The 57,671-nt window shown below is 71.0% G+C and carries 46 protein-coding genes, 1 pseudogene and 2 riboswitches; of the genes and pseudogenes, 26 read left to right on the forward strand and 21 right to left on the reverse strand.

Annotation, left to right across the window (positions count from 1 at the left end; all coding sequences use genetic code 11):
- Together ACZ4IF_RS24200 and ACZ4IF_RS24205 are read right to left on the reverse strand one after the other, a co-directional pair.
- Positions 1 to 1,022 (reverse strand): maltotransferase domain-containing protein (locus tag ACZ4IF_RS24200; RefSeq protein ID WP_467566058.1); only part of this gene is annotated, 1,022 nt, incomplete at its 3' end.
- A gap of 214 nt (positions 1,023 to 1,236) precedes the next feature.
- The gene (locus ACZ4IF_RS24205; protein WP_467566061.1) at positions 1,237 to 2,442 is read right to left on the reverse strand and encodes a S8 family peptidase; all 1,206 of its coding nucleotides are present in this window, start codon (positions 2,440 to 2,442) and stop codon (positions 1,237 to 1,239) included.
- Between the two features lie 370 nt (positions 2,443 to 2,812).
- On the opposite strand from ACZ4IF_RS24205, the gene ACZ4IF_RS24210 reads away from it, so the two are divergent.
- Positions 2,813 to 5,431, forward strand: a complete 2,619-nt coding sequence (locus tag ACZ4IF_RS24210) for a glycosyltransferase family 1 protein (RefSeq protein WP_467566064.1) — start codon at positions 2,813 to 2,815, stop codon at positions 5,429 to 5,431.
- A 12-nt stretch (positions 5,432 to 5,443) separates the two neighbouring features.
- Here the strand turns inward: ACZ4IF_RS24210 and ACZ4IF_RS24215 are convergent, their stop codons facing one another.
- The 8 genes from ACZ4IF_RS24215 to glgX all read right to left on the reverse strand — a co-directional run bounded on the left by ACZ4IF_RS24215 (position 5,444) and on the right by glgX (position 20,544).
- Positions 5,444 to 5,944 (reverse strand): DUF1990 family protein, encoded by a 501-nt coding sequence (locus ACZ4IF_RS24215; RefSeq protein ID WP_467566067.1) that lies wholly within the window; start codon positions 5,942 to 5,944, stop codon positions 5,444 to 5,446.
- Between the two features lie 84 nt (positions 5,945 to 6,028).
- Positions 6,029 to 7,687: a M4 family metallopeptidase gene (locus tag ACZ4IF_RS24220; protein ID WP_467566069.1), complete on the reverse strand. Its 1,659-nt coding sequence runs from the start codon at positions 7,685 to 7,687 to the stop codon at positions 6,029 to 6,031.
- A 319-nt stretch (positions 7,688 to 8,006) separates the two neighbouring features.
- Entirely contained in the window at positions 8,007 to 10,046 is a 2,040-nt protein-coding gene (locus tag ACZ4IF_RS24225) for a M4 family metallopeptidase (protein ID WP_467566072.1), read from the reverse strand.
- A gap of 239 nt (positions 10,047 to 10,285) precedes the next feature.
- Entirely contained in the window at positions 10,286 to 12,079 is a 1,794-nt protein-coding gene (locus tag ACZ4IF_RS24230) for an ABC transporter ATP-binding protein (protein ID WP_467566075.1), read from the reverse strand.
- Complete coding sequence (locus ACZ4IF_RS24235) at positions 12,076 to 13,959, reverse strand: ABC transporter transmembrane domain-containing protein (RefSeq protein WP_467566078.1); 1,884 nt, start codon at positions 13,957 to 13,959, stop codon at positions 12,076 to 12,078. Before ACZ4IF_RS24235 ends, ACZ4IF_RS24230 begins: the two co-directional genes overlap by 4 nt.
- Positions 13,960 to 14,046: 87 nt before the next feature.
- Complete coding sequence (locus ACZ4IF_RS24240; RefSeq protein WP_467566081.1) at positions 14,047 to 15,900, reverse strand: ABC transporter ATP-binding protein; 1,854 nt, start codon at positions 15,898 to 15,900, stop codon at positions 14,047 to 14,049.
- Positions 15,897 to 17,843, reverse strand: a complete 1,947-nt coding sequence (locus ACZ4IF_RS24245) for an ABC transporter ATP-binding protein (protein WP_467566084.1) — start codon at positions 17,841 to 17,843, stop codon at positions 15,897 to 15,899. Before ACZ4IF_RS24245 ends, ACZ4IF_RS24240 begins: the two co-directional genes overlap by 4 nt.
- 400 nt (positions 17,844 to 18,243) lie before the next feature.
- Positions 18,244 to 20,544, reverse strand: a complete 2,301-nt coding sequence (glgX, locus tag ACZ4IF_RS24250) for a glycogen debranching protein GlgX (RefSeq protein ID WP_467566087.1) — start codon at positions 20,542 to 20,544, stop codon at positions 18,244 to 18,246.
- A 217-nt stretch (positions 20,545 to 20,761) separates the two neighbouring features.
- Here glgX and ACZ4IF_RS24255 point away from each other — a divergent pair, with 217 nt between their 5' ends.
- From ACZ4IF_RS24255 to ACZ4IF_RS24280, 6 genes are all read left to right on the forward strand, one after another.
- The gene (locus tag ACZ4IF_RS24255) at positions 20,762 to 21,970 is read left to right on the forward strand and encodes a L,D-transpeptidase (RefSeq protein WP_467566090.1); all 1,209 of its coding nucleotides are present in this window, start codon (positions 20,762 to 20,764) and stop codon (positions 21,968 to 21,970) included.
- 179 nt (positions 21,971 to 22,149) lie between these two features.
- Positions 22,150 to 23,397 carry a L,D-transpeptidase gene (locus tag ACZ4IF_RS24260; RefSeq protein WP_467566094.1) on the forward strand — a complete coding sequence of 416 codons (1,248 nt, stop codon included), beginning with the start codon at positions 22,150 to 22,152 and terminating at the stop codon, positions 23,395 to 23,397.
- Positions 23,398 to 23,477: 80 nt separating this feature from the next.
- Positions 23,478 to 24,245, forward strand: a complete 768-nt coding sequence (locus ACZ4IF_RS24265) for an enoyl-CoA hydratase/isomerase family protein (RefSeq protein WP_467566097.1) — start codon at positions 23,478 to 23,480, stop codon at positions 24,243 to 24,245.
- 205 nt (positions 24,246 to 24,450) lie between these two features.
- Positions 24,451 to 25,059, forward strand: coding sequence for an ATP-binding protein (locus ACZ4IF_RS24270; RefSeq protein ID WP_359501622.1), 609 nt, complete (start codon positions 24,451 to 24,453; stop codon positions 25,057 to 25,059).
- A gap of 692 nt (positions 25,060 to 25,751) precedes the next feature.
- Positions 25,752 to 26,600, forward strand: a complete 849-nt coding sequence (locus ACZ4IF_RS24275; RefSeq protein WP_467566100.1) for a polysaccharide deacetylase family protein — start codon at positions 25,752 to 25,754, stop codon at positions 26,598 to 26,600.
- Between the two features lie 11 nt (positions 26,601 to 26,611).
- Positions 26,612 to 27,823, forward strand: coding sequence for a YncE family protein (locus ACZ4IF_RS24280; RefSeq protein ID WP_467566686.1), 1,212 nt, complete (start codon positions 26,612 to 26,614; stop codon positions 27,821 to 27,823).
- A gap of 118 nt (positions 27,824 to 27,941) precedes the next feature.
- Here the strand turns inward: ACZ4IF_RS24280 and ACZ4IF_RS24285 are convergent, their stop codons facing one another.
- Positions 27,942 to 28,583 (reverse strand): GNAT family N-acetyltransferase, encoded by a 642-nt coding sequence (locus ACZ4IF_RS24285; RefSeq protein ID WP_467566103.1) that lies wholly within the window; start codon positions 28,581 to 28,583, stop codon positions 27,942 to 27,944.
- Between the two features lie 47 nt (positions 28,584 to 28,630).
- Here ACZ4IF_RS24285 and ACZ4IF_RS24290 point away from each other — a divergent pair, with 47 nt between their 5' ends.
- From ACZ4IF_RS24290 to ACZ4IF_RS24305, 4 genes are all read left to right on the forward strand, one after another.
- Positions 28,631 to 29,578: a MerR family transcriptional regulator gene (locus ACZ4IF_RS24290; RefSeq protein WP_467566106.1), complete on the forward strand. Its 948-nt coding sequence runs from the start codon at positions 28,631 to 28,633 to the stop codon at positions 29,576 to 29,578.
- A 60-nt stretch (positions 29,579 to 29,638) separates the two neighbouring features.
- Positions 29,639 to 29,851 (forward strand): EF-hand domain-containing protein, encoded by a 213-nt coding sequence (locus tag ACZ4IF_RS24295; RefSeq protein ID WP_359501586.1) that lies wholly within the window; start codon positions 29,639 to 29,641, stop codon positions 29,849 to 29,851.
- Between the two features lie 514 nt (positions 29,852 to 30,365).
- Positions 30,366 to 31,091: an NADPH-dependent F420 reductase gene (locus ACZ4IF_RS24300; RefSeq protein ID WP_467566110.1), complete on the forward strand. Its 726-nt coding sequence runs from the start codon at positions 30,366 to 30,368 to the stop codon at positions 31,089 to 31,091.
- Positions 31,092 to 31,168: 77 nt separating this feature from the next.
- Positions 31,169 to 31,852, forward strand: a complete 684-nt coding sequence (locus tag ACZ4IF_RS24305) for an HAD-IA family hydrolase (RefSeq protein WP_467566113.1) — start codon at positions 31,169 to 31,171, stop codon at positions 31,850 to 31,852.
- Here the strand turns inward: ACZ4IF_RS24305 and ACZ4IF_RS24310 are convergent, their stop codons facing one another.
- From ACZ4IF_RS24310 to gcvT, 8 genes are all read right to left on the reverse strand, one after another.
- Positions 31,853 to 32,410, reverse strand: coding sequence for a glycoside hydrolase family 25 protein (locus ACZ4IF_RS24310; RefSeq protein WP_467566116.1), 558 nt, complete (start codon positions 32,408 to 32,410; stop codon positions 31,853 to 31,855).
- Positions 32,411 to 32,946: 536 nt separating this feature from the next.
- Positions 32,947 to 33,969, reverse strand: coding sequence for a methyltransferase (locus tag ACZ4IF_RS24315; protein ID WP_467566119.1), 1,023 nt, complete (start codon positions 33,967 to 33,969; stop codon positions 32,947 to 32,949).
- 275 nt (positions 33,970 to 34,244) lie between these two features.
- The gene (locus tag ACZ4IF_RS24320; RefSeq protein ID WP_467566122.1) at positions 34,245 to 35,039 is read right to left on the reverse strand and encodes an SDR family NAD(P)-dependent oxidoreductase; all 795 of its coding nucleotides are present in this window, start codon (positions 35,037 to 35,039) and stop codon (positions 34,245 to 34,247) included.
- 95 nt (positions 35,040 to 35,134) lie between these two features.
- Complete coding sequence (locus ACZ4IF_RS24325; RefSeq protein WP_467566125.1) at positions 35,135 to 35,710, reverse strand: TetR/AcrR family transcriptional regulator; 576 nt, start codon at positions 35,708 to 35,710, stop codon at positions 35,135 to 35,137.
- 331 nt (positions 35,711 to 36,041) lie between these two features.
- The gene (locus ACZ4IF_RS24330) at positions 36,042 to 37,409 is read right to left on the reverse strand and encodes an L-serine ammonia-lyase (protein ID WP_028805314.1); all 1,368 of its coding nucleotides are present in this window, start codon (positions 37,407 to 37,409) and stop codon (positions 36,042 to 36,044) included.
- Between the two features lie 172 nt (positions 37,410 to 37,581).
- Positions 37,582 to 38,844 (reverse strand): serine hydroxymethyltransferase, encoded by a 1,263-nt coding sequence (gene glyA / locus ACZ4IF_RS24335; RefSeq protein ID WP_345656993.1) that lies wholly within the window; start codon positions 38,842 to 38,844, stop codon positions 37,582 to 37,584.
- 11 nt (positions 38,845 to 38,855) lie between these two features.
- Positions 38,856 to 39,233, reverse strand: coding sequence for a glycine cleavage system protein GcvH (gene gcvH, locus ACZ4IF_RS24340; protein WP_028805312.1), 378 nt, complete (start codon positions 39,231 to 39,233; stop codon positions 38,856 to 38,858).
- Between the two features lie 208 nt (positions 39,234 to 39,441).
- Complete coding sequence (gene gcvT, locus ACZ4IF_RS24345) at positions 39,442 to 40,560, reverse strand: glycine cleavage system aminomethyltransferase GcvT (RefSeq protein ID WP_467566129.1); 1,119 nt, start codon at positions 40,558 to 40,560, stop codon at positions 39,442 to 39,444.
- 34 nt (positions 40,561 to 40,594) lie between these two features.
- Positions 40,595 to 40,707: riboswitch (glycine riboswitch) on the reverse strand.
- Positions 40,708 to 40,805: riboswitch (glycine riboswitch) on the reverse strand.
- A gap of 168 nt (positions 40,806 to 40,973) precedes the next feature.
- Between gcvT and ACZ4IF_RS24350 the strand changes: the two genes are divergently transcribed.
- The 11 genes and pseudogenes from ACZ4IF_RS24350 (at position 40,974) to ACZ4IF_RS24400 (ending at position 53,920) form a co-directional block, all read left to right on the forward strand.
- Positions 40,974 to 41,669 carry an AAA family ATPase gene (locus ACZ4IF_RS24350; RefSeq protein WP_467566689.1) on the forward strand — a complete coding sequence of 232 codons (696 nt, stop codon included), beginning with the start codon at positions 40,974 to 40,976 and terminating at the stop codon, positions 41,667 to 41,669.
- Positions 41,670 to 41,711: 42 nt separating this feature from the next.
- Positions 41,712 to 42,479: an enhanced serine sensitivity protein SseB gene (locus ACZ4IF_RS24355; RefSeq protein WP_467566131.1), complete on the forward strand. Its 768-nt coding sequence runs from the start codon at positions 41,712 to 41,714 to the stop codon at positions 42,477 to 42,479.
- 183 nt (positions 42,480 to 42,662) lie between these two features.
- The gene (locus tag ACZ4IF_RS24360) at positions 42,663 to 43,463 is read left to right on the forward strand and encodes an enhanced serine sensitivity protein SseB C-terminal domain-containing protein (RefSeq protein ID WP_467566134.1); all 801 of its coding nucleotides are present in this window, start codon (positions 42,663 to 42,665) and stop codon (positions 43,461 to 43,463) included.
- Positions 43,464 to 43,915: 452 nt separating this feature from the next.
- Positions 43,916 to 44,914, forward strand: a complete 999-nt coding sequence (locus tag ACZ4IF_RS24365) for an ABC transporter permease (RefSeq protein WP_359501572.1) — start codon at positions 43,916 to 43,918, stop codon at positions 44,912 to 44,914.
- 59 nt (positions 44,915 to 44,973) lie between these two features.
- Entirely contained in the window at positions 44,974 to 46,725 is a 1,752-nt protein-coding gene (locus tag ACZ4IF_RS24370; RefSeq protein ID WP_467566137.1) for an ABC transporter substrate-binding protein, read from the forward strand.
- Positions 46,726 to 46,794: 69 nt separating this feature from the next.
- Positions 46,795 to 47,802, forward strand: coding sequence for an ABC transporter permease (locus tag ACZ4IF_RS24375; protein ID WP_359501568.1), 1,008 nt, complete (start codon positions 46,795 to 46,797; stop codon positions 47,800 to 47,802).
- Positions 47,799 to 48,896 carry an ABC transporter ATP-binding protein gene (locus ACZ4IF_RS24380; RefSeq protein ID WP_467566140.1) on the forward strand — a complete coding sequence of 366 codons (1,098 nt, stop codon included), beginning with the start codon at positions 47,799 to 47,801 and terminating at the stop codon, positions 48,894 to 48,896. The genes ACZ4IF_RS24375 and ACZ4IF_RS24380 overlap by 4 nt, the downstream gene beginning before the upstream one ends.
- Positions 48,893 to 50,344, forward strand: a pseudogene (locus ACZ4IF_RS24385) (ABC transporter ATP-binding protein); the annotation flags it as partial. The gene ACZ4IF_RS24380 and the pseudogene ACZ4IF_RS24385, both read left to right, overlap by 4 nt.
- A gap of 486 nt (positions 50,345 to 50,830) precedes the next feature.
- Positions 50,831 to 52,222, forward strand: coding sequence for a M1 family metallopeptidase (locus ACZ4IF_RS24390; RefSeq protein WP_467566143.1), 1,392 nt, complete (start codon positions 50,831 to 50,833; stop codon positions 52,220 to 52,222).
- A 66-nt stretch (positions 52,223 to 52,288) separates the two neighbouring features.
- A complete protein-coding gene (locus ACZ4IF_RS24395; protein WP_028805301.1) occupies positions 52,289 to 52,954 on the forward strand; it encodes a trimeric intracellular cation channel family protein in 666 nt (221 codons plus the stop codon).
- A gap of 105 nt (positions 52,955 to 53,059) precedes the next feature.
- Positions 53,060 to 53,920 carry a thioesterase family protein gene (locus ACZ4IF_RS24400; RefSeq protein ID WP_095936797.1) on the forward strand — a complete coding sequence of 287 codons (861 nt, stop codon included), beginning with the start codon at positions 53,060 to 53,062 and terminating at the stop codon, positions 53,918 to 53,920.
- On the opposite strand, the gene ACZ4IF_RS24405 is transcribed toward ACZ4IF_RS24400, so the two are convergent.
- Positions 53,907 to 54,494, reverse strand: coding sequence for a TIGR03086 family metal-binding protein (locus ACZ4IF_RS24405; protein WP_467566147.1), 588 nt, complete (start codon positions 54,492 to 54,494; stop codon positions 53,907 to 53,909). The two genes, ACZ4IF_RS24400 and ACZ4IF_RS24405, sit on opposite strands and share 14 nt — an antisense overlap.
- A gap of 105 nt (positions 54,495 to 54,599) precedes the next feature.
- On the opposite strand from ACZ4IF_RS24405, the gene ACZ4IF_RS24410 reads away from it, so the two are divergent.
- The gene (locus ACZ4IF_RS24410; RefSeq protein ID WP_467566150.1) at positions 54,600 to 55,562 is read left to right on the forward strand and encodes a helix-turn-helix transcriptional regulator; all 963 of its coding nucleotides are present in this window, start codon (positions 54,600 to 54,602) and stop codon (positions 55,560 to 55,562) included.
- Positions 55,563 to 55,700: 138 nt separating this feature from the next.
- Entirely contained in the window at positions 55,701 to 56,060 is a 360-nt protein-coding gene (locus tag ACZ4IF_RS24415; RefSeq protein WP_467566153.1) for a hypothetical protein, read from the forward strand.
- A 283-nt stretch (positions 56,061 to 56,343) separates the two neighbouring features.
- On the opposite strand, the gene ACZ4IF_RS24420 is transcribed toward ACZ4IF_RS24415, so the two are convergent.
- On the reverse strand, positions 56,344 to 56,970 hold the full coding sequence (locus ACZ4IF_RS24420; protein ID WP_359501558.1) for a TetR family transcriptional regulator: 627 nt from the start codon (positions 56,968 to 56,970) through the stop codon (positions 56,344 to 56,346).
- 184 nt (positions 56,971 to 57,154) lie between these two features.
- Here ACZ4IF_RS24420 and ACZ4IF_RS24425 point away from each other — a divergent pair, with 184 nt between their 5' ends.
- Both ACZ4IF_RS24425 and ACZ4IF_RS24430 read left to right on the forward strand, forming a co-directional pair.
- Positions 57,155 to 57,322, forward strand: coding sequence for a hypothetical protein (locus ACZ4IF_RS24425; RefSeq protein ID WP_095936801.1), 168 nt, complete (start codon positions 57,155 to 57,157; stop codon positions 57,320 to 57,322).
- 80 nt (positions 57,323 to 57,402) lie between these two features.
- Entirely contained in the window at positions 57,403 to 57,669 is a 267-nt protein-coding gene (locus ACZ4IF_RS24430) for a DUF4190 domain-containing protein (protein WP_095936802.1), read from the forward strand.
- Positions 57,670 to 57,671: the final 2 nt, after the last annotated feature.

The raw sequence follows: 57,671 nt of genomic DNA on the forward strand, positions 1-57,671 counted from the left end.
TCGCCCTCGGACCGGCCGCTCTCCGACCGCGGGAAGAACTCGTACCAGGACCCGTACAGGGCGCGCTCACGCTCCACCAGCAGCGGCAACGGCTCGGACGACGAGACGAGTTCGCGCAGTGGACGGCGGGCCAGGACCGCGTCCACCTCCGGGGTGAGGGCGGCGGCGAGGCGGGCCGCGGCGGGGCGGTCCACGTCGCGCAACGCGTCGGCGGCGCGCAGCAGCGTGTCCCGGCGGCCCTTGCTCTTCGGCACCTGGGCGGCGGCCCGCTCGTACAGTCGCGCGCCCTCCTCCAGGACCAGTTCCGTGTCCATCCCGGCCGGGATCTTGATGCCCGCGTGGTGGCGCCAGGTGGTGACGGGGTCGCTCCACGCCTCGACCGTGTAGGTCCAGCGGCCCTCCTGCCCGGCGGTCACGGTGGCGCCCCAGCGGTCGGTGCCGGGGGCCAGTTCGCGCATCGGGGCCCAGGGGCCGGCGCGTCCGTCCGGATCGCGCAGGACGACGTTGGCGGCGACCGCGTCGTGGCCCTCACGGAAGACCGTGGCCGAGATCTCGAACGCCTCTCCGACGACCGCCTTCGCGGGCCGTCGTCCCTGGTGGACGAGCGGCCGGACGTCGAGGACGGGGATGCGCCCGACGGTCGGTCCGGACGCGTAGGCCGCCCTGTCGCCGGCGACGGCCGGCCCCGCCGCGAGGACGGCGCCGCGGGCGGAGGCCTTCTCCGTGGTGCGGGAAGTGCCCTCGGCGGGGGCGGAGGGTTTCTCCGTGGTGCGGGAAGTGCCCTCGGCGGGGGCGGAGGCCTTCTCCGTGGTGCGGGAAGTGCCCTCGGCGGGGGCGGAGGGTTTCTCCGTGGTGCGGGAAGTGCCCTCGGCGGGGACGGAGGGTTTCTCCGCGACGGGCGAACCGTCCTCGGCCGCGGTGGCGGGTTTCTCCGTGGTGCGGGAACCGGCGCCGGGCCTGCCTGGTCCGGATGCGCCGGGAGTGCTCGTCGGGGGTGGCGACGTCTGGTGCGTTGCGGGCATGACCGCTCCTGTCCGCGTCAACGTGGGTGGGCGGATGAGGGTGTGGGGAGGTGGGGCCTGCGGGGTGTACCGGAGGAGCCTTCCCACCCTATGCGGGTGCGCATTCCGGCACTTTGTTAACTACTCACGCGTATGTCTACGCACAAGACCGGCCTCGTCCAGTGCGGGCGAGGCCGGTCCCGTACGGCCGTGTCACCGGGGTCCTGTCATGGTCCTACCAGGCTCGATCGACGTGCAGGAGTTTGTTCGGTGAACCGAGACCGGCGCCCGAAATCCTTCCCGGAACGGCCTGTTTCACCAGTGCTTTGGTTACTTGCGCCGGAGTGGCCTTCTTGTGGCCGGCCAGGTACAGGGCCGCCGCGCCCGCGACGTGCGGGCTCGCCATGGACGTGCCGGAGAAGGTCGCCGTGCCCGTGTCGCTCGCGTACGAGGCCGAGGTGATCGCCACGCCCGGGGCGAACAGGTCCAGCGCGGAACCGGTGTTCGAGAAACCGGCCCGTGCGTCGTTGCGGTCGCTCGCGCCGACCGTGAGGGCCTGGCAGACCCGGGCAGGGGAGTACAGACCGGCCGGGAGCCCGTCGTTGCCCGCCGCGACCGCGTAGGTGACGCCGGAGGCGATGGAGTTGCGTACGGCGGTGTCCAGTTGGGCGTTCGCGTACCCGCCCAGACTGAGATTGGCGACGGCCGGTTTCTTCGCGTGCCGGGTCACCCAGTCGATGCCGGCGATCACCTGCGCGGTGGTGCCCGCCCCGGCGTTGTCGAGGACGCGGACCGCGACGACCTTCGCCTTCTTGGCGACGCCGTACTTGGTGCCCACGACGGTTCCGGCGACGTGCGTGCCGTGGCCGTTGCCGTCCTTCGCCGTGCGGTCGTTGTCCACGAAGTCCCAGCCGTAGCTCGCCCGGCCGCCGAAGTCCTTGTGCGTGATCCGGATACCCGTGTCGATGACGTACGCCGTCACGCCGGCGCCCGCCGACTCGGGCCAGGTGTAGCTCTTGTCGAGCGGCAGGTTCCGCTGGTCGATCCGGTCCAGGCCCCACGAGGGCGGGTTCTTCTGGACGTGGTCGAGCGCCACGCGGGTGTCCTGCACGACCGAGGCGACGCGGGAGTCCGCCGCGAGCCGCCGGGCCTGCTCCTCGCCCACCCGCACGGCGAAACCGTTGAGGGCCGTGCCGTAGGTGTGGCTGATTCTCGCTCCGTACTTCGCGGCGATGTCCTTTCCCGCCGACGACGGAGCCTTCGTTCCCCCCTTGAGCGTCACGATGTAGCTGCCGCTGACGGAGCCGGGTGCGCCGGCCCCGAGTATCCGGCCCTGCGGGGCGGCGTGCGCGGGTGGGGCGATGGCCGAAAGCACCGCGGCCGTCGTGACCGCGGTGAGACCCGCCGCCCAGCGCAGACGCCTCATTCTCGTCCGTGCCATGGCTTGAGTTCCCCTCCTCAACTCGGCGTACGGAGGCCGGACCGGCCGGTGTGGGCCAGGCCCGGCCGTACGCCACGTGGCGAGCCTCTCGTGCGGTGTGAAGCGCCACAAGGCCGCCCAGGCGGGCGGAATCGGCCATATCGGCCGTGAAGTGCACGTGAAGGTTGCGGCGAGTTTCCGCCTGTGTCACGCAGTACGCCCGTTCGGGGGGCGGCCGTCGAGGCGCCGTAGAGGTGGCGGCGCCGTGGCCGGTACCGTCGTGAGTGGTCTTCCGAGGGACCACTCGGCACCACCCGTAATTGAGGTACCCCGACCGCGATCGACCGGCCCGCGCCAGCGGCGCCGGTCCAGGCGCAAAGAGGTGCAGCCTGTGAAGGCGATCCGCAGATTCACCGTACGTCCCGTACTTCCCGAAGCCCTTCACCCGCTCAGTGACCTGGCGCGCAATCTCCGCTGGTCCTGGCATGCCGAGACCCGTGACCTGTTCCAGTCCGTCGACCCGGAGCGCTGGGCGGCCTCCGGCGGCGACCCCGTACGCCTGCTCGGCAGCGTGCCGCCGGCCCGGCTGGCGCAGCTCACCCAGGACGAGGGCTTCCTGAACCGGCTCGCGACGGTCGCCGACGACCTGCGCGAGTATGTGACCGGCGACCGCTGGTACCAGCAGCAGGTCTCCGAACTCCCCTCCGCCATCGCCTATTTCTCGCCCGAGTTCGGCATCACCGCCGCGCTGCCGCAGTACTCCGGCGGCCTCGGCATCCTCGCCGGCGACCATCTCAAGGCGGCCAGCGACCTGGGCGTCCCGCTGATCGGGGTGGGACTGCTCTACCGGCACGGCTACTTCCGCCAGTCCCTGTCCCGCGACGGCTGGCAGCAGGAGCACTATCCGGTCCTCGACCCGAACGAACTGCCCCTGGTGCCGCTGCGCGAACCCGACGGCACCCTCGCCCAGGTCTCCCTGGCCCTGCCCGGCGGCCGGGCGCTGCGGGCCCGTATCTGGCTGGCACAGGTGGGCCGTGTTCCCCTCCTGATGCTCGACTCCGACGTCGAGGAGAACGACTTCGGCGAGCGCGGCGTGACCGACCGGCTGTACGGCGGCGGCAGCGAACACCGTCTGCTCCAGGAGATGCTCCTCGGCATAGGGGGCGTGCGCGCGGTACGGACGTACTGCCGGCTCACCGGCCACGCCCCGCCCGAGGTGTTCCACACGAACGAGGGCCACGCGGGCTTCCTCGGCCTGGAGCGGATCGCCGAACTCGCCGACGGCGGACTCGACTTCGATGCCGCCCTCGAGGCGGTCAGGGCGGGCACCGTCTTCACCACCCACACCCCCGTCCCGGCGGGGATCGACCGCTTCGACCGCGAGCTGGTGGCCCACCACTTCGGTCCCGACGCCGAACTCCCGCGCATCGACGTCGAACGCGTCCTGGGCCTCGGCATGGAGACCTATCCGGGAGGCGAGCCGAACCTCTTCAACATGGCCGTGATGGGGCTGCGGCTCGGGCAGCGTGCGAACGGCGTCTCCCTGCTGCACGGCCAGGTCAGCCGGGAGATGTTCGCGGGCCTGTGGCCGGGCTTCGACCCCGAGGAGGTCCCGATCACCTCCGTCACCAACGGCGTGCACGCACCGACATGGGTGGCGCCCGAGGTGTTCCGGCTGGGCGCCCGTCAGATCGGCGGCAGGCGCACCGAGGACGCGCTGACCGTCGGCGGCTCGGACCGCTGGGACGCGGTGGCCGAGATCGAGGACCAGGAGATCTGGGACCTGCGGCGGGTCCTGCGGGAGCAGCTGGTCGTGGAGGTGCGCGAGCGCCTCCACGCGTCCTGGCGCCAGCGCGGCGCGGGCACGGCCGAACTCGGCTGGATCGACGGTGTACTGGACCCGGACGTCCTGACGATCGGCTTCGCGCGCCGCGTCCCGTCGTACAAGCGGCTGACCCTGATGCTGCGCGACCGCGACCGTCTCATGGACCTCCTTCTGCACCCCGAACGTCCGGTGCAGATCGTCGTCGCGGGAAAGGCCCACCCCGCGGACGACGGCGGCAAACGCCTGGTCCAGGAGCTGGTCCGGTTCGCCGACGACCCGCGGGTGCGCCACCGGATCGTCTTCCTCCCGGACTACGGCATGGCGATGGCGCAGAAGCTGTACCCCGGCTGCGACATCTGGCTGAACAACCCGCTGCGTCCCCTGGAGGCCTGCGGCACGAGCGGTATGAAGGCGGCCCTCAACGGCTGCCTCAACCTGTCCGTCCTGGACGGCTGGTGGGACGAGTGGTTCCAGCCCGACTTCGGCTGGGCGATCCCGACCGCGGACGGCACGGCGACCGACGACGACCGCCGGGACGACCTGGAGGCCGCGGCCCTCTACGACCTCCTCGAACAGCGCGTGGCACCCCGCTTCTACGAGCGCGGCCGGGACGGGCTGCCCGACCGCTGGATCGAGATGGTCCGCAGGACGCTGACCCACCTCGGGCCGAAGGTGCTCGCCGGCCGGATGGTGCGCGAGTACGTGGAGCGGCTGTACACGCCGGCGGCGCGCGCGCACCGTGCGCTCACCCCGGACACCGCCCGCGAGCTGGCGGACTGGAAGTCCCGCGTCCGGTCCGCCTGGCCGCAGGTCACCGTCGACCACGTGGAGGCCTCGGCCGCCACCACGACCGCCGAACTGGGCACCACGCTCTCGCTGCGCGTCCGCGTCGGACTCGGTGATCTCGCACCCGACGACGTCGAGGTCCAGGCCGTGGCCGGCCGCGTCGACACGGACGACCGCATCGCGGACGCGGTGTGCGTGCCGCTGAAACCCGCGGGCGGGCCGGACCTGGACGGGCGCTGGCTCTACGAGGGGCCGCTGTCCCTGGACCGCACGGGTCCCTTCGGCTATACGGTCCGCATCCTGCCCGCGCACCGGCTGCTCGCGTCCAGTGCGGAACTGGGCCTGGTGACGGTGCCCTCCGAGGAGACCGGGGAGGGAGCGGGTCTGCTCATGCGGTGAGTATCGGGGGCTTCACTCGTCCAGACCCGCGCACAGGCGGCGCAGTACCGTGCCGCACCTCTGGGCGTAGGCGTGCTGGAGCCCCCGCGTCGCCGGTCCGCCCGCGCGGGCGTACCACTTGGCCGGACGGCTGAAGGCGGTGATCGTCAGCCAGACGGTCCCGTCGCCGGTGCGGTCGACGACGAAAGCCTCCTCGCCGCACTCGGGATGGCCGGACAGCGTGCCGTAGGCCCAGGCGGTGCGCCGGTGCTCCTCGGCCGTCCAGACCACACGGCAGGGGGCCTTGATGGGGCCGAGACCGACGGTCACGTCGACGCCGGGAGCCGCCTTGTCCGCGTCGGAGGTGATGGCGACGCCGAGGGCGCGGTGCATCTCCCAGGTCATCAGGGCGTCGGAGGCGCGGCGGAAGACGGCCTCGCCCTCGCCTATCCGGGCGCGCACGTGCAGTCGGCGGAAGCCCGGCGGGCAGCGGTCCTCGCGGGTCGCGCCCACGTCCTCGTACGTGTAGGGCATGGGGGACAGAGTAAGGCGGCACCCGGAGCAGCCCTCGCTCCGGGTGCCGCCTCGTCCAGCGGGCCGCGCGGCCCGCGCCGCGGACTAGTTCACGTTGACCGCGGACCAGGCCGCGGCGACCGTCTTGTACTCCGTGCTGGTGGAGCCGTACAGGGCCGACGCCGCGGAGAGCGTGGCGGTGCGGGCACCCGAGTACTTGGTCGTCGACGTCATGTAGGTCGTCAGCGCCTTGTACCAGATCTGCAGCGCCTTGGCCCGGCCGATACCGGTGACCGTGGTGCCGTTGGACGTCGGGGAGTTGTAGCTGACCCCGTTGATCGTCTTGGCGCCGCTGCCCTCCGAGAGGAGGTAGAAGAAGTGGTTCGCGACACCCGACGAGTAGTGCACGTCGAGGTTGCCGACACCGGACGACCAGGAGTCGGCGGAGCCGCCGTCCTTGCTGGGCTTGTCCATGTAGCGCAGCGGGGTGCCGTCGCCGTTGATGTCGATCTTCTCGCCGATGAGGTAGTCGCCCACGTCGGAGGAGTTCGCCGCGTAGAACTCGACGCCGGTGCCGAAGATGTCGGAGGTCGCCTCGTTCAGGCCGCCGGACTCACCGCTGTAGTTGAGGCCCGCGGTGTTGGAGGTGACACCGTGGCTCATCTCGTGGCCGGCCACGTCCAGCGAGGTCAGCGGGTGGGTGTTCCCGGAGCCGTCGCCGTACGTCATGCAGAAGCAGCTGTCGTCCCAGAACGCGTTCACGTACGAGTTGCCGTAGTGCACGCGCGAGTACGCTCCCACGCCGTTGTTCTTGATGCCGGAGCGCCCGAAGGTGCTCTTGTAGAAGTCCCAGGTCTCCTGGGCTCCGTAGGCGGCGTCCGCGGCGGCCGTCTGGTCCGTGCTGGAGCTGGACGCGGTGCCGGTGCCCCACACGTCGTCGGCGTCCGTGAACAGCGTTCCGGTGCCCGACGTGCCGTGCTTGAGGTTGTACGTCTTGTGCCCGCCGCGCGTGCCGTCGGTCAGCTGGTACGTCGAGCCCGACTTCGTGGTGGTGAGCGTGACGGTGCCCGAGTAGAGGCTCTTGCCGGTACCGGTCTCGATGCCCTGGTACTCGTAGAGCTTCTTGCCGGTGGCGGCGTCGGTGATGACGTGCAGCTCGTTGGGGGTGCCGTCGTCCTGGAGGCCGCCGACGACGGTCTCGTAGGCGAGGACGGGCTTGCCGGTGGCGGCCCAGATCACCTTGCGGGGCGCCCGGTCGGCCGCGGTCTTCTCCGAACCCGCGGCCTCGGCGGCGGTGAGCGCCTGCTTCTCGGCCTTCGCGGTGGTGACCGCCGGCTTGAGCGAGGCGACCTTGATGGCCGCCTTGGTGGCCTTCGTCACGCCCTCGGCCTTGCCGGACTTCGACTGGTGGACGACCAGGTCGCCGCCGAGGACCGGAAGTCCGTCGTAGGTGCGCTCGTAGCGGGTGTGGACGGTGCCGTCGGCGTCCTTGACGACGTCTCTGACGACCAGCTTCTCCTTGGCGCCGAGGCCTATCTCCTGGGCCGTCTCCGCCTTGGCGGCGTCGGCCTTCTGGATCAGGGCGGTCCGCGTGGGGGCGGAGAGCTGGACGGGGGCGCCGGCGAGGGTGGTCGCGCCGGCAGGGGTCGCCGCGTTCTGGGCGGCGGCACCGGTGGTCATACCGGTGGCGAGCAGAGCTCCGGCCGCGACGGCGGTGGCGATGGCCAGAGTGGTGCGCTTGTGACGCGCGTAGAGGGGGGTCACGCAAGCTCCTTCTGTGGGGGCGCCCGGACGGCTTTGGGGTGGCCGGACGGGCGATGTGAAGTTGCGGTGCGGGTGAGCCGTGCGGTGGAAGCGTGCCATCTGGGGCGCGTACATGTCAGGAGGCCCTAAAGACCTTGGCCGAAAGTCGACCATTGGGTGAACGCTTCGGTGCTCCGGAGCGGAGTCGATCTTCTTCAAAGGGGGGTCAAACCAAACCCCCGGACGAGCAAAGAGGGCGCCGCCCCGGGGAGTTGAACCTCCGGGACGGCGCCCTGTCCTGTGCGTCACCGCGACGCGCTCCGGGGGAGCGCGGTGCGGTCTACGGGAACGTCAGCTTCCAGCTGTTGATGTAGCCGGTGTCCTGCGCCGCCTGGTCCTGGACCTTCAACTTCCAGGTACCGTTGGCGACTTCGGAGGACGCGTTGACCGTGTAGGTCGCGTTCACGTTGTCCGCCGAGTCGGACGAGCTGAAGTTCTTCAGGCGGTACGTCGACCCGTCCGGGGCCACCAGGTCGATGACGAGGTCACCGCGCCAGGTGTGCACGATGTCGACGCTCACCGCGAGGTTCGACGGCGCGTTGCCGGTACGGCCGGTGACCGTGATCGACGACGTGACCGCCGCGCCGTTGTCCGGAATCGATACGTCGGCGGTGTTCTCGAACGACGTACCGCCGCCGCCACCGCCCGGACGCGAGCCCACGTTCACGGCCGCCCAGGCGTTCTGCACGGCCGTGTACTCGGCGCTCGTCGTGCCGTACAGCTCGCCCGCCGCCGCGAGCGTGCCGGTTCGGGCCGCCGCGTAGTTGGTGGTCGAGGTGAACTTCGTGGTGAGCGCCCGGTACCAGATCTGCAGCGCCTTGTCGCGGCCGATGCCGGTGACCGGAAGACCGTCCGACGTCGGCGAGTTGTAGCTGACGCCGTTGATGACCTTGGCGCCGCTGCCCTCGCTCAGCAGGTAGAAGAAGTGGTTCGCGACACCCGACGAGTAGTGCACGTCGACGTTGCCGACGCCGGAGTACCAGGAGTCCTTGGAGGCGCCGTCCTTGCTCGGCTTGTCCATGTAGCGCAGCGGGGTGCCGTCGCCGTTGATGTCGATCTTCTCGCCGATGAGGTAGTCGCCCACGTCGGTCGAGTTGTTGGCGTAGAACTCGACGCCGGTGCCGAAGATGTCGGAGGTCGCCTCGTTCAGGCCGCCGGACTCGCCGCTGTAGTTGAGGCCCGCGGTGTTGGAGGTGACGCCGTGGCTCATCTCGTGGCCGGCCACATCCAGCGAGGTCAGCGGGTCCGCGTTGCCGGAGCCGTCGCCGTAGGTCATGCAGAAGCAGCCGTCGTCCCAGAACGCGTTGACGTACGCGTTGCCGTAGTGGACGCGCGAGTACGCTCCCACGCCGTTGTTCTTGATGCCGGAGCGCCCGAAGGTGTTCTTGTAGAAGTCCCAGGTCTCCGCGGCACCGTAGTGCGCGTCGGCGCCGGCCGTCGCGGCGTTCGACGTGGTGCCGTTGCCCCAGGTGTCGTTCGTCTGCGAGAACAGCGTGCCGGTGCCGGAGGTGCCGCGGTTCAGGTTGTACGTCTTGTGGTTGCCGCGCGCACCGTCGTTCAGCGTGTAGGTGGAACCCGACTGGGTGGTCGTCAGGGTCACCTGGCCGCTGTACTGGGTGTTGCCGATACCGTTCTTGATGCCCTGGTACTCGTAGAGCTTCTTGCCGGTGGCGGCGTCGGTGATGACGTGCAGTTCGTTGGGGGTGCCGTCGTCCTGGAGGCCGCCGACGACGGTCTCGTAGGCGAGGACGGGCTTGCCGGTGGCGGCCCAGATCACCTTGCGGGGCGCCCGGTCGGCGTCGGTCTTCTTCGACCCGGCGGCCTTGGCGGCGGACAGCGCCTGCTTTTCCGCCGCGGCCGCGGCGACGGCCGGCTCGACCGTGGCGACCTTGATGGTGGCCTTGGTCGCCTTGTAGACGTGCCCGGTCTTCCCGGACTTGGCGGTGTCGACCACCAGGTCGCCGCCGAGGACCGGAAGCCCGTCGTACGTCCGCTCGTAGCGGGTGTGGACGGTGCCGTCGTGGTCCTTGATGACGTCACGGGCGACGAGGCGCTCCTTGGCGCCGAGGCCGAGGTCCTTGGCCGTGTCCGCCTTGGCCGAGTCGGCGTCGCGTATCAGCTCGGCGCGCTGCGAGGGCGTGAGCTTCATGGCGACGGCGCCCGGGTTGACCTTGCCCGAGGGCGCCTTGGCCGGTGCGGCGCTCGCGGCGCCGGACTGGACGGCAGCGGCCAGCAGGGCGGAGACGCCCACGAGGGCGACGCCGGCGACACGGCGCTTGGTGATGTGGGAGGTGCGTCTGTGGGAGGAACTGCTACTCAACACTGACTCCTTCTGCGTGGCCGCGGGTCGCGCGGCCAGGGGAGACCGGACGATGGGTGACCCGTCCGGGCAGAACAGGGCTGTACGCGGAACCAGGTGCATGGGGTCGTGCGAGCGCTTCACGACGATGCGAGCTGTGGGGTTGCTGTGAAGCGGTCGTGGGAAGAGTGGCAGGAGATCGCACCTTCTGTCAGGAGCGCGTCAGGAACTTGGCCAGAAATGGTTCGTTGTCCGGGATGTCATGTTCGGTATACGGACTCGTCGCCGGGTGGACGCACAAGGCCGGACCGGCGCCGCTCCCCGTGCCACGAGTGCCACAGCGCCGCGTACGTCCCCTCGGCCGCCACCAGCTCGTCGTGCGTGCCGAGTTCGGTGAGCCGGCCGGCCTCCATCACCGCCACCCGGTCGGCGTCGTGCGCGGTGTGCAGCCGGTGCGCGATGGCGATGACCGTGCGCCCTTCGAGCACGGCGGCCAGCGCGCGCTCCGTGTGACGGGCGGTCGCCGGGTCCAGCAGCGCCGTGGCCTCGTCGAGGATCAGCGTGTGCGGGTCGGCCAGCACGACACGGGCCAGGGCGAGCTGCTGGGCACGAGAGCCGTCCACCCGGTGGGCCTCGGGACCCAGCTCGGTGTCCAGCCCGGCCGCCAGCTCCGCGGCCCAGTCGTCCGCGCCCACCGCGGCCAGGGCGCCCCACAACTCGGCATCCGTGGCCCCGGGTTCGGCGATCAGCAGGTTGTCGCGCACCGTGCCGAGGAACACGTGGTGCTCCTGGGTGACGAGCACGACCTGCCGGCGCAGCTGCTCGGGGTCGAGTCCCACGACCGGTACGCGCCCGACGGTCACCGTGCCGCTGCCCGGCGCGTCGACGCCCGCCAGCAGCCTGCTCAGCGTGGTCTTGCCGGCGCCCGAGGGCCCGACCACGGCCAGCCGCTCCCCGGGGCGCACGGTCAGGTCGACCCCGCGCAGCACCTCGCCCCCGCGGTCGTACGCGTAGTGCACCCCGGTGACGTCGATCCGGTCGTCCACCGGCGACGGCGATCCGGCCGGCACCGCCCGCGGGGCCGCGCCGAGCCCCTCCACCCGGGCGAACGAGGCACTGCTGGCCTGGAGTTGCTCGACCCGCATCAGGATCTGGTCGAGCGGCTCGGCGAGCTGGCGCAGATACAGCGTGGCGGCGACGACCGCGCCGAGGCTCGTCGCGCCCCGCGCGAGCAGCGCACCGCCCACCAGCAGCACCGCGACCACGGGAACGACGTACGACACCTCGACGGCGGGGAAGAACACACTGCGCAGGAACAGCGTCCGCATCCGCCTGCGGCGGGACGTCTCCAGTGCCTGCCGGCTCGCGTCGATCCGCCGCCGCTCCAGACCGAAGGCCTCCACCGTGCGGGCACCGGACGCGGTGGCCGCGAGGATCTCGGCGACCTCGGACGTGGCCGCGCCCTCGGCGAGATAGGCGCTCCGCGCCCGGCGCAGATACCAGCGCAGAGCGAACCAGATGCCGGCCAGACCGAACACCCCGCAGCCGCCGAGCAGCGGGTCGATGAAGAAGACCGCGCCGAGGATGAACGCGGCCTGTGCCGAGGAGATCAGCAGTTCGGGTCCCGCGTCGCGCAGGGTGTTGCCCACCACGGTGACGTCGGCGGTGCCGCGCGCGGTCAGGTCCCCGGCTCCCGCGCGCTCCACGACCGAGGCGGGCAGCGACAGCGCCCGCTCCACGAACTCCTCCCGCACCCTGGCCAGCGTCCGCTCCCCGAAGCGGTGCCCCACGAACCGGGCCCATCTGGCCAGCAGCAGCTGGGCCAGCGAGCACAGCAGGATGACGCACGCGAGCCGGTCCACGACTCCCACGCCGTGCCCGGCCCGCACCTCGTCGATGATCCGACCGAGCAGCCAGGGGCCGACCAGACCGGCCGCCGCCGCCAGCGCGTTGAGGCCGAGGACGGCGGCGAAGGCCCGGCCGTCCGCCCGGATCAGCCGCACCGACGCCCGGCGGACGTCGCCGGGCTCGGCGATGGGCAGCTGCGTACTCATCGCACGGCCCCCTCGGCGTCCACCACGGTCCCCCCGTCGTCCACCACGGCCCCCGTGGCCGAATCCGTACCCGTATCGCTGTTGTCCTCGCTGCCCGAGTCCCTGCCCGAGCCGGCGCCGGTGCTCATACCGGTCGTGGCACCCACGTCCGTGCCGGTACCGGTGCTCGCGCCCGGCGGTACCAGGTCCGCGTCCCGTGCCACCAGCGCCCGGTACCCCGGCTCACCGTCCATGAGGTCGCGATGGCTGCCGCTCGCCGCGACCTTCCCGTCGACCAGGTACAGCACGGTGTCCGCCTGGTCGAGCAGCAGGGGAGACGTGGAGGTGACGACGGTCGTGCGGTCGGCGCGGGCGGCGCGCAGCCGGGCGGCGACCGCGGCCTCGGTGTGCGCGTCGAGCGCCGACGTGGGCTCGACCGCGAGCAGCACCTCCGGATCGGCCAGCAGCGCCCTCGCCAGGCGGACCCGCTGCCGCTGGCCCCCCGAGAGACTGCGGCCCTGCGCCTCGACGACCGAGTCGAGACCGTCCGGCAGACCGAGGACGATGTCGTCGGCCACGGCCGCGTGCACGGCACGGGCGACGGCCTCGTCATCGTGGTCGTGACGCCCGCGGACCAGTTCGCGCAGGGTGCCCGCGAACAGATCGGCCTCGTTGTCGGCGACCAGGACGCGCTCGCGCACCCGCGGCAGGGCGACCTCGTCGAGCCGTACGTCACCCCAGGTCACCGCCGACTCCGCGTACCGGCCGAGCCGGTCGACGACGGCCTCGGACTCCGCGGGACGGGCCCCCGCCAGCGCGGTCAGCCGCCCCGGCACCACCCGGACCCCGGACCGCGGGTCGTACAGCGCCGCGGGCGACACGGGCGCCTCCCGCGCGGCGGAGCGGACATCGGCGGGCTCCAGCGCCAGGAACCGTACGACGCGCCGGGCGGCGACCACCCCCCTGCCGAGCTGGTAGCCGCACTCGATGAAGAAGGACACCGGCATCACCAGGACCGCGACGTAGCCGTACACGGACACCAGCTCGCCGACGGTGATCTCCCCCTGGGCGGCCAGCCGGGCCGCGAGCCAGGTCACCACGGCCAGGAACAGCGTCGGCAGCCCCATGCCCAGCGCCTGGATCCAGCTGGTCACCGCCCCGACCCGGTAGCCCTGTTCCCGCAGCTCCCGCGAGTCGCGGCGAAAGGTGTCGGCGAACAGCCCCTTGCCGCCCAGGCCGTTGAGCACGCGCAGACCGCCCGCGAGGTCCCCGATCCTGGCGGTCAGCACGCCCTGCCGCTCGCGGTACGCCGTCTCCGTGCCCTGGAGCCGTCCCAGCAGCGGTCCGACGAGTACGGCGATCAGCGGCACCCCGAGCAGGATCACCACCGAGAGCTGGAGCGAGACCGACAGCAGCATCGCGGCCACCACACCGTAGGTGAGCAGCGCCGCGACGCCGGGCCCGACGACCGTCAGGGACTGGCTGATCGTCTGGACGTCACCGACGCCGATCGTCACGACCTCCCCGGCCCCGACCTGGCGCGGCAGAGCGGCACCCAGCCGGACCGACTGGCCGACCACGACCTTGACCGTGCGGAAGTTGGCGTCCATCCGGACCTTCGTCATGATGCGGTGCCGCACGACGCCCAGCCAGGCGTTGAACACCCCGGCGCCCAGCACCGCGGCGGTCCAGCCGAACAGCGCGGCCCGATCGCCCGGCTCCAGGCCGTCGTCGACGGCCCGGGACAGCAGATACGGCGTCAGTGCCAGGAGCCCCATCCAGACCCCGGCCACCAGCGTGCCGGCCGCCGAGCGGCCCGCCTGCCGGGTGACCAGCCACCACAGGTAGTGCCAACCGCCACGACGATCCGGTGTCCCGGGGTCCTCGTACGCGTCGATCATCCGTCCCCCTCCGCCGTGCGCCTGCCGCGCCGCCCGCTCCGGCACCCGCTCGTTCCGGCACTCGCCCGCCCCACGGCCCGCCCGCCGCTAGACGAGACTGTCGCGCCACGCCCGGTGCAGGTCCGCGAACCTGCCCGTGCCCGCGACGAGTTCGGCGGGCGTCCCGTCCTCGACGATCCGCCCGTGCTCCATCACCAGGACGCGGTCCGCGATCTCCACCGTCGACAGACGGTGCGCGATGACCACCGCGGTACGGCCCCGCAGCACCGTCGCCATGGCGCGCTGCACCGCCCGTTCACCGGGGATGTCCAGGGAACTGGTCGCCTCGTCGAGGATCAGGACGGCCGGATCGGCGAGCAACGCCCGTGCGAACGCCACCAGTTGCCGCTGGCCCGCCGAGATCCGGCCACCCCTCTTGCGGACGTCCGTGTCGTAGCCGTCGGGCAGCGCGGTGATGAAGTCGTGGGCGCCGATCGCCTTCGCGGCCCGTTCGATCTCCTCCCGACTCGCGTCGGGACGGCCGATCGCGATGTTCTCGGCGACCGTGCCCGAGAACAGGAACGCCTCCTGGGTCACCATCACCACCCCGCGCCGGAGCTCGGGCAGGGACAGCTCACGCAGATCCACGCCGTCCAGCAGGACACGGCCGTCCGAGGGGTCGTAGAAGCGGGCCAGCAGCTTGGCGAGCGTCGACTTGCCCGCCCCGGTCGACCCGACGACGGCGACCGTCTGCCCGGCCGGCAGCGTCAGCGAGAACGTGGGCAGGACCTCGCCGCCGGTGCGGTACGCGAATCGGACCCCGTCGAAGACGACCTCCCTGCCCGGGAGTTCACGCAGGGGGGCGGGCAGCGGCCGGGGCTCGGACGGCTCCGGCACGGACGGCGTCTGGGCCAGCAGACCGGAGATCTTCTCCAGCGAGGCCGCCGCGGACTGGTACGAGTTGAGGAACATGCCCAGCCGGTCGATCGGGTCGTACAGGCGGCGCAGATAGAGCACCGCCGCGGCCAGCACCCCGAGCTCCAGCGAACCCGACGCCACCCGCTGGGCGCCCCACAGCACGATCCCCGCGACCGCCGTGTTCGCGACCAGACGGGAGCCGACCACATAGCGGGCCATCTCCAGCAGCGCGTCGCCGTTCGTCCGCTCGTGGCGCTGGTTGAGGACCTTGAAGTCGGCGTCGTTCGCGGCCTCCCGGCGGAAGGCGCGCACCGGACGGATGCCGTTCATCGTCTCCGCGAACTTCACGATCACGGCGGCGATCGCCGTCGAACGCAGCGCGAAGATACGGCCCGCACGGCGTTGGTAGAGACGGATCAGGAGGTACAGCGGCACGAACGAGACCACCGCGACCGCGCCCAGGCCGAGATCCAGCCAGAGCAGCATCGCCGAGATGTAGACGAAGGACAGGATGACGGTGACGAGTTCCTGGAGACCCTCGCTGAGCAGTTCGCGCAGCGACTCGACGTCCGTCGTGGAACGCGAGATCAGCCGGCCCGAGGTGTAGCGCTCGTGGAAGTCGACGCTCAGCGCCTGCGCGTGGCGGAAGATCCGGCCGCGCAGGTCCAGCAGCACATCCTGGTTGACCCGCGCGGAGGCGATGATGAACCCGTACTGAAGGCTTCCGGAGGCCACCGAGCACAACAGGTACGCGACGCCGACGGCGATCAGCGGTCCGTGGTCGTCGTGCCGGTACGCGGGCACCGCCCGGTCGATGGCGTACGCCACCAGCAGCGGGCCCGCCTGTACCGCGGCCTGCTGGAGCAGCAGGAGGACGGTGGTGACGACCACCCGGGCGCGGAGCGGGGCGAGCAGGGAGCGCAGCAGCGCGGCCGTCGCGCCCGGGGGAGCGGGCAGCGTGTCGCGGTCGAAGGGGTCCTCGTGCCGCGCCTGGTCCGGAGCCGGCCGGTCGTGGTCCGGCGCGGTGGTGGTGGGCGCCGTCATCGCTGGTCCTCCTTCGTGCGATCGGTGACGTCCGCCGCCTCGGCGCGGGCGCCGGTGTCCCCGTCGGCCCCCGGATCTCCGCCGATGCCGGTGTCCCCGTCGGCCCCGGGTTCCCCGCCGGTGCCGGCGCCGGACATCAGCCAGGCGTACTCGGCGTTCGTACGCAGCAGTTCGTGATGGGTGCCGACCGCGGCGATGCGGCCGCCGGAGAGCAGGGCCACCCGGTCGGCGAGCAGCACCGTGGACGGGCGGTGCGCCACGATCAGTGCCGTCGTCTGCACCAGCACCCGGCGCAGCGCCGCCTCGACCGCGGCCTCCGTGTGGACGTCCAGTGCCGACAAGGGGTCGTCGAGCACCAGGAAGCGCGGACGGCCCACCACCGCCCTGGCCAGGGCGAGGCGTTGCCGCTGCCCGCCCGAGAGGCTCAGCCCCTGCTCGCCCACCTGGGTCGCCGTGTCGTTCGGCAGCCCGTGCGCGAAGTCGGCCTGCGCGACGGCCAGCGCGCGGTCCAGCTCGGTCTCCCCGGCACCGTCGGCCGCGCCCATGAGCACGTTCTCCCCGACACTCGCCGAGAAGAGGGTGGGCTCCTCGAAGGCGACCGCGACGAGTTCGCGGAGCTCCTCGCGGGGCATGGCCGTGATGTCCCGGCCGTCCAGGGTGATCCGGCCGGAGGTCACCTCGTGCAGCCGGGGGACGAGCGCGGTGAGCGTCGTCTTGCCGGAGCCGGTCGCGCCCACCAGGGCCATCGACTCACCCGGGCGGACGTGCAGGTCGATGTCGTCCAGCACGGGGGCGGAGTCCACGGCCGCGTCCGGGTAGCGGAACCGCACCGAGCGGAACCGGAGACCGCTGCCGTCCCCGGCCGCCACGGCGGCGACGTCCGCGGACTCCGGCCGGGCGTCCATGACCTCGAAATAGCGCTGTGTCGCGGTGGCCGCCTCCTGGCTCATCGCGAGGAGGAACCCGATGGAGTCGATCGGCCAGCGCAGCGCGAGGGCCGTCGACAGGAAGGCGACCAGTGTTCCGGCGGAGAGGTCGCCGTCGGCGACCTGCACGGTGCCGAGGACGAGCGCGGCACCGATCGCGAGCTCCGGAAGGGTGACGATGACGGCCCAGATGGAGGCGAGCAGGCGGGCCTTGGCGAGTTCCGTGCCGCGCAGCGTGCGGGACAGCTCGTGGAAGGCACGGGCCTGGCTGCGATGGCGGCCGAACCCCTTGATGATGCGGATGCCGAGGACGCTCTCCTCGACGACCGTCGTCAGGTCGCCGACCTGGTCCTGGGCCCGCCGCGCCACCTCCGCGTAGCGCCGCTCGAAGGCCCAGCAGACGATCATCACGGGGACCGCGGGAGCGAGCAGCACCAGCCCGAGCGTCCAGTCCTGGGCGAGCATGATGCCCACACCCGCAAGGATCGTCACCCCGTTGACCAGCAGGAAGGTCAGCGGGAACGCCAGGAACATGCGCAGCAGCATCAGGTCCGTGGTGCCCCGGGACAGCAACTGCCCCGAGGCCCACCGGTCGTGGAAGGCGACGGGCAGGCGCTGGAGGTGCCGGTACAGGTCCGCCCGCATGTCCGCCTCGACGCCCGCCAGGGGCCGGGCCACCAGCCACCGCCGCAGTCCGAACAGGCCCGCCTCGGCGAAGCCGAGCAGCAGCAGCCAGAGCGCGCCGAGCCAGACGCCCGCCGGATCGCGGTCGGCGACGGGACCGTCCACCATCCACTTCAGGACGAGCGGGAACACCAGCCCCGTACAGGAGGCGACCACCGCGATGCCCGCGGCGCCGAACAGCCGCGCGCGCACCGGCCGCACGTACGGCCACAGGCGCAGCAGACTGCGCACGGTCGAAGCGCCGGCACCGCGCGCGTCCGCGGCGCGGTCCCGGGTCCCGGCGCCGTCCCCGGCCGGGGCAGGATCCTTGGTCACTGCATCTGTTGTGGGCATCAACGGCGAGCCTACGGTTCGGCACCGACAGCGCCCACCGAGTTTTGGCCGGACCGCACGCGCCCGGCGGGCGGCGGCCGGGCCGTCCGGCAGGTCGCGCCCGAGCACCGCCCGACCGGCCGGCGCGGTGCCGAGGACGACGGCCCGGCGGCCGCCCACGACCTGGGCGGCCCGGCCCGGCTCCCCCTGCGGACGGGGCGGCGGCCCGCCCGCGATCCGCTCCCAGGACGCCTTCGGGTCGGCCGGCCGCTCCGGCTCGTCGCCGGCGAGGTCGGCCTGCTCGCGCCGGTCGCGGCGAGGTCGTGCAGGTCGTACTCGCCGAGCCGGCCCGGCATGGACGTGCCAGTGGGGCTGCCGGGGCGTCAGGGACACGTCCACACTGCGGAAGCCGGCGCGCCCCTCAGACGACCCTGAGCAGCAGGACGGACCGCGCCGGTACCGTGATCGAGGCCCCCGCCGGGTGCTCGACACCGGGCGCCTCCCCCTGCTCCTCCCGCGAGGTGTCCACGACCACCTCGTACCGCGCGGCCCAGGGCGTCCCCGGCAGCACGAAACCCACCGGCCGGTCGCCGGCGTGGAGCACGGCGAGAAAGCTGTCGTCCACGACGGGCACTCCCCGGGCGTCCCGCCCCGGGATGTCCCGCCCGGACAGATACATGCCCAGCGTCGAGGCGGGTGCGTACCAGTCCCGCTCCGTCATCTCCGTTCCCCTGGCGGTGAACCACGCCAGGTCCCGCAGCCCGTCCGCCGAGTGCGCCCGGCCGGAGAAGAACGCGCGCCGCCGCAGCACCGGATGCTCGTGCCGCAGGGCGATCAGCCGCGACGTGAGGTCGAACAGCGCCCGCCATCCGGGGTCGTCGAGGTGCGACCAGTCGACCCAGCTGATCTCGTTGTCCTGGCAGTACGCGTTGTTGTTGCCGCGCTGGGTCCGCCCGAACTCGTCGCCCGCGACCAGCATCGGCACCCCGGTGGAGAGCAGGAGAGTGGTGAGCAGGTTCCTCAGCTGCCGTCGCCGCAACGCCCCGACGCGGTCGTCACCGGTCTCCCCCTCGACACCGCAGTTCCAGGCGCGGTTGTCGTCGGAGCCGTCGCGGTTGGCCTCGCCGTTCGCCTCGTTGTGCTTGCGCTCGTAGGAGACGAGGTCCCGCAGCGTGAACCCGTCGTGCGCGGTCACGAAGTTCACCGACGCGTACGGCCGCCGCCCGCCCCACGCGTACAGGTCGCTGGACCCCGAGAGCCGGTAGCCCAGGTCGCGCACGTCGGGCAGCGCGCCCCGCCAGAAGTCCCGCACGGCGTTGCGGTACCGGTCGTTCCACTCCGTCCACAGGGGCGGGAAGGCCCCCACCTGATACCCCCCGGATCCCACGTCCCAGGGCTCCGCGATCAGCTTCACGCGCCGGAGCACCGGGTCCTGGGCGATCACGGCCAGGAACGGCGACAGCATGTCGACGTCGTGCATCGAGCGTGCCAGGGCCGCCGCCAGGTCGAACCGGAAGCCGTCCACGCCCATCTCCGTCACCCAGTAGCGCAGGGAGTCGGTGATGAGCCGCAGCACATGGGGCTGCACCACGTGCAGTGTGTTCCCGCACCCCGTGTAGTCGGCGTACCGGCGGGCGTCCGACTGGAGCCGGTAGTACCCCCGGTTGTCGATGCCGCGCAGCGACAGCATCGGGCCCAGCTCGCCCGCCTCCGCGGTGTGGTTGTAGACCACGTCGAGGATGACCTCGATGCCCGCCGCGTGCAGCGCGCGCACCATCCGCTTGAACTCGCCGACCTGCTGGCCGGTCGTCCCGGAGGCGGCGTACCCCGCGTGCGGCGCGAAGTAGCCGATCGAGTTGTAACCCCAGTAGTTCCTCAGGCCCTTGCGCAGCAGATGGTCCTCGTGCGCGAACTGGTGCACCGGCAGCAGCTCCACCGCCGTCACCCCGAGCTTCACCAGGTGCTCGACCGCGGCCGGGTGCGCGAGACCCGCGTAGGTGCCCCGCAGTTCCTCCGGCACCCCCGGGTGCAGACGGGTGAATCCGCGCACGTGCACCTCGTAGATCACCGAGTCCGCCCACGGGGTCTTCGGGCGGTGGTCGTCCGACCAGTCGTCGTCGTCATGCACCACGACGCCCTTGGGCACGTACGGAGCCGAGTCGCGGTCGTCGCGCACGGTGTCGGCGACCTGCTGCTGCGGCCAGTCCCGCACGTGCCCGTACACCTCGGGCGGCAGGCTGAAGTCGCCGTCCACCGCACGCGCGTACGGGTCGAGGAGCAGTTTCGCCGGGTTCCAGCGGGCGCCCGTCCACGGATCCCAGCGGCCGTGCACGCGGTAGCCGTAGCGGCGTCCGGGGAGCACGTCGGGCACGAAACCGTGCCAGATCTCATGCGTGAGTTCGGTCAGCGGGACCCGGCTCTCCGCGCCCCGCTCGTCGAAAAGGCACAGCTCCACGGCCTCCGCACCGCCCGCCCACAGGGCGAAGTTGGTGCCGGCGACGCCGTCCGGCCCGACGCGGAAGCGCGCGCCCAGCGGGGTCGGGGCGCCCGGCCACACGGCCACGGCGGGTGCCGCCGCGGGCGGGGCCTCGGCGGCGTCCCCGGGCGGCGGCACGACCTGCCGCGTCCGGGCGCCGTTCGACACGGGGGCCGACTGCGTGGGCAGTCCGCCGCCCGCGGCACGTCCCTCCTGGACGGCCTCCTGCTCGGGTGCGCTCGACACCGGTCAGCCTCCCGCGGCTCGATGGAACGACGGGAAAAGGGGCGTACGGAGTCCCGGCCGCAGCTCCCCGTCGCGTCGTCCTCCCCACTGTTCTGCCCAGAGCATGGCTCGCACTCACGTTTCCCCGGAGGGGCACGGTCGTTGGGACCCGTGTACCGCAGTTCCCGGGGACGACCCCGGACCCCCGGCCGGAAAGACAGAGGTTCGAGTGGGACACATGACATGGGGCCCGCGGCGCGCCGGCACCGCACTGGCCGCCGTACTGACCTGGGCCGGCCTGCTGGCCGGAGCCGCCGGTTGCACCTCGGGGGGAATCGACGAGGTGCTGGGCAAGGCACCGTCGTCCGGGGACGTCATCCGCGTCTCCCCGGCCGACGACAGCAAGGACGTACGACCGGACAAGACGCTGGAGGTGCGGGTGCCCGACGGGCGCCTGGAGTCCGTTCGGGTGGTCAAGTACCAGGACGCGCAGGAGTCCACGGTGCCCGGGCACCTGACGAACGACGGCCTGACCTGGAAGCCCGACGACGCGCAGCTCGCGCTGGCCGCCAAGTACACGGTCGACGCGGTCGCCCTGGACGGGCACGGCCGGCGCTCGGCGCGCCACACGACGTTCACGACCGCCGTCCCCGACGAACGGTTCATCGCCTACGTCACACCGGAGAACCGGTCCACCGTGGGCACGGGGATGATCATCTCGCTCAAGTTCAACCGGGAGATCACCGATCGGGCCGCCGTCGAACGCGCCGTCCACATCGACACCCGGCCCGCCGTCGAGGTGCGCCCGCACTGGTTCGGCAAGGAACGCCTCGACTTCCGGCCGCGGGAGTACTGGAAGCCCGGCACCAAGGTCACGGTCGGCCTGCGGCTGCGGGACGTCGAGGGCGCCCGCGGTGTGTACGGACTCCAGTACAAGACCTTCTCGTTCACCGTCGGACGCAGCCAGGTCTCGCTCGTCGACGCCGCCGCGCACACCATGGAAGTACGGCGCGACGGTGACCTCTTCGCCACCGTGCCGATCACCGCCGGCGCCCCGAAGAACCCCACCTACAACGGGAAGATGGTCGTCACCGAGATGCTGGAGGTGACACGGATGAACAGCCAGACGGTCGGATTCGGCGGCGAGTACGACATCCCCGACGTCCCCCACGCGATGCGGCTCACCGACTCCGGCACCTTCCTGCACGGCAACTACTGGGCCACGGACGTCTTCGGCAACAGCAATGCCAGTCACGGCTGCGTGGGCCTGCGGGACGTGAAGGGCGGCAGCTCGGACACCCCCGCCGGCTGGTTCTTCGACCGCAGTCTCATCGGCGACGTCGTCGAGGTCGTCAACAGCGAAGACAAAACGGTCGCTCCCGACAACGGGCTCAGCGGTTGGAACATGGGCTGGAAACAGTGGAAAGCGGGTGGGGCGGTGAGGTAGCCCGACAAAGGGGTACGCGCACGACGCACTCCAGCGGCGCCCCGTACGGCCGAAGTTGGGACTGAACAGTGACATTCCCGGGGAGCCATCCCTCCTGGCCGTGTGATTAATTAGCGCGATACGCGCGTGGGACGCGCTGGAGTGCGGGCCTGATCAGGCCGTGCGAGGGGAGAACGACTTTGAACGGGCGACCGATATCGGGGGCGTCGGTTGGCGCACGCACACACCGGAAGCGGGGGGTGTCGGCGTTGCTCCTCGCCTCCCTCCTGCTCGCGGTGAGCGCCTGCGGCGGCGGAGGGGACTCGGACTCCGGGTCCGAGAAGAGTGACGGCAAGGGCAAGGCCTCCAGTTCGGCGGACACCAAGGCCTCGCAGGCCGTCGTGACCATCGCCCCCAAGGACGGCGCCGACGACGTGAAGACCAGCGGCGCCCTCAAGGTGACCGCGGCCAAGGGCAAGCTGACCGAGGTCAAGGTCGAGGACACCAAGGGCAAGGCGGTCGAGGGGACCATCACGGACGGGGGCGCCAGCTGGACGCCCTCCACCCACCTCGCCTCCGCCACCAAGTACAAGGTCCACGCGGTGGCCAAGGACTCGGAGGGCCGTGAGGCGGCAGAGGAGTCCGCCTTCACCACCCTCACCCCGAAGAACACCTTCGTCGGCATCTACACGCCGGAGGACGGCTCGAAGGTCGGCGTCGGGATGCCGTTCTCCGTCCACTTCACGCGGGGCATCACGCATCCGGACGCCGTCGAGAAGGCCATCCGGATCAAGACCGAGCCCGCGGTCGACGTCGAGGGCCACTGGTTCGGCAACGACCGCCTCGACTTCCGTCCCGAGGAGTACTGGAAGGCCGGCACCGAGGTCACCGTGAGCCTCGATCTCGACGGTGTCGAAGGCCGTCCGGGCGTCTACGGCAAGCAGACCAAGACCGTGAAGTTCACGATCGGCCGCAGCCAGGTGACCACGGTCGACGCCAAGACCCACAAGATGGTCGTCAAGCGCGACGGCAAGGTCCTCAAGACCATCCCCATCACCACGGGCAAGCCGGGCTACGACACCTGGAACGGCCAGATGGTCATCAGCGAGCGCCTCAAGGTGACCCGCATGAACGGCGAGACGGTCGGTTACGGCGGCGAGTACGACATCAAGGACGTGCCGCACGCCCAGCGCCTGACCAACTCCGGCACGTTCATCCACGGCAACTACTGGGGCGGCGGCGCCTTCGGCAACTACAACGCCAGCCACGGCTGCATCGGCGTACGCGACGTGCGCGGAGGCTACGACGGCAAGGTGCCGGCGGCCTGGTTCTACGACAACTCGATGATCGGCGACGTGGTGATCGTGAAGAACTCCCACGACAAGACGGTCGCCCCGGACAACGGCCTCAACGGCTGGAACATGTCCTGGTCCGACTGGACCAAGTAGAGGCTCCACCGGTACGGGCCGGGTGTGCTGTGACTCAGCACACCCGGCCCGTCGCCGTTAACGCCCACTAACCTGCTCCCATGACTGTGCATCTCGAAGTAGCCGAAGGTGTGGGCACCATCCGTCTGGACCGCCCGCCGATGAACGCGCTGGACATTGCCACGCAGGACCGGCTCAAGGAGCTCGCCGAGGAGGTCACGCGCCGGGCGGACGTCCGCGCGGTCGTCCTGTACGGCGGGGAGAAGGTGTTCGCGGCGGGCGCGGACATCAAGGAGATGCAGGCCATGGACCACGCGGCGATGGTCGTGCGGTCCCGGGCCCTGCAGGACTCCTTCACCGCCATCGCCCGCATCCCCAAGCCGGTCGTCGCCGCCGTCACCGGATACGCGCTCGGTGGCGGCTGCGAACTGGCCCTCTGTGCCGACTACCGCATCGCCGCGGACAACGCCAAGCTCGGCCAGCCCGAGATCCTGCTCGGCCTGATCCCCGGAGCCGGCGGCACCCAGCGGCTGTCCCGTCTGATCGGCCCGTCCAAGGCCAAGGACCTCATCTTCACCGGCCGTATGGTCAAGGCCGACGAGGCGCTCTCCCTCGGCCTGGTGGACCGGGTCGTCCCCGCCGACGAGGTGTACACCGCCGCGCACGCCTGGGCGTCGAAGCTCGCGCAGGGCCCCGCGATCGCGCTGCGTGCGGCCAAGGAGTCGATCGACGCGGGTCTGGAGACGGACCTCGAGACCGGACTCGCCATCGAGCGGAACTGGTTCGCGGGCCTGTTCGCCACGGAGGACCGGGAGCGGGGCATGCGCAGCTTCGTCGAGGAGGGCCCCGGAAAGGCCAAGTTCCTCTGAGCGTCCACCGCGCGATGCAGCGAAAGTCACTGAACAAATTCCGCTGATCCACTTGCAGTTGACGCGGTGTCTTATCCGGCGTCCCCCGAAGGGACGGTTTATGGGAGCCTTAACGCAGCCTTAAGCCGACCTTGTCGGGGGTCGTCGGCGATTGCCTCAACGAGGTATGTCCGCGCAGGTCAGCCGGGCTGCCGAAAGGCCTGAACTGCCTCTGGCATATGCCGATCGGATGTTGCGGAATGAAGTGTTCCGGGGGGCGTATTCCTCCGGAACGCCCCCGAAGGATGCTCTGGGCGGCCATGATGGGGGCATGGCGGGGCTGGAGGGTATCGAACAGCCGCGGCGGCACGGGAGTGCGACCGCGGCGCGCTGGACGCCTGCGGTCGAGGACGAACGGGCGCTCAAGGCCCTGGAATTGTTCGGCAATCCGACCGAGGCGGAGGTGCCGCTGCCGTCCCGCCCCGAGTCCGCGGCCACCGCGCGACGGCTCACCCAGGTCGTGGTCCTGCGCCACTGGGGGCTGTCGCCCAAGATGACCGAGGACACCGTCCTGCTCGTCTCGGAACTCGTCGGAAACGCCGTGCGTCACACCGGCGCCCGCGTCTTCGGACTCCGGATGCGCCGCCGCCGTGGCTGGATCCGCATCGAGGTCCGTGATCCCTCGCGCGGGCTGCCCTGTCTGATGCCCGTTCAGGAACTCGACCTGAGCGGCCGCGGGCTCTTCCTCGTCGACAAGCTCTCCGACCGCTGGGGCGTCGATCTCCTGCCCCGCGGCAAGACCACCTGGTTCGAGATGCGCGTGGCCGACCGCTGACATGCGGGACCCCGGCCGCGGTGCGGCCGGGGTCCGAGGGCGCCGCGGAACGAATTGGGGTGTGATCCGCGGCGCCGGCGACAACCATGGCCCGGGTCAATGGGTGGAGGTCGCACCGCTGACTATCGCAGACGGGCCCGACTGATCCAAAAGCACCGCCGAACCTGTACGCCCGCTGTGCACCACACGTTCACCTCCCACCCAACTCCCGCTCCACCGCCTCCAAATGCCCCCGGCCACCCCTTCTCCCGGGCCCTCGGAACTCCCCGAGGTCGGCCCGAACGGCCTCGTCCTCAATCGCCGGACGGGCTGAGAGGTGCCCCGACCCTCAAGCGGACGGGGATGTATGTGCGCACGCCCCCTGCCCCGTGCGGTCGGCCGCCGGCCGAAGGGGCCGTGCCGGTGCATCACATGCCCGTCGCCGACGGCGACACGGACCCGCCGAGGATCCACCAGCTCCCTCCGCACGACGGCTGCGACGGGCGGATCACCGGCACGGACCCGCCCCACCCACCGGACCGCACCCGCGGACCACGCACCCGTACGACGGCCACCACGGGCGGCACCCACCGGACCGGACCCGGGACGGTACCGCAGAGGGCGCCCACCGGCCCGGCCCCGGGGACCGCACACGCGACCCGTACATCCCCCACTGGGGCCAATCAACAGTTTCACGGGCGTTTCGCCCTTAAATGGTGCGGGTGACCACGCCGCCCGCACACCCCCCGCTGTCACCCACCACACCCCCCGCCCCGGACCGGCGGACGGCGCTGCGATCCGGGGCCGCGCTGGCCGCCGGAACGCTGACCGCAGGCTGCTCCACCGCAGGAGCCGCCGCGCCCCCGCCGACGCCCACACCCACATCCACGCACCCCCGACCCCAACCCCGGCCCACCGACAGCCGCTCGGCCACCGTCACCGCCCCCCGCACCTTCCCGTCCCAGCCCGCCGAGATCACCCACGGCCCCCGCACCCGCCCCCAGGTCGCCCTCACCTTTCACGGCCAGGGCGATCCGGCCATCGCCGCATCGGTGCTCGGCGAGGCGGAGAAGGCCGGCGCCCGCGTCACGGTGCTGGCCGTCGGCACCTGGCTCGACGAGCACCCCGACATCGCCCGCCGCATCCTCGACGGCGGCCACGACCTCGGCAACCACACCCTCCACCACCTGGACATCAACTCCATGCCGGAGGCGGACGCCGACGCGGAGATCCGCGGCTGCGCGGACCGCCTGAGACGGCTCACCGGCTCGATCGGCACCTGGTTCAGACCCTCCCGCACCGCCCGCGCCTCCCCGGAAGTCGCCCGGCTGGCCCGTCGCGCGGGCTACCCCCACGTCCTCTCCTACGACGTCGACTCGCTCGACTACACCTCGCCGGGCGCCCCCGCCGTCACCCGCAAGGTCATCGGCGAGGTCCGCAACGGTTCCGTGGTGAGCCTGCACTTCGGCTACGCGGACACGGTGACGGCCCTCCCTTCCCTCCTGCACGAACTCGACCGCCGTGGCCTGCGCGCGGTCACCACCACGGAGCTGCTGAGCTGATGCAGATGCTGATGCACCCCACCGCCGCCGGGCGCGCACGGACCACCGGCGTCGCCGTCGCCGCGCTCGCCGCCCTCGCCGCGCTCACCGGACTCACAGGCTGCGGCAGCGGGCCGACGGACCACGCGACCGAGGCCCTGGGCAGCAAGCCGGCCGTCCAGTCGCCGCCCCCGCCGAAGAAGCCGCAGGTGCGGGTCCTGCCCGGTATGCCCCCGGTGCTGAACCCCAAGGACGTCTACGCCGCGGACCGCCCGAACAAGCTCTCCCCGGTGGTCAAGGACTTCCCGTCCCGTGTCTACGTGCCCAACACCAACTCCAACACCGTCTCGGTCATCGACCCGAAGACGTACCGGGTCGTCAAGACGATCCCCGTCGGCACACAGCCCCAGCACGTCGTCCCGTCGTGGGACATGAAGACGCTGTGGGTCAACAACGACAAGGGCAACTCCCTCACCCCCATCGACCCGAAGACCGGCAAGGCGGGCAAGCCGGTCCCGGTGCACGACCCGTACAACCTCTACTTCACCCCGAACGGCAAGTACGCGATCGTCATGGCCTCGCTCGACCGCGAACTCGTCTTCCGCGACGCACACACCATGAAGCGGGTGAAGACCGAACCGGTGAGCTGCTACGGCGTGAACCACGCGGACTTCTCCCTGGACGGCCGCTACTTCATCGCGTCCTGCGAGTTCAGCGGCGAGGTGCTGAAGGTCGACACCGAGAAGATGAAGGTGGTCGCGCAGGAGAAGATCCCGTTCACGGGCTCGATGCCGCAGGACGTGAAGATCTCGCCCGACGGCAAGAGGTTCTACATCGCCGACATGATGGCGGGCGGCGTGTGGGTCCTGGACGGCGACAAGTTCTCCAAGCCGACCCTGCTGCGCACCGGCAAGGGCACGCACGGCCTGTACGTCAGCCGCGACTCGCGCCGGATGTACATCTCCAACCGTAGCGAAGGCACCATCTCCATCTTCGACTTCACGAAGAACCGGCTCACGGAGAAGTGGCCGCTGCCGGGCGGCGGCAGCCCGGACATGGGCGGGGTCTCGGCCGACGGCAAGGTCCTGTGGCTGTCGGGCCGTTACGACTCCGAGGTGTACGCCATCGACACCCGCACGGGCACGCAGCTCGCCCGCGTCCCGGTCGGGAGCGGTCCGCACGGCCTCGCGGTGTATCCGCAGCCGGGCCGCTACTCGCTGGGCCACACGGGCATCTTCCGCTAGCACCTGACACGCCGTCGTACGGCGGACGGTCCCCGGCCCGCCACCGCGGACCCGAACCTGAACTCGGCTCCCGCGCGCGCGGGCCGGGCGCGGTCGGACCCCGCCCGAGAGCCACGGTTCAGCGGGCGAGGAGCAGCGCCTCGGACCCCACCGGCAGGTACCCGGCCGCCTGGAACGCCCGCAGACTGCGGGCGTTCCCCGGCGAGATCTGGGCCCACACCGGCTCACCCCCGCCCAGATGCCGAGCCGCCGTCACCAACTGCCGTCCCAGCCCGCGTTGCCGGGCGTGCTCGTCCACCTCGACCGCGACCTCCAGGCGTCCCGCGACCCCGCGCCCGAGGACCAGGACGCCGCCGTCCGCGGCCCACACCCGTACGGCGTCGCGCCGCTTTTGGGCCCCGGCCACACGTGGATGGCCGGGGTCCTCGATCTCCGTGAGCCGCAGCGGCGGCGCGCCCGGCAGCGGGGAGCCGACGGCGAGCAGGTCGATCGTGTCGGTCGTGCGGCCCGTGCGGTCCAGGAACGCCGTCAGGAACCGTGCGTTCATGCTGGCCGCGAGGGCGTCGCAGCGCGCGGCGAGCATCGCCTCGCGCACCCACTCGGGGTCCTCGTCGGTGAAGACGACGGAGTGCGCGGTGAGGGCGAGGACCCCGGCGTCCCGGTGGCTCGGCTGGGGCACGACGGTCGTACCGCCGTCCGCGGGCGGGAAGTCACCCCGCGCGGCCGCGTCCAGAATGTCCCGCAGGTTCTCCGTCGCCATGGCGCTCCCTTGAGTCTCCACCCACTGGAAGGCCCAGACTCGCAGACATGCAGTCTTCCCCGGGGGGCCACCCCCATGACCCCCCGCACGACGGCACCGGTCTCTTCACCATCGGAGAGCTGTCCCGGAGCACCGGCCTGTCCGTCCGTACGATCCGGTACTGGTCGGACGAGGGAGCGTTGCCCCCGGTGACCCGTTCCGCGGGCGGCTACCGGCTGTTCGACGCCGCGTCCGTGGCCCGGCTGGAGCTGATCCGCACACTGCGCGAGCTCGGCCTGGGGCTGGACGACGTGCGCAAGGTGCTGGCCGGCGAGACGACGGTCGCGGAGGTGGCCGCCGCGCACGTGGCGGCGCTGGACGCGCAGATCCGCTCGCTGCAGGTGACCCGGGCGGTGCTGTCGACCGTGGCGCGACGCGGCTCGACCGCTGAGGAGATGACACTGATGAACAAGCTGGCGCGGCTCTCGGCCGCGGAACGCAAGCGCATCGTCGACGACTTCATGGAGGAGACGTTCGGGGGCCTGGACACGGCGGACCCCGACATCCGCACCCGGATGCGGTTCACCCTGGCGGACCTGCCGGAGGAGCCGACGCCCGAGCAGGTGGACGCCTGGGTGGAGCTGGCCGAGATGATCCAGGACCGGGGTTTCCGGGCGCGGATGCGGAAGATGATCGAGTTCAACGCGGCGGACCGGGGGCCCGATGTGCCGGCCGGCACCTCCGTGTGGTTCATGAGCCGGCTGGTGCAGCTCGCGGGTGAGGCGCTGGAGCGGGGTGTCGCGCCCGGGTCGCCGGAGGCCGAGGAAGTGCTGCGCGGGCTGCTCGGCGATGCCGACCGGGCTGCCGTCCTGGAACGCATGGAGTCCGCCGCGCATGTCGAGATGGCCCGTTTCCGGGAGCTGAACGCTCTGGTGCGTGGGACGGAGCCGCTGTCCGCCCACCGGGAGGAGTTCGCCTGGGTACTCGCCGCACTCCGTGCCGGGGCGGCCCGTTAATCTGACGTCCGTAAACACGGCAGTACTACATGCAGTCATGCACGACGAAGGGGCGGATCGGTGGCGGACATCGAGGAAGCACGCAAGCAGTTCCAGCGGATCGATACGGATGGTGACGGTTTCATCACCGCAGCCGAGTTCAAGACCGCCCTGGCCCAGGAGGGCGACTGGAACGTCACCGAGTCGGTCGCCGAGGTGATCATCAAGAGCCGGGACCTCAACGGGGACAAGGTCCTCTCGTTCGACGAGTTCTGGGCCCACCTGAACAAGTGACGTCCGCCCCGTGCGACGCGCGCAGAGAGCGCCCATCGGATCTCCGGTGGGCGCCCTCTGCGGTACCGTCCCGGGTCCGGTCCGGTGGGTGCCGCCCGTGGTGGTCGTCGTGCGGGTGCGTGGTCCGCGGGTGCGGTTTGGTGGGTGGGGCGGGTCGGTGCCGGTGATCCGCCCGTCGCAGCCGTCGTGCGGAGGGAGCTGGTGGATCCTCGGCGGGTCCGTGTCGCCGTCGGCGACGGGCATGTGATGCACCGGCACGGCCCCTTCGGCCGGCGGCCGACCGCACGGGGCAGGGGGCGTGCGCACATACATCCCCGTCCGCTTGAGGGTCGGGGCACCTCTCAGCCCGTCCGGCGATTGAGGACGAGGCCGTTCGGGCCGACCTCGACAGCACCGGGGGGTGCCGGACCGTAGGCCCACGGAAAGCCACCGGAGGGGCGCGGAGCCCCACCGTGGCCGGCCGTCCGCGACGACGTCACGACCCCCACCCGCATGCCGTACAGGACGGAATAGCGTGCTCGGAACCGGGGTTGGTGATCCCCATCAGGAGCATCAACCCTGGAAGGGCGTTGCACTCATGAAGATCGGCATCATCGGCGCGGGCAACATCGGCGGCAACCTCACCCGGCGGCTCACCGCCCTCGGTCACGACGTCTCCGTCGCCAACTCCCGCGGCCCCCACACGCTCACCGCGCTCGCCGAGGAGACCGGCGCGACACCCGTCGAGGTCGGGGAAGCGGCACGCGACGCCGACCTCGTCGTGGTCACGGTCCCGCTGAAGGCGGTGCCGGACCTGCCGTCCGGGCTCTTCGACGGAGCCGCGGACGGTGTGGCCGTCATCGACACCGGCAACTACTACCCGCAGCAGCGCGACGGCAGGATCGCCGCCATCGAGGACGAGGGACTCACGGAAAGCGGCTGGACGGCCCGGCAGATCGGTCACACCGTCGTCAAGGCATTCAACGGCACCTACGCCCAGGACATCCTCGACCGCCACCGTCCGGCCGGCGCCCCCGACCGCATGGCCCTCCCGGTGGCGGGGGACGACGAGGCGGCCAAGCGCGTCGTCCGCGCCCTCATCGACGAGCTCGGCTTCGACACCGTCGACGCCGGGAGCCTGGCCGACTCCTGGCGCCAGCAGCCCGGCACCCCGGTCTACGGCCTCCAGGAAGGCACCGACGCGGTGACGAAGGCGCTGGCGGAGGCGTCACCGGAGCGCTCGGCCGACTTCCGGGCCTGAGACCCCGCACCGCAGAACGCGGGCACTGGTGCGGCCCGACCTGCCCTCGGGCCGCACCCTTCCGGCATGATCATGACGTGAACAGCGAGAGCGTGAGGCAAGCCCCGGACCCGGCCCCCGGACCGTACGTCCTGTTCGACGTCGACGGCACCCTGATCGACGCGGTGGACAACCAGCGCCGGGTCTGGCACACCTGGGCCGAGCGGTACGGGCTGGATCCCGAGGAGGTCCACCGGGTCGCGCTGCGCACCCGCCCCCTGGAGACGTTCGAGACCGTCGCCCCGGACCGCGATCCGGGGGAGTGCCTGGCCGCCCTGCACGCGCTGGAGGACGAGGACGTGCGCACCGGCACCTACTCCGCCTTCGCGGGCGCCGCCGGCCTGCTCGCCGCCCTGCCGCCCGGCAGGTGGGGCCTGGTGACGTCGAACTACGCGCACCGGGTGCGCGGCCGGTTCGCCCGGACCGGCCTGCCCGTGCCCGGGGTCGTCGTGGACGCCGCCTCCGTCGCCGAGGGCAAGCCGTCGCCCGTGCCCTATCTGCTGGGTGCGGAGCTGCTCGGTGCCCGTCCGGCGGACTGCCTGGTGGTGGAGGACGCGCCGTCCGGGGTGACGGCCGGGCTGCGGGCCGGGATGACCGTCTGGGGCGTCAACGGGCCCGAGGTGGACGGCGTGCACCGCCACTTCGGCAGCCTCGGCGAGGCGGCACCCGAGATCCTGGCCTTCGTGAGGGGAGCGGACCGGGACCGCGCTTCCGGCGCCTGATCACTGCTTCAGGGCCCACGCGCGCAGCGCGGCCTCGTCCGCGAAGTTCGCGACGTCCTTGTCCAGCGGGTCGTCGGTGTACTGGTGGAAACGCCACGAGGCCTTGATGCGGGGCTTGCCCGCGGTCACGTAGTCGGCGATCCACAGTCCGTCCCCGGCGTACGAGGTGGTGTCGACGTTGAGCCAGTAGTTGCGGTTCGTGTAGAGCACCACCCGGTGGTGGGGCCGCAGCTCCTTCACCTTGCGGATGAACCGGTCCTTCTCCGCGTTGCCGGCGTGCGTGCCGTCGCCCGTCGTCTCCCAGTCCACGGCGAGCAGGTCGCCGGCCTTCTCCGGGGCCTTGCCCACGAAGTACTCGGCCTGCGCGGTGATGTTCCCCGGCCACAGGAAGTGGTAGAACCCGACCACGCATCCGGCGTCGCGCGCCGTCTTCACCTGCGCGGTCAGCTTCGGATTGACGTAGGAACGGCCTTCCGTCGCCTTGACGAAGACGAAGGAGAGACCGTCGGTGCCGTACGCGGACGACTGATAGGCGCTGACGTCGACGCCTCGCAGCATGGGGGCTCCCTGGGGTCGTGGGGGACAGGGGGTGCGCGGGTGCGCTAGCCTCCGCTTTCCCTCCGGCGGGCCCTCCCACCCCCGTGCGACGTGCCGGGAAGTCCGTCGGCCCGGGTCTGGCCAGTGGTGTCGACGCAATGCGGCCCCGCGGGTGGCCGCGCTGCCGCTTCTGGCGGGGTTGGGCCCGGACGTCCACCGGTCGGCTGCTGCCTTCGGCGCGGCGTTCGGGCGGGCCATGTCGATCAGTCCGGGGGCGCCGGCCGCGTGGGCGGCGGCGGCGTTCGCGTGCGTCCGGCGCCCCGCTCCTGGCCGCGTGCGTCCGGCGCCCCGCTCCTGGCCGCGTGCGGCCGGAATGCCGGATCCGTGGGGCCGGCACGGCTCCGCCGCTGGAGGGCACACGGGTGGGCGAGCACATCTTCGAGCCGAGTGTCAGCGGCCGTGGTGCGCGCAGCGGCGACCGCCCATGTCGTCGAACAGCGGTCCGTGGCGGGGCCGTTCGTGTGCCGCGCATCAACGCGGAGTGGTGGGACCCACGCTCACTTGGTGGCGTAGACGGCGGTGTAGCCGCCGATGAGATGGCGGGCCTCCACCTTGGTGAAGCCGGCGGCCCGGAGCCACTGGGTGGCGTCCGCGACCGTGTACTCCGACCCGCCCTCGGTGTCGATGAGCATGTTGAGCGACAGCATCAGGCCGTAGGTGTTGTGTCGGCGCTCGTCGTCGATCATGGCGTCGTAAACGATGAGTGTGCCGCCCTCGGGCAGGGCGTCGTAGGCCTTCTTGAGCAGGAACTGGCGCTGTTCCAGGTTCCAGTCGTGGAGGATCTGCCCCATGACGTAGACGTCGGCCTCGGGCAGCCGGTCGGAGAAGAAGTCTCCGCCGTGGAAGGTGAGGCGGTCGGTCAGACCGTGGGCCGCGACGAACTCCTCGAACACCGGGCCCACGGGGGGAAGCTCGAAGACGGCGCCGGTGATGTCCGGGTTGGAGTGCAGGACGGCGGCCGGCACCGCGCCGAGGGCTCCGCCGAGGTCGATGACGTGGCGGCGGCCGGTCCAGTCGAAGTCGGCTGCGAGCGCGGCGGCAAGGGGAGTGCTGACGCCGTTCATGCCGTTGAGGAAGGTGCGCCAGGCAACGGGGTCCTGGCTGAGCGTGGCGAAGAACGGGGCACCGCTGTGTGCGACCTCGTTCTGCAGGGTGCCGGTCCGCAGTGCGTCGGTGAGGTTGTTCCAGAAGCCGAAGAGGCGGGTGTTGGCCATCTCGAGGATGCCGCCCACGTACGACGGCTTGGCCCGGTCCAGGAACAGGTCCCCGGCGGGGGTGTTGCGGTAGGTGCCGTCCTCGTCGCGGGTCAGCACCTCGAGTGACACCAGGGCGTCGAGGAAGTCCGCGGAGGACCTGGGGTGCAGGCCCACCTCGGAGGCGAGGGACTCACGGTCGCGGTCGCCGCCGGCCAGCACCGTGAAGACGCCCAACTCCACTGCGCTCAGAAGCGTCTTGGAAGCCATGAAGCCCAGGCCGAGCTGAAGAAGCGGCTCAGGAGTGATCGGGTCGTCGAACGACATGTATGTCTCCACTTGGATTGTAAGTTGAATAGTAAACATTGCTTGCTCCGTGACCGGCCGTAGGGCTGTCACGCGGCGTGACGTGGGAGCGGGCCGCGGGAGGGAAGAAGTCTCTGACCACCTAAGTCGCCTTTTCGGGCACAGCCCTGTGGTCCGGGGTGGCTCCTGTCGTGGCGCGGGGAGGCCCCGGCCGCCCGGTGTCGGGTGTCGGCACCCCACGCGGGGCGGGCCGGAGCATCGGCCGCGTCGGCCGGATGCCGTGCCCTGTGCGGGCGTCAGAGTGTCTTGGTCTGGCCGCCGTCGATGACGGTCTCCGTTCCCGTGATGTTGGCGGCGAGTGGGGAGGCGAGGAAGAGGGTGAGGTCGGCGACCTCGTGCGCCTCGGTGATCCGGCCGGAGCTGATGCTCATGCTCTGCGGCACGACCACGTCCAGCGCCTCCTGTGCGGTGGTCCCGGCGGCCGCGGCGGTGGCGTCGGCGAACCCGCCCGGAGCGGTCCAGAACGGCGTGCGGACCGGTCCGGGAGCGATCGCGTTGACGCGAACGCCCTGAGGGGCGAACTCCTCGGACAACGACTTGTTCAGGTTGGTCAACGCGGCCTTGGCCGCCGAGTAGTCGACCACCATGGGGAAGGGCAGCCGAGCGTTGATCGAGCTGATGTTGACGATCGCCGCGCCGCCGGTCGCGACCAGGTGGGGAAGGGCTGCACGGCTGGCGCGGACGGCGCTGAAAAAGGTCAGGTCGAAGATTCGTTGCCAGTCGGTGTCGCTGACCTTGAGGAACGACTCGCGGGGCTCGGCGGCGCCCACGTTGTTGACGAGGATGTCCAGGCGATGGTGACGCTCCACGGCCTGCTGGATCAGGGTCTCCGCTCCCTCTGCGGTGGAGAGGTCGACCGCCACGACCGTGACGTCGTGGCCGGCGGCCAGGGCGTCCAGTTCGGGAGTGGAGGAGCGGCTGCCGGCCACGACCTTGACGCCCTCTCGGGCCAGCTTCTCGACCACGGCCAGGCCTATGCCCTTGCTGGCTCCGGTGACGACGGCAACCTTGTCCTTGAGGTGCAGTTCCATGACGGGTCCCTTTCTGGATTGACCAATACATAATTGTGGCAGGGTGAGTGGCAGGGTGAATCGCGAGCGGGAGGCGGTGGGGTTTCCTGCGGTGCTCAGTCCAGTGCGCGCATCGCCGTGGACAGGGCGTCCTCCACGAACTCCCTCCCCATGCGTGCTCCGCCGACGACACGGATCCCCTGGATGAACGTGGTCAGGAACCTGGCCAATTCCCTCGGGTTCTTCTCCGGAGAGATCTCGCCCTTCGCTTGTGCCCGCTCCAAGGCGCCGGCGAGGAAGGACTCGACCTGCCGGATCGCGGTGCTGACGCGGTCCGCTGCCGAGGGCTGGTCACCGCACTCTGTGGCGGTGTTGACCACGAGGCAGCCGCGCGTGGGGTCGGCCAGGTCCGCCTCGATCATGGAGGTGAGCACCTTGCGGACTGCGGGCCGGATCTCGGGCGTCTCGTCGAGGGCCCTCTCCAGGTCGCCGCCCTGGAGGGAGACGTAGCGGTCGAGGGAGCGGAAGTAGAGCTGCTCCTTCGAGCCGAAGGCCGCGTAGAAACTGCCGCTGCCTATCGACAGCTCCTTCAGCAGGTCCTGCAGGGATGTCTCGGCGTAGCCCCGGCGCCAGAACAGATCCATGGCACGGTCTACCGCCTGATCGATGTCGAATTCCCTGGTGCGTGCCATGGGGGCAGCGTAGCGCGATTTGTGGAATAGTCAATCCACTATGAGCGCAGGGCTCACTCGCGGTATCCGTGCAGGTGAAGGTCTGTGCGCTGAGAGTGTGACGGCGTCCACGTGTGCGGGGTGAGCCTTGGCGGCTTGACGGCGATGGCGCCGGGCCCGCTGCCGGAAGACCACGACGTCCCCCGGTGACGGGCCGGGATCCGCTCGGACCGGCACGGTGAGGTGAGTTCAGGTCCGGCGCAGGGATGCCGACGCGACCGCCACCGTCGGTGTACCAGCGCCGGTGCGCGTCCTGGGCTCGCGCCGAACGCGCTGGTCAGGGCCTTCTCCCTCAGCACTCGATGATGTTGACCGCCAGCCCGCCCCGCGCCGTCTCCTTGTACTTGACGCTCATGTCCGCGCCGGTGTCCTTCATGGTCTTGATGACCTTGTCGAGGGAGACCTTGTGGGAGCCGTCGCCGCGCATCGCCATCCGCGCGGCGGTGACGGCCTTCACGGCCGCCATGCCGTTGCGCTCGATGCACGGGATCTGGACGAGTCCGCCCACCGGGTCGCAGGTCAGGCCCAGGTTGTGCTCCATGCCGATCTCGGCGGCGTTCTCGACCTGTTCGGGGCTGCCGCCGAGGACCTCGGCGAGGGCGCCGGCCGCCATCGAGCAGGCGGAGCCGACCTCGCCCTGGCAGCCGACCTCTGCGCCGGAGATGGAGGCGTTCTCCTTGAAGAGCATGCCGATGGCGCCGGCGGCGAGCAGGAAGCGGACGACGCCGTCCTCGTCCGCGCCCGGCACGAAGTTGATGTAGTAGTGCAGGACGGCCGGGATGATGCCCGCGGCGCCGTTGGTGGGGGCGGTGACGACGCGGCCGCCCGCCGCGTTCTCCTCGTTCACGGCCATCGCGTAGAGGGTGATCCACTCCATGGCGTGGGCCAGCGGGTCGCCCTCGGCGCGCAGCTGGCGGGCGGAGACGGCGGCCCTCCTGCGCACCTTCAGGCCGCCGGGCAGGATGCCCTCGCGGGTCATTCCGCGCGAGACGCACGCCTGCATGACGCGCCAGATGCCGAGGAGCCCCTCGCGGATCTCCTCCTCGGTGCGCCAGGCCCGCTCGTTCTCCAGCATCAGCGCGGAGATCGACAGACCGGTCTCGCGGGTCAGCCGCAGCAGTTCGTCGCCGGTGCGGAAGGGGTACTTCAGGACGGTGTCGTCGAGCTTGATGCGGTCCTCGCCGACCGCGTCCTCGTCGACGACGAAGCCGCCGCCCACGGAGTAGTACGTCTTCTCCAGCACGAGGCCGCCGGAGGCGTCGTACGCGAAGACCGTCATGCCGTTGGCGTGGTACGGCAGGGCCTTGCGGCGGTGCAGGACCAGGTCGTCGTCGAAGGCGAAGCCGATCTCCCGCTCGCCGAGCAGGTTGATCCGCCCGGAGGACTTGATCTCCTCGACGCGTTCGTCGGCGCCCTCGACGTCCACGGTGCGCGGGGAGGCGCCCTCCAGGCCGAGCAGGACCGCCTTGGGGGTGCCGTGGCCGTGGCCGGTCGCGCCGAGGGAGCCGTAGAGCTCGGCGCGTATGGAGGTCACCTGGTCGAGCAGTCCCTCGTTGCGCAGGCGGCGGGCGAACATGCGGGCCGCGCGCATCGGGCCCACGGTGTGGGAGCTGGACGGGCCGATGCCGATCGAGAACAGGTCGAAGACCGAGATGGCCACGGGAACTCCTTGGTGGTCGCGCCGGACGCCGTTGTCCGGTGGAGGTGGTGCAGGGACTGCGGGAACTGCATGGAACGGGGCACCGCGCTCGGTTTCCAGTGTGCGCGGTGCCCCGGACGTCCGTACGAAGGGGACCGTACGAACCAAAACGTACGACAGAAAGCGTACGAAATTACTTCAGGCCGGGGTACAGAGGGTGCTTGTCCGCCAGGGCGGACACGCGGGCCTTCAGGGACGCGGCGTCGTACGACGGCTTGAGCGCCTCGGCGATGATGTCCGCGACCTCGGTGAAGTCCTCGGCCTGGAAGCCGCGGGTGGCGAGGGCGGGCGTGCCGATGCGCAGGCCGGAGGTGACCATGGGCGGACGCGGGTCGTTGGGGATGGCGTTGCGGTTGACCGTGATGCCGACCTCGTGGAGGCGGTCCTCGGCCTGCTGCCCGTCCAGCTCGGAGTTGCGCAGGTCCACCAGGACCAGGTGCACGTCCGTGCCGCCGGACAGGACGTCGACGCCGACGGCCTTCACGTCGTCCTGGACGAGGCGCTCGGCCAGGATGCGGGCGCCCTCCAGCGTGCGCTGCTGGCGCTCCTTGAACTCGTCCGAGGCGGCGACCTTGAACGACACGGCCTTGGCCGCGATCACGTGCTCCAGCGGGCCGCCCTGCTGACCGGGGAAGACCGCGGAGTTGATCTTCTTGGCCAGCTCGGCCGTCGAGAGGATCACGCCGCCGCGCGGGCCGCCCAGCGTCTTGTGGGTGGTCGTGGTGACGACGTGGGCGTGCGGCACCGGGTTGGGGTGCAGGCCCGCGGCGACCAGTCCGGCGAAGTGCGCCATGTCGACCATGAGGTACGCGCCGACCTCGTCGGCGATGCGGCGGAACTCCGCGAAGTCGAGCTGACGCGGGTAGGCCGACCAGCCCGCCACGATCAGCTTCGGCCGGGACTCCTTGGCCAGGCGCTCGACCTCGGCCATGTCGACCTGACCGGTCTCGTCGTCCACGTGGTAGGCGACCACGTCGTACAGCTTGCCGGAGAAGTTGATCTTCATGCCGTGGGTCAGGTGCCCGCCGTGCGCGAGGTTCAGACCCATGATCGTGTCGCCCGGCTTGAGCAGCGCGAACATCGCGGCCGCGTTGGCCTGGGCGCCCGAGTGCGGCTGCACGTTCGCGTGCTCGGCACCGAAGAGCGCCTTGATGCGGTCGATGGCGATCTGCTCGACCACGTCGACGTGCTCGCAGCCGCCGTAGTAGCGGCGGCCGGGGTAGCCCTCGGCGTACTTGTTGGTGAGGACCGAACCCTGGGCCTCCATGACCGCGACCGGAGCGAAGTTCTCCGACGCGATCATCTCCAGGGTGGACTGCTGGCGGTGCAGCTCGGCGTCGACGGCGGCGGCGACGTCCGGGTCCAGTTCGTGAAGGGGCGTGTTCAGAAGCGACATGCGGTGACTCCTCAGCCGGCGGTGAAAGCGGTGTACTCGTCCGCGGACATGAGGTCCTCCGGCTCGTCCGTGACGCGTACCTTGAACAGCCAGCCGCCCTCGAAGGGGGCGGAGTTCACCAGCGACGGGTCGTCCACCACGTCCTGGTTGGCCTCGACGACCTCGCCGGTGACCGGCGCGTAGAGGTCGCTGACCGACTTGGTCGACTCCAGCTCGCCGCAGGACTCGCCCGCGGTCACCGTGTCACCGACCTCCGGAAGCTGGGCGTAGACGACGTCGCCGAGCGCGTTGGCCGCGAACTCGGTGATGCCGACCGTCGAGACGCCGTCCTCGGCGACCGACAGCCACTCGTGCTCCTTGCTGTAGCGCAGCTGCTGGGGGTTGCTCATGGCCTGAATTCTCCTGTACGCGGGGGACTGCTGATGTCGGGGGTACCCCGTGCCCGGACGAAGCCGGAAACCCGGGGGAGGGGTGGTCATGGGATACGAGACGGCACGCCGGGGCACAGGTCACGCACCAACGCGCGCGGGTACCCCCGCGGCGCTCGCTCGGTCCGCTTCCTTCCGGTGCCCATGGCGTCCGTCGCGCGCCCGGTGCCTACTTCTGGCGCTTGTAGAACGGCAGGGCCACGACCTCGTACGGCTCGTGGCTGCCCCGGATGTCCACGCCGACACCGGCGGACCCGGGCGCAGCGTGCGCGGCGTCGACGTACGCGATCGCGATCGGCTTGCCCAGCGTCGGGGACGGGGCGCCCGAGGTGACCTCGCCGATCACCGTGCCGTCGGCGACGACGGTGTACCCGGCGCGCGGCACGCGACGGCCCTCGGCGATCAGGCCGACGAGGACCCGCGGAGGGCTCTTCTCGGCCCGCTCGGCGGCGGCCTCCAGGGCCTTGCGGCCCACGAAGTCGCCCTCCTTCTCGAACTTCACGACCCGCCCGAGCCCGGCGTCGAAGGGCGTCAGCGAGGTGGTCAGCTCGTGCCCGTACAGCGGCATGCCGGCCTCCAGGCGCAGCGTGTCGCGGCAGGACAGGCCGCAGGGGACGAGGCCGACGGGGGCGCCCGCCTCGGTGAGCGCCTGCCACAGCCGCTCGGCGTCCGCGGGCGCCACGAAGAGCTCGAAGCCGTCCTCACCGGTGTAGCCGGTGCGGGCGATGAGCGCCTGGACGCCGGCCACGGTGCCCGGCAGGCCCGCGTAGTACTTCAGGCCGTCCAGGTCGGCGTCGGTGAGCGACTTGAGGATGCCGGGGGACTCGGGGCCCTGTACGGCGATCAGGGCGTACGCGTCGCGGTCGTCGCGGACCTCGGCGTCGAACCCGTCCGCGCGCTCGGTGAGCGCGTCGAGGACCACCTGGGCGTTGGAGGCGTTGGCGACGACCATGTACTCGGTCTCGGCGAGCCGGTAGACGATCAGGTCGTCGAGGATGCCGCCGTCCTCCTGGCAGATCATCGTGTAGCGCGCGCGGCCGACGCCGACGGAGGCGATGTTGCCGACCAGGGCGTAGTTCAGCAGGGCGGCGGCCTGCGGCCCGGTGACGGTGATCTCGCCCATGTGCGAGAGGTCGAACAGACCGGCCTTCGTGCGGACGGCGAGGTGCTCGTCGCGCTCGGAGCCGTACCGCAGGGGCATGTCCCAGCCTGCGAAGTCGGTCATCGTCGCGCCGAGCGAGCGATGCAGGGCATCGAGCGCGGTGTGACGGGGTGCGTTGCTGCTCATCGGTGGGGCTCCCAAGGCATGACGGCGAGGTCGTTCCTCCCCATCTGTCATCGGAACCTGAGAGGTTCGCCACGACCCCACGAAACGGTGGTCGTGACTTGCACCTTGGGTGGAGCCACTGGTCAGCGGCCCGCTTTTCAGATGTGCCTCGCCCGCGCGGTAACGGGGCCTGAGAGATTCAAGGGAGGGACTTGCTCCTTCGGCGCCCGGGAACTCGTGCCCCAGGACTCTCCCGCGCGGATTCAAGCGGCCGGTATGCAGTTGGCGCGCACATCATTGCACGCGCCGTCCGATCGGGGCAGTCCGCATCTGTAACCGGCCTGTGGCAGTCCGAGTACGGAAACGAGAGAGACGACGCATTACCTTCTCTTTACACTCGACGGGGATGGGACTCCACACCCAAGGGGAGGACGATCACGGTGAACAGGACCACGGCGTACGCGACGACCTCGGGAATTGCCCTGCCCAAGCAGCCCGGCGCCCCGGCCCGGGAGGCGTGCGGCCCGCTCCCGGCGGCCGTCGTCCGCGACCTGAGGGCACGCGCCGGGCACAGCCCGCACGGCCTGCTCTTCGGGGCGTCCGACGTCGTGGTGGTCACGGGGCTGCCCGGCAGCGGCAAGTCGACCCTGATGCGCCGGGCCGTCACGGGCCCGCGCATCGACTCCCAGGACACCCGTGACCGCTGGGACGCCGGGAGGGCCCGATGGCTGCCGTACGCGGTCTACCGCCCCTTCGTCCGCCTCGCGCACTACGCGGGGCTGCGTCGCGCGCTGCGCTCCGGCGCCGGCGTCGTCGTGCACGACTGCGGCACGCAGGCCTGGGTGCGCCGCTGGCTGGCCCGCGAGGCCCGGCGCCGGGGCGGCTCGCTGCACCTGCTGCTGCTCGACGTCCCGCCCGGCACGGCGCTCCGGGGCCAGCACGACCGGGGCCGCGGTGTCTCGCGCTACGCCTTCGCACGGCATCGCGGAGCCGTGGCCAGGCTGCTGCGTGCCGTGGAGAAGGGCGACCTGCCCGAGGGCTGCGGCTCGGCGGTGCTCATCGACCGTGAGGCGGCGGGCGTGCTGCGCCGGATCGACTTCGACGGCCGGGCCGTCACCGACGCCCACTAATCTTTCCAGCCGGAACAGTGGTTCGAAGCAGGCGGTAGACAGATGGACTTCCCGGCACAGGCGCACCCCCATCCGCACGGCGGATGGCCCGGCAACGAGCTGGAGGAGGTGCTGTCCGCCTCGCTCGGCGTGCCCTCGGCCGGTGCCCGCATCATCGAGGTCCTCGGCCGCAGCTTCGTCTGGGTGCCCCTGCCGAACGGCGGCGGTCCGCACAGCGGCCCCCTCGACCTGCCGACGCTGGAGATCGAGGGCCAGGCGTACGTCCCCGTGTTCAGCTCCGAGGAGCAGTTCCGCCAGGTCACCGGCGGTCACCTGTCGTACACGATCGCGCCCGCCGTCGAGTTCGCCCGGGGCCTGCCGCCCCAGGTCGGCATCGCAATCAACCCGGACGGCGTGGTCGGCGTACCCCTGCCGCCCATCGCGGTGGCCGAGCTGTGCCGGGCGGGGCGGACCCCGCTGGACGGGCCGGCGAGCGGCGGCCGGGTGCGGCTGTTCGAGCCCGACTGGCAGGACGACCCGGTGGACTTCCTGTCCGCCGCGTCGGCCGAGTTCGCCGGGACCGGCGTCGTGCTCAGCGCCCGCCGCTGCCTGGCCAGCATCGAGGGCGGCGCCCCGGTGATGTTCATCGGCGTCGAGCTCTCCCAGTGGGAGGGCGACGCCCGCACGCTCCCGCTCGACGCGCTGGGCCGTGCTCTCGGCCGGGTCCCGGTCGGCCACGCCGTGAACCTGGTTCTCCTGGACGTCGCCCAGGACCCGGTGGGCGACTGGATACGCGCCCAGGTGCGGCCCTTCTACCAGCGCGAGTACTGACCCCGGCACGAGCGTGAGCGGTGACACCACGGAGACCCGTGACGCCGTGCGTCAAGTCGCTGTCAGGATCGCCGCTTAAGCTGGTTTCATGGCTCGGTCGAGGTGTTGACGCAGGTTCGTCACCGGTGGCTCGGGCGTATTGGATGAGTTCGTCGTGAATTGTTCGCGAAGGGGCGGTTGAGGGTGAGCGCGTCGGGCACGGCCGCGGCCGGGCAGGTCGAGCACATGCTGCGCCAGGTGACCCCCGGGCGCTACGACGCCTACGAGGCGCTCCTTCGCGCGCTCGCGACCCCGTCGTCCGGTCAGGTCTGGATGCTCCTGTGGCACGGCCAGGCCGGGTCCCCGGACGCCCAGTACGGGAACATGGAGGTGGACGGCTTCGGCTACGCGCCGTGCGTCACCTCCGCCCAGGAGCTCTCGGCCAGTGGCTGGAACCGCTCGTACGAGGTGGTCGACGGCCTCGACGTCGCCCGCACCCTCTACCCCGACCATTTCGGCCTCTGGCTCAATCCGCACGCGCCCGGCGGCGGCATGGGCATCCCCTGGCTGGACCTGCGGCGCATCGCCGCGGGCCTGGAGCGGCAGCCCGCCGGACCGCTGCGGCTGTCCGAACCGGGCATCGAGATCCCGCAGTTCTACGCCCTGCTCACGCAGAACGCGCACCGCACCTCCGCCGTGCGGTCGCTGCGCCGTGCCTGGGTGCAGCCGGCCCTCGGGGCGCCCTATCTCGCCATCGGCCTTGACGTGTACGACACTTCGCCGCCCGCGGTCGACTCGGTGCGCGCCATGATGCAGCAGTCCATCGGCGCGGTCCCCGACGGGCTGCCCGTCTCGACCGTGGCGATGTCCGACGAGTACGACCCGGTCGCCATGTGGCTGCGGGCCAACGCCCGGCCGTTCTACGACCGTGAGGCCCACGCGGCCCCGGCCCAGGCGCCGTTGGCGGGCGGCTACGGTTATCCGCCGGCCCGAGGTGGATACTGACGGCGCACGCCGGCGGCCCGCCGTCCGTGGCCCAGCGGTCGCGCAGGCGTTCTCCGCGGCAGTGTCTTGGGCCTGACCTGCAGAGGAACCGGCGTAAGGGATGCTTGTCCGGGTTGGGGTGGACGCGTACCGAAAGAGGGCGTCATGGCCCCTTCCGGCGCAACTGCCCCCTGTCCGCCTCGCGTTACCCACTGTTCGGATAACGGAATCCCCTTAAGAGCATCACGGTTGCGCATACTTTCTCCATCAGACCTGGCACGTGATCGTGGCGGCACTGAAGACTCGCCCATCAGACATGGGGTCATCGATCCTGTGAGCGAGTGCAAGTCGAACGATCAGCCGGGTCACCAGGTCGCACCATCTGCGGCCGACCTCCCGGCACGCAAGTGAACCAAGCCGCAGACAGCGGCAGGCGTAGGCCGGTCACCACCGGCGAGAGGGGTCGGGTCACTGTGACCGCACCGATCGAGACCACCGCGGCGGCATCGGAAGCGCAGCCAGAGGCTGTGCTTGCCGGAGTCGGCAAGGGGCAGATCGAGGGCCGTTCCCTGGGACAGATCGCCTGGACGCGCTTCAAGCGCGACAAGGTGGCGGTCGCCGGCGGTGTCATCGTCGTGCTGCTCATCCTGATGGCCATCCTCGCCCGGCCCATCCAGTCGCTGCTGGGTCTGGACCCGAACGCCTTCAACCAGGATCTGATCGACGCCAACACCTCGCTGCCCAAGGGCGGGATGGGCGGCATGAGCGCGGACCACCCGCTCGGTGTGGACCCGAAGTTCGGCCGCGACCTCGCCACCCGCCTCCTGGAGGGCTCCTGGGTCTCGCTGGTCGTCGCCTTCGGCGCCACCATCCTGTCGAACGTGATCGGCGCGATCCTCGGCGTCGTCGCGGGCTTCTACGGCGGGCGGGTCGACTCGATCATCAGCCGCCTGATGGACACCTTCCTCGCCTTCCCCCTCCTGCTCTTCGCGATCGCCATCTCCGCCACCCTGCAGGGCGGCGCGTTCGGCCTCGAAGGGCTCCCGCTCCACCTGAGCGTGCTGATCTTCGTGATCGGCTTCTTCAACTGGCCCTACCTGGGCCGGATCGTGCGCGGTCAGACCCTTGCCCTGCGCGAGCGAGAGTTCGTGGACGCCTCCCGGGGCATGGGCGCCAAGGGCCCGTACATCCTGTTCCGGGAGCTGCTGCCCAACCTGGTCGGCCCGATCATCGTCTACTCGACGCTGCTCATCCCGACCAACATCCTCTTCGAGGCCTCCCTGAGCTTCCTCGGGGTCGGCATCCAGCCGCCGCAGGCATCGTGGGGTGGCATGCTCAGGGAAGCGGTCAACTACTACGAGGTCGACCCTCAGTTCATGATCGTCCCCGGCCTCGCCATCTTTGTGACCGTCCTCGCGTTCAACCTGCTCGGCGACGGTCTCCGTGACGCTCTCGACCCGCGCAGCCGTTGATGCCTGACGCACACCGAGAGCCCATCAAGTTTCCGACAATGGAGGGGAACCCGCCCATCATGCGAAGGTCAGCGCTGGCCGCAGTTGCGGCCATCGGCTCCGCGAGTCTGCTCGTCGCAGGCTGCAGCAAGGCCGATGACAACAAGAACGACGACACCACCAAATCAGCTGGGGCCAACGCAGCGACCAAGGACGTCGTCAACGCCTCCACGAAGAAGGGGGGCACGGTCACGTACGAGTACTCCGACGTGCCGGACTCCTTCGACCCGGGCAACACGTACTACGCGTACATGTACAACCTCAGCCGGCTGTACGCCCGTCCGCTGATGACGTTCCAGCCCGGCGCCGGCGAGAAGGGCAACACCCTCGTCCCGGACCTCGCGGAGAGCAAGGGCGTCCCGAGCGACGGCGGCAAGACCTGGACGTACAAGCTGCGTGCGGGTCTGAAGTACCAGGACGGCACCGCGATCACGTCCAAGGACGTCAAGTACGCGGTCGAGCGCTCCAACTTCGCGCGTGACGTGCTCTCCCTCGGCCCCAACTACTTCCAGCAGTTCCTCAAGGGCGGCGACAAGTACAAGGGCCCCTACAAGGACAAGAGCGCCAAGGGCCTGTCGTCGATCGAGACCCCCGACGACACGACCGTCGTGTTCCACCTGAAGACGGCCTTCCAGGAGTTCGACTACCTGGTCGCCTCGCCGCAGACGGCTCCGGTCCCGCAGGCCAAGGACAACGGCGTCGACTACGTCAAGAACATCGTGTCCTCGGGCTCGTACAAGTTCCAGAGCTACTCCGACGGCAAGCAGGCCGTCCTCGTGCGCAACGAGAACTGGGACGCCAAGACGGACCCGCTGCGCAAGCAGTACCCGAACAAGATCGTCGTCAACCTGAAGGTCAACGCCGAGACGATCGACAAGGACGTCCTCGCGGGCGACGCGATCGACCTCGGTGGCACCGGTGTCCAGGCCGCGACCCAGGCGCAGCTGCTCAGCTCCGCCGACAAGAAGGCCGACACGGACAACACCTACGGTGGCCGTCTCGTCTACATGGCGATCAACACCAAGGTGAAGCCGTTCAACAACGTGGCGTGCCGCAAGGCCGTCCAGTTCGCGATCGACAAGGTCTCGGTGCAGACCGCCGAGGGCGGCCCGATCCGCGGCGACATCGCCTCCACCGTCCTCCCGCCGGACATCCCGGGCTACGCCAAGTCGGACGTCTACGCGTCCGCCGGCAACAAGGGTGACGCGGCCAAGGCCAAGGACCAGCTCAAGGCCTGCGGCAAGTCGACCATCAGCACCAACATCTCCGCGCGCAGCGACCGCCCGCAGGAGATCGACGCGGCCACCGCGATCATCGCGTCGCTGAAGAAGGCCGGCATCAACGCCACCCTGAAGCAGTACCCGTCGGGCAAGTACTTCACCGACTACGCGGGTGTCCCGAAGTTCACCGAGAAGCAGAACATCGGCCTGATCATGATGCAGTGGGGTGCCGACTGGCCCTCCGGCTACGGCTTCCTGCAGCAGATCCTGAACGGCTCCGCGATCGGTGCCTCGGGTAACACCAACCTGTCGCAGTACGACAACAAGGACGTCAACGCCCTCCTCGAGAAGGCGATCGGCACGCAGGACGACGCCGCGCGCAACGCCCTGTACACCGAAATCGACAAGAAGACCATGGACGACGCCGTCCTCGTGCCGCTGACCTACTTCAAGGTTCTGCTGGCCCGCCCGAAGTACGCGACCAACCTGGTCTCCACGGCGGCCTTCAGCGGTCAGTACGACTACCTCAACATCGGCACCACGAAGAAGTAGCAGCCCCGGAAGGCAGGTGAAGGCATTGGTGTCCGCGGGCTCAGCCCGCGGGCACCAGCGCCGATCCCCGTGATCTCGTACATCCTCCGTCGGACGGCAGCGGCAGCGATCCTGCTCCTGGTCGTCTCCGCGGTCACCTTCGCCATCTTCTTCCTGCTGCCAAGACTGGCCGGCCAGACCGCCGACCAGCTCGCGCAGCAGTACATCGGGAAGAGCCCGACGAAGGCCGACATCATCGCGGTCAAGCACAACCTCGGTCTGGACCAGCCCGTCTACGTCCAGTACTGGCACTTCATCAAGGGGATCGTCAGCGGCGCCACCTATGACCTGGGTCCCACCACGGCGCACTGCGACGCGCCGTGCTTCGGGTACTCCTTCAAGACCCACCAGGCTGTCTGGCCGGACCTCACCTCGCGTCTGCCGGTGACCCTCTCGCTCGCCGCGGGTGCCGCGGTGCTGTGGCTGCTGTCCGGTGTCGCGGCGGGTGTGATCTCCGCCCTCAAGCCGCGTTCGATCTTCGACCGCACCTTCATGGGCATCGCGCTCGCCGGTGTCTCGCTGCCCATGTTCTTCACGGGCAACCTGGCACTGCTGCTCTTCACCGTCAACTGGCCGATCTTCGGCCGCACGTACGTCCCGCTCACCGAGAACCCGGCGCAGTGGGCCAACACCCTGTTCCCCGCGTGGTGTTCTCTCGCGCTCCTGTACTCCGCCATCTACGCGCGGCTCACCCGCTCGGGCATGCTGGAGACGATGAACGAGGACTTCATCCGCACGGCCCGTGCCAAGGGCCTGCGCGAGCGCAACGTGGTGGTCCGGCACGGACTGCGCGCCGCGCTCACCCCGATCATCACCGTCTTCGGCATGGACCTCGGTCTGCTGCTCGGCGGTGCCGTGATCACCGAGTCCGTGTTCTCGCTGCACGGCATCGGGCAGTACGCCGTGCAGGGCATCACTGACAACGACCTGCCGAAGATCCTCGGCGTGACTCTTCTCGCCGCGTTCTTCGTCGTCGTGGCAAATCTTCTGGTGGACATGCTCTACGCAGCCGCCGACCCGCGGGTGAGGCTCTCGTGACCGAACTTTCCAAGACCGGCGCCGCTGTCGGCGAGCCCGTCTCCTCGCCCTCGGACCCTCCCACGGCGTTCCTCGAAGTGCGCGACCTCAAGGTGCACTTCCCGACCGACGACGGTCTGGTCAAGTCCGTCGATGGGCTCAGCTTCTCGGTGGAGAAGGGCAAGACGCTCTGCGTCGTGGGCGAGTCGGGTTCCGGCAAGTCCGTCACCTCGCTGGCGATCATGGGCCTGCACCGCCTCGGCGCGCGCGGCAAGAACGTCCAGATGTCGGGCGAGATCTGGCTGGACGGCAAGGAACTGGTCAACGCCGACCCGGACGAGGTGCGCAAGCTCCGCGGCCGCGAGATGGCGATGATCTTCCAGGACCCGCTGTCGGCGATGCACCCGTACTACACGATCGGCAACCAGATCGTGGAGGCGTACCGCAACCACCACAAGGTCAGCAAGAAGGCCGCCCGCACGCGGGCGATCGAGATGCTCGACCGCGTGGGCATCCCCGAGCCGGGCAAGCGCGTCGACAGCTACCCGCACGAGTTCTCGGGCGGTATGCGCCAGCGCGCGATGATCGCGATGGCGCTCGTCAACAACCCCGAGCTGCTCATCGCGGACGAGCCGACGACCGCCCTCGACGTCACCGTCCAGGCGCAGATCCTCGACCTCATCCGCGATCTGCAGAAGGAGTTCGGCTCCGCGGTCGTCCTCATCACCCACGACCTGGGTGTGGTGGCCGAGATCGCCGACGACGTCCTCGTGATGTACGGCGGCCGGTGTGTCGAGCGCGGCACCGCCGAGCGGGTCTTCGAGCAGCCGCAGCACCCCTACACCTGGGGTCTGCTCGGTTCGATGCCCCGTATCGACCGTGAGACGTCCGAGCGGCTCATCCCCGTCAAGGGACAGCCGCCGAGCCTCATCAACGTCCCCTCGGGCTGCGCCTTCCACCCGCGTTGCCCGTACGCGGACCTGCCCAAGGGCGATGTCACCCGCACCGTGCGCCCCGACCTGCAGCTGGTTGACAGCGGCCACTACACCGCCTGCCACCTCTCGCAGGAGGAGCGCACGCGGATCTGGACCGAAGAGATTGCGCCGAAGCTGTGAGTGAGACGAAGAAGACGGACGCCGCCGACGCGGCGATCCCGCAGCAGGCGGCCGCCCCCGACGACCGCGCGAAGTCCTCGGACGACCGTGAGGTCCTGCTCCGGGTCCAGGGGCTGCAGAAGCACTTCCCCATCCGGAAGGGCGTCCTGCAGCGCCAGGTCGGCGCGGTCAAGGCCGTCGACGGCATCGACTTCGAGGTCCGCAAGGGCGAGACGCTCGGCGTCGTCGGCGAGTCCGGCTGCGGCAAGTCGACCATGGGCCGGGTCATCACCCGGCTCCAGGACCCGACCGGCGGCACCATCGAGTTCGAGGGCCAGGACATCACCCGGCTGGGTGCCTCGAAGATGCGCCCGCTGCGCCGGGACATCCAGATGATCTTCCAGGACCCGTACGGGTCGCTGAACCCCCGGCACACCATCGGCTCGATCGTCTCGGCGCCGTTCCGGCTCCAGGGCGTGGAGCCCGAGGGCGGTGTGAAGAAGGAGGTCCAGCGGCTCCTTGAGCTGGTGGGTCTGAGCCCCGAGCACTACAACCGCTACCCGCACGAGTTCTCCGGCGGTCAGCGCCAGCGCATCGGCATCGCCCGCGCGCTCGCCCTGAAGCCGAAGCTGGTCGTGGCGGACGAGCCGGTGTCCGCGCTGGACGTGTCGATCCAGGCGCAGGTCGTGAACCTGATGGACGACCTCCAGTCGGAACTCGGCCTCACGTACGTGATCATCGCGCACGACCTGTCCGTCGTCCGCCATGTCTCGGACCGCATCGCCGTGATGTACCTCGGCAAGATCGTCGAGCTCGCCGACCGCACCTCGCTGTACGAGGCGCCGATGCACCCGTACACCAAGGCCCTGATGTCGGCCGTGCCGGTGCCGGACCCCAAGCGCCGGGGCGCGAAGAGCGAGCGCATCCTGCTGCGCGGCGACGTGCCCTCGCCGATCGCCCCGCCGAGCGGCTGCCGTTTCCACACCCGGTGCTGGAAGGCCACGGAGGTCTGCAGGACGACCGAGCCGGTGCTCGTGGAGCTGAGGCCCGGTCAGCGGGTCGCCTGCCACCACCCGGAGAACGCCGAGGACCAGGCGCCGCAGGACACGGTGCTGCTGTCGGTGGCGAAGGAGGCGGTGGAGCTGGTCGTTCCGGCCGCCGCCGAGACGCCGGCCGAGAGCGGCGAGGGTTCTGCCGAGGCCACGGCCGAGGCCGCCGCGGAGGAGAGCGCCGCCGCCGAGGAGACCGCCACCGCCGCCGCGGAGAAGGCTCCCGCCGAGGCGGAGGCCGACGCCGAGACTGAGGCTTCCGCCGACGCCGACGCCGACGCCGATTCCGGGGAAGCCGAGGCTTCTGCCGAGGCGGAGACGGTGGCCGAGGCCGCCGGCGACGAGGCCGCGGAGGCTTCCGCCGACGCCGACGCCGACGCCGACGCCGACGCCGACGCCGACGCCGACGCCAACGCCGAGGCCGACGCCAACGCCGAGGCCGACGCCAACGCCGAGGCCGACGCCGACGCCGACGCCGATTCCGGGGAAGCCGAGGCTTCTGCCGAGGCGGAGACGGTGGCCGAGGCCGCCGGCGACGAGGCCGCGGAGGCTTCCGCCGACGCCGACGCCGACGCCGACGCCGACGCCGACGCCGACGCCGACGCCAACGCCGAGGCCGACGCCAACGCCGAGGCCGACGCCAACGCCGAGGCCGACGCCGAGGCCGAGGCCGCGTCCGAGGCCGACGCGGAGGAGGCCCCGGCCGAGTCCTCCGACGCCGGGTCGGAGACCGACGCCGGGTCGGAGACCGACGCCGAGGCGAAGCCCGAGGCCGCGGAATCCGATCGTCAGGAGTCAACCGGCAAGTAGGCCGTGACGACTTGGCAAAGTCATGAACATGCCTGAACGGGAGAGTGCAGAGTCTCGCGTGTCCGTCAGTTCGGAACACGTTCGAAAGGGACGCTCATGGCACTCTCCCGTTCGGCACGTTTAGGGGCCCTCGCCACCGCGGCGGCCTCCTTCCTCGTCATCGCCGCCTCCTCCGCCCCGACCCCGGGCGCCGACGGCATCGGTGACCCCTACTTCCCGCAACTGGGCAACGGCGGCTTCGACGCCCGCCACTACGACCTCGACGTGGCCTACAACCCGGACACCGACCGCCTCGACGGCCGGACGACCATCACCGCCCGCGCCACCCAGAGCCTGTCCGCCTTCGATCTGGACCTCCAGAAGCTGGACGTCACGAAGGTCGAGGTGAACGGCAGACGCGCCGACTTCACGCGAGCGGGCGACGAGATCCACATCACCCCGCGCGGCACTCTGCCCAAGGGCAGGACCTTCACGGTGACCGTCACCTACGGAGGCGTCCCCGAAGCCCTCAACGGCCCCATCGTCTTCGGCTCCGACTACGGGTGGATGAAGACCACCGACGGCGTCTTCGTCGCCTGCGAACCCAACGCCGCCTCCACCTGGTTCCCGTCCAGCGACCACCCGTCCGACAAGGCGACGTACGACATCAGGATCAAGGCCCCGAAGGGTCTGACCGGTGTCTCCAACGGCCGCCTCGTCTCGACGTACGACAAGGGCGGCCAGACCGTCGCGCACTGGCGGGAGAGCCGGCCCATGGCCACGTATCTCGCGACCGCGACCATCGGCAAGTTCGACGTGAAGACCGGGAAGACCCCGGCCGGGACACCCGTCTACGTCGCCATCGACCCGGTGCTCGCGAACAGCAACAGCGTCGATGTGTACGGCGTCACGGCCGAGGCCACCGACTACTGGTCGCAGGTCTTCGGCCCCTACCCCTTCGAGGAGACCGGCGCCATCGTCGACGACATGCCGCAGGCCGGGTTCTCCCTGGAGGTCCAGTCCAAGCCCGCGTACTCCGCCGTGCGTTCCGAGTCGACCATCGTCCACGAGCTGGCCCATCAGTGGTTCGGCGACTCGGTCTCGGTGGAGCGCTGGAAGGACATCTGGCTCAACGAGGGCTTCGCCACCTACGCCCAGTGGCTGTGGTCCGAGCACAAGGGCATCCGCTCGGCGCACGACTCGTTCCTCGCCGGGTACAACGCGCGGCCGGCGGACTCCTCCTTCTGGCAGATCACGGTCGCCGACCCGCAGCGCGACACGATGTTCGCCTCGGCGGTCTACCAGCGTGGTGCGATGACGCTCCAGATGCTGCGCGAGCGCATCGGCGACCAGGCGTTCTTCAAGCTGCTGCCCGCCTGGACGAAGCTGCACCGCTACGGCAACGCGAACACCGCCGACTTCGTCCGGCTCGCCGAGAAGATCTCGGGACAGCAGCTCGACGATCTCTTCCAGACGTGGATCTACACGACGGGCAAGCCGGTGGTGTAGGCCGTATCACCTGTCTCGGGCCTTGCTTTGTAAGGTTCAGGCCCGTCGGCAGGTGAGAATGTTCGGGTGCTTCAGGAACTGTTCAGCCCCTCCGTCCAGCATGTGCTCGACCTCGTGGGGATCTTCGTCTTCGCGATCTCCGGCGCGCTGCTGGCCGTCCGCAAGAACTTCGACGTCTTCGGCATCGCCGTGCTCGCCGAGGTCACCGCGCTGGGTGGAGGGCTGTTCCGGGACCTGATGATCGGCGCCGTGCCGCCGGCCGCGTTCACCGACCTCGGCTACTTCAGCACTCCGCTGCTCGCCGCCCTGCTGGTCTTCTTCCTCCACCCCCATGTCGAGCGGATCCAGGTCGGCGTCAACGTCTTCGACGCGGCCGGTCTCGGCCTGTTCTGCGTCGCGGGCACCACGAAGGCCTACGAGTACGGGCTCGGTCTTCCGCAGTCCGCCGCGCTCGGCCTGGCCACCGCGGTCGGCGGCGGTGTGCTGCGCGACGTGCTCGCCAACGAGGTGCCCTCGCTGCTGCGCTGGGACCGCGACCTGTACGCGGTGCCCGCGATGGTCGGCGCCACGATGGTCGTGCTGTGCATCTACTACGACGTGCTGACCCCGTTCACCAGCGGCCTCGCGGTCGTCACGGCCTTCGTCCTGCGACTGCTGGCGATGCGGTACCACTGGCGGGCCCCGCGCGCTTGGAACCGTCGTTCGACGGTGACGGAGGAGGAGACCCCGTAGGACGGGGGCGGCTCCGGTCGGTCCGAGGCCGGCCGAGGTGACGATGTCGCACGAGCGCAACATGAAAAGCTACCGCTTAGTAATTTCCTGTTGTACTGTTCACGCATGGCAGAAGCAGCTTCGGTACAGGCCGTACGGGCCACGATCGGCGACAGCGAGTTCGACCGCGACACGGCGGTCACCCTGCGCGAGCCCGGCGTCTACGACATCGACCTCTCCGCCGGATGGACGATCATCAACGCCGTCAACGGCGGCTACCTGCTCGCCGTCCTGGGCCGCGCGCTCGCGGACGCCCTGCCGCACGCCGACCCGTTCACCATCTCCGCGCACTACCTGACCGCGTCCCAGCCGGGACCGGCGGTGGTCCGCACGGACGTCGTCCGCACCGGCCGGACCCTGTCGACCGGCCAGGCCTCCCTCTTCCAGTACGACGACGAGGGCCGCGAGGTCGAGCGCATCCGCGTACTCGCCTCGTACGGCGACCTCGACGCCCTGCCCGACGACGTCCGTACGACCGCGCGGCCGCCCGCGATCCCGCCGATGGACCAGTGCTTCGGCCCGCAGGACGCCCCCGCACCGGTCCCCGGCAGCTCCGCGATCACCGACCGGCTGTTCCTCAAGCTCGATCCCTCGACCCTGGGCTGGGCGCTCGGCGCGCCGTCCGGGAAGGGCGAGATGCGTGCCTGGTTCGGCCTCGCCGACGGCCGCGACGCCGACCCGCTCTCGCTGCTCCTCGCGGTCGACGCGCTGCCGCCGACGGCCTTCGAGATCGGCCTCTCCGGCTGGGTGCCCACGGTCGAGCTGACCGTGCACGTGCGCTCCCGCCCCGCGCCCGGCCCGCTGCGCGTCTCGATCACCACCCGCAACCTGGCCGGCGGCTTCCTGGAGGAGGACGCGGAGGTCTGGGACAGCGAGGACCGGCTGGTCGCGCAGTCCCGGCAGCTCGCCCGGGTCAGGCTCGGCTGAGCGGCGACCGCCCCAGCCAGGCCGCCAGCCGCTCGTAGGCGTCGGCCCCCTCGGGGGCCGGCACCGCCGAGCCGAACGGCAGCTCCGGATCCTCCCGCCGCGCGTCGGGCAGCACCTGCCGGGCGACCGCGAGCGCGAACTCGGCGAGTTCCGGGTCGAGTGCGAGCGGCCGTCCGAGTGCGTCGGAGAGGTCCCAGGTGTGGGTGACCGCCTCCATGACGTAGCCGGACAGCGCCTGGCGTCCGGGCGCCTCTCCCCACGGGACCCGGACGAGGGCGTCCAGCCGCGCGTCGTCCGCCCACGCCTCGTCGACCTGGGCCCTGGCCCCGTCGTACGCGGCGCTCCAGGCCTCGTCCGGCACCCCGTCGGCGAACGGCCGGACGGCCAGCCCGTCGCCGCCCGCCCCGATCACCGCGATACGACGGGTGCCGCCGACGATGTGCGACAGCAGCGTGCGCACGTCGAACTCGGCGCACGGGGTGGGGCCCGCGAGCTGCTCCGGCCGCACCGTCCCGACCAGGGCGGCGATCTGCTCGGCGGTGCGGGTGTACAGGGGGCGGGGATCGACGTTCATCGCTGACCTCTTCCGTGTCTCGGTGTGCCCGCAGCCTCGCCGCATAACCTGACAGTTTCCGTCAACATTTGCGACGGGCTTCCGGCGGGCGCGATCCTGGGGCCCGTGAAGTCCGACCGCCTGCTCTCGATCCTCCTGCTGCTGCAGACCCGCGGCCGCGTTCCGGCGCACGAGCTCGCCGACCGGCTGGAGGTGTCGGTCCGCACCGTCTACCGCGATGTCGAGGCGCTGTCGGCCTCCGGCGTCCCGGTCTACGCCGAGCGCGGCCGGCACGGCGGCATCGAACTGCTCGCCGGATTCCGCACGGACGTCACGGGCCTGACCGCCGACGAGTCCCGCGCGCTGTTCATCCTCGCCGCGCAGGGCGCGCATGCCGCGCTCGGCCTGGACGCGGCGCTCGGCTCCGCGCTGCGCAAGGTGATGGCCGCGCTGCCCGCACCGCACCGGCCCGCCGCCGAGGTGACCAGCCGGCGCGTCCTGGTCGACGCGACCCGCTGGAAGGGCGGACCGCAACCGGCCGTGGACCTGGACGTATTGCAGGACGCCGTCTTCTCCGACCGGCGGCTGCGGCTGCGGTACCGGCACAGCGGGGACCCCGAGGCGCACACGTACACCGTCGACCCGTACGGACTCGTGTCCAAGGCCGGTGTCTGGTACCTGGTCGCCGACCGGCGCGCGAAGCCGCGATTGTTCCGGGCCGACCGGGTGCGCGCGGCGACCGTTCTGCCCGATCCGGTGCGCCGTCGGCCGGGAGTCGAACTCGCCGACGCCTGGGAGGTGTTGCGCCGCCAGGTGGAGGAGCGTCCGGGCGGTGTCGACGTCACGGTCCGGGTACGGCGCTCCCGCCTCGATCTGTTCCTGCGCCTGAACGCGGCCACGCTCGCGGAACTGCCCGAGGACGACGGGACGGGCGACTGGGTGGTGGCCCGGCTGTCCTGCGGTGCGGTCCGCGAGGCCCGCACCCTGCTGGCCTTCGGGGACGCGGTGGAGGTCCTCTCGCCGCCCGAGGTCCGTGCGGAGCTCGCCGCGACGGCCGCCGCCGTCCGCGCGGTGTACGAGGGGGATTGAGGATCGACGCCGGGGCCGCCCGTCCACAGCAACACACAGCCCCGGCACAGCGCGGGCCTACCTGGATCTGGTGCTCTTGGCCCCCGCTCATCCGGTTCTCATCGACCGGTCCCCTTGACCTGCTTGGGAGTTGCCCTCATGAACCGTCGCGCACGACACGGTGCCCTCGTCCCCGCTGTCGCCCTGCTGGTGCTCTCACCGCTGCTGGCCGCCTGCGGCTCCGGCGACTCCTCGTCGTCCTCGGACGGCGGCGACTCCGGCGGGCAGAGCTGCCGGCGGCCGTCCGGCATGCCGAGCGGGGGTCCGTCCGGACGGCCCGGCGGCGCGCCGTCCGCAATGCCCACGCCGTCCGGGACGCCGTCGGCCATGCCCACCGGCAAGGCGCCGTCCGGTGCTCCCTCCGGGATGCCGAGCGGGATGCCCGGTGGCGGCGCGGGCGGCGGGCGGGGCGGCTGCGGCGGCCCCGGAGGCGGTCAGGGACAGCAGGCGCAGGGCTGACCCCGGCCGCCGCGACCTGGGTGGCCCGCTCCGAAGGGGGGCGTGACCCGGGGCGCGCACTGGGCCGTCGTACGGCGGGGGCGGCGAACCTGGTGAACGGGTGTGCCGCCCCCGTACGTCGCCCCGGGTCGCGGTGGCGTCTCGCGTCACCCCGGCCGGCGCCGGCCTCCCGCCTCGCCCCGGCCGGTGATGGCCTCCCGCCTCGCCCCGGCCGGTGCCGGCCTGCGGCCTCGCCCCGGCGGGTGGTGGCCGGCCTCGCCCCAGCCGGTGATGGCCTCTCGCGTCACCCCAGCCAGTGGTGGCGGCCGATGCTGATCAGCCGCATCTGCCGGCTCGCCGTGCGGGCCACGCGCTCCCGCTCGGCCTCGGGCGCCTCCAGCGCCTCCAGGAAGGCCGACGCCGCCATCAGCATATGGTCGACGTACAGGCCCGCGAGCATCAGCAGGTCCTCGTCGTTCCACCCCTTCGACTCGGGGTGTTCGGCCAGCGCGACCTTCACCTCCTGGGCGAACCGGGCCAGTTGCTCCCGGATCGCGTCCCGCACCGGCTGGACGCCGCCGTGCCGCTCCCGAGCGATGAAGCGGACGTGCGCCGGATACCGCTCGACGTGACGGGCGATCAGATCGACGGCCCGCGTGATGCGTTCGTCACTGTCGCCGGCCGCGGAGACGGTGTCCTCGATCATCGGGTGCAGACTGCCCAGCGCCTCCTCGACGAGCGCCACCCCGAGATCCGCCGTCGAGCGGAAGTGCCGGTAGAAGGCGGTCGGGGCGACGCCGACCGCGCGGGTGACCTCCCGCAGGCCCAGGCTGCTCAGGCTCTGCTCCTCCAGGAGGCCCAACGCCGCGTCGAGGAGCGCCTGTCGGGTCTTCTGCTTCTGGGCCTGGCGGATGCCGAGAGTGTGACTCATGCCATGCAGTTAACAACTGTTCTCCGTAATTGGAAAGCCGGGAGACGCGCTAGACTTCAGAGTCAGTGAACAACTGTTACTACAACCGTTCACTGAGTCGTCAAGTCCCGGAAACATTCGGGCCTCATCGTCGAGGCCCGGTACCTCCGGGACGGGACTTCGAGACTTCCACGAGAGGCATCTCATGTTGTTCCTCGTCGCCGCCCTCCTGCTGCTGGGTGTCGTCATGGGTTCCGTGGCCCACGCGCCGCTGCCCGTCACCCTCGTCGCCGCCGCCGTCATCGGCGTCTGGCTGGCCGTCTTCGCGGTCCGCGAGCGCCACGCCCGACGCCGGCACACCTCCGCCAACTGACCGTCGGTGCCACATCACCCGCGCCGACCGGCCGTTGGTGACCACCTCGACCAACCGATCGTTGGGAGCTGAACCACCTCATGGAACTCACCGCTCAGGCCACCCGCAGGAGCGCCGCCCGGGACGCCGACGGCATGGCCGTCGCCTCCTTCATCCTCGGCCTCCTCGGCCTGCTGGTCCTCAACGTCTTCCTGGGCCCGATCGCCATCGCCCTGGCCTCCGTCGCCCTGTGGCGCGGCACGGCCCGCCGCGGACGCGCCTTCCTCGGCCTCGGTCTCGGCGTCGCCGACCTGCTGGTCCTCGTGGCGTTCATGCAGTTCGACTCGACGGTGTCCTGGAACTTCTAGGC

Source organism: Streptomyces sp. NPDC025784 (assembly GCF_055558435.1).

Excerpts from the sequence above, each read along its gene's own strand:
- ACZ4IF_RS24205 (WP_467566061.1), bottom strand. The coding sequence starts at position 2,442 with ATGGCACGGACGAGAATGAGGCGTCTGCGCTGGGCGGCGGGTCTCACC.
- ACZ4IF_RS24215 (WP_467566067.1), bottom strand. The coding sequence starts at position 5,944 with ATGCCCTACACGTACGAGGACGTGGGCGCGACCCGCGAGGACCGCTGC.
- ACZ4IF_RS24230 (WP_467566075.1), bottom strand. The coding sequence starts at position 12,079 with ATGAGTACGCAGCTGCCCATCGCCGAGCCCGGCGACGTCCGCCGGGCG.
- ACZ4IF_RS24235 (WP_467566078.1), bottom strand. The coding sequence starts at position 13,959 with ATGATCGACGCGTACGAGGACCCCGGGACACCGGATCGTCGTGGCGGT.
- ACZ4IF_RS24240 (WP_467566081.1), bottom strand. The coding sequence starts at position 15,900 with ATGACGGCGCCCACCACCACCGCGCCGGACCACGACCGGCCGGCTCCG.
- ACZ4IF_RS24245 (WP_467566084.1), bottom strand. The coding sequence starts at position 17,843 with ATGCCCACAACAGATGCAGTGACCAAGGATCCTGCCCCGGCCGGGGAC.
- ACZ4IF_RS24255 (WP_467566090.1), top strand. The coding sequence starts at position 20,762 with ATGACATGGGGCCCGCGGCGCGCCGGCACCGCACTGGCCGCCGTACTG.
- ACZ4IF_RS24265 (WP_467566097.1), top strand. The coding sequence starts at position 23,478 with ATGACTGTGCATCTCGAAGTAGCCGAAGGTGTGGGCACCATCCGTCTG.
- ACZ4IF_RS24275 (WP_467566100.1), top strand. The coding sequence starts at position 25,752 with ATGGTGCGGGTGACCACGCCGCCCGCACACCCCCCGCTGTCACCCACC.
- ACZ4IF_RS24280 (WP_467566686.1), top strand. The coding sequence starts at position 26,612 with ATGCACCCCACCGCCGCCGGGCGCGCACGGACCACCGGCGTCGCCGTC.
- ACZ4IF_RS24285 (WP_467566103.1), bottom strand. The coding sequence starts at position 28,583 with ATGGCGACGGAGAACCTGCGGGACATTCTGGACGCGGCCGCGCGGGGT.
- ACZ4IF_RS24290 (WP_467566106.1), top strand. The coding sequence starts at position 28,631 with ATGCAGTCTTCCCCGGGGGGCCACCCCCATGACCCCCCGCACGACGGC.
- ACZ4IF_RS24310 (WP_467566116.1), bottom strand. The coding sequence starts at position 32,410 with ATGCTGCGAGGCGTCGACGTCAGCGCCTATCAGTCGTCCGCGTACGGC.
- ACZ4IF_RS24315 (WP_467566119.1), bottom strand. The coding sequence starts at position 33,969 with ATGTCGTTCGACGACCCGATCACTCCTGAGCCGCTTCTTCAGCTCGGC.
- ACZ4IF_RS24320 (WP_467566122.1), bottom strand. The coding sequence starts at position 35,039 with ATGGAACTGCACCTCAAGGACAAGGTTGCCGTCGTCACCGGAGCCAGC.
- ACZ4IF_RS24325 (WP_467566125.1), bottom strand. The coding sequence starts at position 35,710 with ATGGCACGCACCAGGGAATTCGACATCGATCAGGCGGTAGACCGTGCC.
- glyA (WP_345656993.1), bottom strand. The coding sequence starts at position 38,844 with ATGTCGCTTCTGAACACGCCCCTTCACGAACTGGACCCGGACGTCGCC.
- gcvH (WP_028805312.1), bottom strand. The coding sequence starts at position 39,233 with ATGAGCAACCCCCAGCAGCTGCGCTACAGCAAGGAGCACGAGTGGCTG.
- gcvT (WP_467566129.1), bottom strand. The coding sequence starts at position 40,560 with ATGAGCAGCAACGCACCCCGTCACACCGCGCTCGATGCCCTGCATCGC.
- ACZ4IF_RS24355 (WP_467566131.1), top strand. The coding sequence starts at position 41,712 with ATGGACTTCCCGGCACAGGCGCACCCCCATCCGCACGGCGGATGGCCC.
- ACZ4IF_RS24370 (WP_467566137.1), top strand. The coding sequence starts at position 44,974 with ATGCGAAGGTCAGCGCTGGCCGCAGTTGCGGCCATCGGCTCCGCGAGT.
- ACZ4IF_RS24390 (WP_467566143.1), top strand. The coding sequence starts at position 50,831 with ATGGCACTCTCCCGTTCGGCACGTTTAGGGGCCCTCGCCACCGCGGCG.
- ACZ4IF_RS24400 (WP_095936797.1), top strand. The coding sequence starts at position 53,060 with ATGGCAGAAGCAGCTTCGGTACAGGCCGTACGGGCCACGATCGGCGAC.
- ACZ4IF_RS24405 (WP_467566147.1), bottom strand. The coding sequence starts at position 54,494 with ATGAACGTCGATCCCCGCCCCCTGTACACCCGCACCGCCGAGCAGATC.
- ACZ4IF_RS24415 (WP_467566153.1), top strand. The coding sequence starts at position 55,701 with ATGAACCGTCGCGCACGACACGGTGCCCTCGTCCCCGCTGTCGCCCTG.
- ACZ4IF_RS24420 (WP_359501558.1), bottom strand. The coding sequence starts at position 56,970 with ATGAGTCACACTCTCGGCATCCGCCAGGCCCAGAAGCAGAAGACCCGA.
- ACZ4IF_RS24425 (WP_095936801.1), top strand. The coding sequence starts at position 57,155 with ATGTTGTTCCTCGTCGCCGCCCTCCTGCTGCTGGGTGTCGTCATGGGT.
- ACZ4IF_RS24430 (WP_095936802.1), top strand. The coding sequence starts at position 57,403 with ATGGAACTCACCGCTCAGGCCACCCGCAGGAGCGCCGCCCGGGACGCC.